The 57,671-nt window shown below is 49.9% G+C and carries 53 protein-coding genes and 1 pseudogene (1 of these 54 running past the window's edge); 3 read left to right on the top strand and 51 right to left on the bottom strand.

Features of this window, described 5'->3' with window-relative positions; translation table 11 throughout:
- Positions 1–861 carry the 5' portion of a YicC/YloC family endoribonuclease gene (locus tag DWX91_RS12810; protein ID WP_118468641.1) on the bottom strand. The gene continues 18 nt to the left of window position 1, outside the view, so 861 of the gene's 879 nt are visible here — the first part of the coding sequence; the start codon lies at positions 859–861; its stop codon lies off the left edge, out of view.
- A 144-nt stretch (positions 862–1,005) separates the two neighbouring features.
- Here DWX91_RS12810 and DWX91_RS12805 point away from each other — a divergent pair, with 144 nt between their 5' ends.
- A complete protein-coding gene (locus DWX91_RS12805; RefSeq protein WP_118293189.1) occupies positions 1,006–2,748 on the top strand; it encodes an NFACT family protein in 1,743 nt (580 codons plus the stop codon).
- Positions 2,749–2,857: 109 nt separating this feature from the next.
- Here DWX91_RS12805 and serS read toward each other — a convergent pair whose 3' ends face one another.
- The 38 genes and pseudogenes from serS to DWX91_RS12620 all read right to left on the bottom strand — a co-directional run bounded on the left by serS (position 2,858) and on the right by DWX91_RS12620 (position 46,285).
- Complete coding sequence (gene serS / locus DWX91_RS12800) at positions 2,858–4,135, bottom strand: serine--tRNA ligase (protein ID WP_022360274.1); 1,278 nt, start codon at positions 4,133–4,135, stop codon at positions 2,858–2,860.
- A 192-nt stretch (positions 4,136–4,327) separates the two neighbouring features.
- Complete coding sequence (locus tag DWX91_RS12795) at positions 4,328–5,164, bottom strand: pyridoxamine kinase (protein ID WP_118472671.1); 837 nt, start codon at positions 5,162–5,164, stop codon at positions 4,328–4,330.
- Positions 5,165–5,415: 251 nt separating this feature from the next.
- Positions 5,416–6,018 carry an ECF transporter S component gene (locus DWX91_RS12790; RefSeq protein WP_022360276.1) on the bottom strand — a complete coding sequence of 201 codons (603 nt, stop codon included), beginning with the start codon at positions 6,016–6,018 and terminating at the stop codon, positions 5,416–5,418.
- A gap of 116 nt (positions 6,019–6,134) precedes the next feature.
- The gene (locus DWX91_RS12785) at positions 6,135–6,794 is read right to left on the bottom strand and encodes a thiamine diphosphokinase (RefSeq protein WP_353844167.1); all 660 of its coding nucleotides are present in this window, start codon (positions 6,792–6,794) and stop codon (positions 6,135–6,137) included.
- The gene (gene rpe, locus DWX91_RS12780) at positions 6,791–7,456 is read right to left on the bottom strand and encodes a ribulose-phosphate 3-epimerase (RefSeq protein WP_022360278.1); all 666 of its coding nucleotides are present in this window, start codon (positions 7,454–7,456) and stop codon (positions 6,791–6,793) included. Before rpe ends, DWX91_RS12785 begins: the two co-directional genes overlap by 4 nt.
- Before the next feature lie 23 nt (positions 7,457–7,479).
- Positions 7,480–8,373, bottom strand: a complete 894-nt coding sequence (rsgA, locus tag DWX91_RS12775; protein ID WP_106999960.1) for a ribosome small subunit-dependent GTPase A — start codon at positions 8,371–8,373, stop codon at positions 7,480–7,482.
- A 25-nt stretch (positions 8,374–8,398) separates the two neighbouring features.
- Positions 8,399–10,644, bottom strand: a pseudogene (pknB, locus tag DWX91_RS12770) (Stk1 family PASTA domain-containing Ser/Thr kinase).
- Entirely contained in the window at positions 10,641–11,387 is a 747-nt protein-coding gene (locus DWX91_RS12765; protein ID WP_118472673.1) for a Stp1/IreP family PP2C-type Ser/Thr phosphatase, read from the bottom strand. Before DWX91_RS12765 ends, pknB begins: the two are co-directional and overlap by 4 nt.
- Entirely contained in the window at positions 11,384–12,448 is a 1,065-nt protein-coding gene (gene rlmN / locus DWX91_RS12760; RefSeq protein ID WP_022358690.1) for a 23S rRNA (adenine(2503)-C(2))-methyltransferase RlmN, read from the bottom strand. The genes DWX91_RS12765 and rlmN overlap by 4 nt, the downstream gene beginning before the upstream one ends.
- A gap of 71 nt (positions 12,449–12,519) precedes the next feature.
- Positions 12,520–13,851: a 16S rRNA (cytosine(967)-C(5))-methyltransferase RsmB gene (rsmB, locus tag DWX91_RS12755; protein WP_118472674.1), complete on the bottom strand. Its 1,332-nt coding sequence runs from the start codon at positions 13,849–13,851 to the stop codon at positions 12,520–12,522.
- The gene (locus DWX91_RS12750) at positions 13,844–14,554 is read right to left on the bottom strand and encodes a zinc metallopeptidase (protein ID WP_118472675.1); all 711 of its coding nucleotides are present in this window, start codon (positions 14,552–14,554) and stop codon (positions 13,844–13,846) included. Before DWX91_RS12750 ends, rsmB begins: the two co-directional genes overlap by 8 nt.
- A gap of 66 nt (positions 14,555–14,620) precedes the next feature.
- Positions 14,621–15,565, bottom strand: coding sequence for a methionyl-tRNA formyltransferase (gene fmt, locus DWX91_RS12745; RefSeq protein ID WP_118472676.1), 945 nt, complete (start codon positions 15,563–15,565; stop codon positions 14,621–14,623).
- Positions 15,566–15,612: 47 nt separating this feature from the next.
- Positions 15,613–16,086: a peptide deformylase gene (gene def, locus DWX91_RS12740; protein ID WP_118293195.1), complete on the bottom strand. Its 474-nt coding sequence runs from the start codon at positions 16,084–16,086 to the stop codon at positions 15,613–15,615.
- Positions 16,087–16,104: 18 nt separating this feature from the next.
- Complete coding sequence (priA, locus tag DWX91_RS12735; RefSeq protein WP_118472677.1) at positions 16,105–18,321, bottom strand: primosomal protein N'; 2,217 nt, start codon at positions 18,319–18,321, stop codon at positions 16,105–16,107.
- A gap of 161 nt (positions 18,322–18,482) precedes the next feature.
- Entirely contained in the window at positions 18,483–19,892 is a 1,410-nt protein-coding gene (murF, locus tag DWX91_RS12730) for a UDP-N-acetylmuramoyl-tripeptide--D-alanyl-D-alanine ligase (protein WP_117795534.1), read from the bottom strand.
- A gap of 18 nt (positions 19,893–19,910) precedes the next feature.
- On the bottom strand, positions 19,911–21,374 hold the full coding sequence (locus DWX91_RS12725) for a UDP-N-acetylmuramoyl-L-alanyl-D-glutamate--2,6-diaminopimelate ligase (protein WP_118472678.1): 1,464 nt from the start codon (positions 21,372–21,374) through the stop codon (positions 19,911–19,913).
- Positions 21,375–21,416: 42 nt separating this feature from the next.
- Positions 21,417–23,696, bottom strand: coding sequence for a DNA translocase FtsK (locus DWX91_RS12720; protein ID WP_243099055.1), 2,280 nt, complete (start codon positions 23,694–23,696; stop codon positions 21,417–21,419).
- Positions 23,639–23,938: a hypothetical protein gene (locus tag DWX91_RS17545; RefSeq protein WP_243099054.1), complete on the bottom strand. Its 300-nt coding sequence runs from the start codon at positions 23,936–23,938 to the stop codon at positions 23,639–23,641. The genes DWX91_RS12720 and DWX91_RS17545 overlap by 58 nt, the downstream gene beginning before the upstream one ends.
- Complete coding sequence (locus tag DWX91_RS12715; RefSeq protein WP_243099053.1) at positions 23,935–24,711, bottom strand: DNA translocase FtsK 4TM domain-containing protein; 777 nt, start codon at positions 24,709–24,711, stop codon at positions 23,935–23,937. Before DWX91_RS12715 ends, DWX91_RS17545 begins: the two co-directional genes overlap by 4 nt.
- A 139-nt stretch (positions 24,712–24,850) precedes the next feature.
- Entirely contained in the window at positions 24,851–25,657 is an 807-nt protein-coding gene (locus DWX91_RS12710; RefSeq protein ID WP_118472706.1) for a ClpP family protease, read from the bottom strand.
- Between the two features lie 324 nt (positions 25,658–25,981).
- A complete protein-coding gene (locus tag DWX91_RS12705; RefSeq protein WP_118472679.1) occupies positions 25,982–27,661 on the bottom strand; it encodes an SH3 domain-containing protein in 1,680 nt (559 codons plus the stop codon).
- A gap of 15 nt (positions 27,662–27,676) precedes the next feature.
- Positions 27,677–29,356, bottom strand: a complete 1,680-nt coding sequence (locus tag DWX91_RS12700) for a C40 family peptidase (RefSeq protein WP_118472680.1) — start codon at positions 29,354–29,356, stop codon at positions 27,677–27,679.
- 380 nt (positions 29,357–29,736) lie between these two features.
- Positions 29,737–30,534 (bottom strand): ABC transporter ATP-binding protein, encoded by a 798-nt coding sequence (locus DWX91_RS12695; RefSeq protein ID WP_117795542.1) that lies wholly within the window; start codon positions 30,532–30,534, stop codon positions 29,737–29,739.
- Positions 30,534–31,451 carry an ABC transporter permease gene (locus DWX91_RS12690; protein WP_022358702.1) on the bottom strand — a complete coding sequence of 306 codons (918 nt, stop codon included), beginning with the start codon at positions 31,449–31,451 and terminating at the stop codon, positions 30,534–30,536. The genes DWX91_RS12695 and DWX91_RS12690 overlap by 1 nt, the downstream gene beginning before the upstream one ends.
- 130 nt (positions 31,452–31,581) lie before the next feature.
- On the bottom strand, positions 31,582–32,604 hold the full coding sequence (locus DWX91_RS12685) for an ABC transporter substrate-binding protein (RefSeq protein ID WP_118472681.1): 1,023 nt from the start codon (positions 32,602–32,604) through the stop codon (positions 31,582–31,584).
- Positions 32,605–32,786: 182 nt separating this feature from the next.
- The gene (locus DWX91_RS12680) at positions 32,787–34,187 is read right to left on the bottom strand and encodes a sensor histidine kinase (protein ID WP_118472682.1); all 1,401 of its coding nucleotides are present in this window, start codon (positions 34,185–34,187) and stop codon (positions 32,787–32,789) included.
- A 7-nt stretch (positions 34,188–34,194) separates the two neighbouring features.
- A complete protein-coding gene (locus DWX91_RS12675) occupies positions 34,195–34,923 on the bottom strand; it encodes a response regulator transcription factor (protein ID WP_118472683.1) in 729 nt (242 codons plus the stop codon).
- Entirely contained in the window at positions 34,923–36,596 is a 1,674-nt protein-coding gene (locus DWX91_RS12670) for a Na/Pi cotransporter family protein (protein ID WP_118472684.1), read from the bottom strand. Before DWX91_RS12670 ends, DWX91_RS12675 begins: the two co-directional genes overlap by 1 nt.
- Positions 36,597–36,762: 166 nt before the next feature.
- On the bottom strand, positions 36,763–37,863 hold the full coding sequence (locus DWX91_RS12665) for a tRNA dihydrouridine synthase (RefSeq protein ID WP_118472707.1): 1,101 nt from the start codon (positions 37,861–37,863) through the stop codon (positions 36,763–36,765).
- Positions 37,864–37,868: 5 nt separating this feature from the next.
- Positions 37,869–38,435 carry a precorrin-6Y C5,15-methyltransferase (decarboxylating) subunit CbiT gene (gene cbiT, locus DWX91_RS12660; protein WP_118472685.1) on the bottom strand — a complete coding sequence of 189 codons (567 nt, stop codon included), beginning with the start codon at positions 38,433–38,435 and terminating at the stop codon, positions 37,869–37,871.
- A 39-nt stretch (positions 38,436–38,474) separates the two neighbouring features.
- Positions 38,475–39,437, bottom strand: coding sequence for a hypothetical protein (locus DWX91_RS12655; RefSeq protein WP_243099052.1), 963 nt, complete (start codon positions 39,435–39,437; stop codon positions 38,475–38,477).
- Positions 39,438–39,439: 2 nt separating this feature from the next.
- Positions 39,440–40,594 (bottom strand): precorrin-6y C5,15-methyltransferase (decarboxylating) subunit CbiE, encoded by a 1,155-nt coding sequence (gene cbiE / locus DWX91_RS17540; protein ID WP_243099051.1) that lies wholly within the window; start codon positions 40,592–40,594, stop codon positions 39,440–39,442.
- Positions 40,591–41,544, bottom strand: coding sequence for a precorrin-6A reductase (cobK, locus tag DWX91_RS12645; RefSeq protein ID WP_118539109.1), 954 nt, complete (start codon positions 41,542–41,544; stop codon positions 40,591–40,593). Before cobK ends, cbiE begins: the two co-directional genes overlap by 4 nt.
- The gene (cobJ, locus tag DWX91_RS12640) at positions 41,537–42,220 is read right to left on the bottom strand and encodes a precorrin-3B C(17)-methyltransferase (protein ID WP_118472708.1); all 684 of its coding nucleotides are present in this window, start codon (positions 42,218–42,220) and stop codon (positions 41,537–41,539) included. Before cobJ ends, cobK begins: the two co-directional genes overlap by 8 nt.
- Before the next feature lie 29 nt (positions 42,221–42,249).
- Complete coding sequence (locus tag DWX91_RS12635; protein WP_106999979.1) at positions 42,250–43,593, bottom strand: cobalt-precorrin 5A hydrolase; 1,344 nt, start codon at positions 43,591–43,593, stop codon at positions 42,250–42,252.
- A 19-nt stretch (positions 43,594–43,612) separates the two neighbouring features.
- Positions 43,613–44,386 carry a precorrin-4 C(11)-methyltransferase gene (gene cobM / locus DWX91_RS12630; protein ID WP_022358712.1) on the bottom strand — a complete coding sequence of 258 codons (774 nt, stop codon included), beginning with the start codon at positions 44,384–44,386 and terminating at the stop codon, positions 43,613–43,615.
- Between the two features lie 145 nt (positions 44,387–44,531).
- Positions 44,532–45,728 (bottom strand): cobalt-precorrin-5B (C(1))-methyltransferase CbiD, encoded by a 1,197-nt coding sequence (gene cbiD, locus DWX91_RS12625; protein WP_118472687.1) that lies wholly within the window; start codon positions 45,726–45,728, stop codon positions 44,532–44,534.
- A gap of 323 nt (positions 45,729–46,051) precedes the next feature.
- On the bottom strand, positions 46,052–46,285 hold the full coding sequence (locus DWX91_RS12620) for a hypothetical protein (RefSeq protein ID WP_022358715.1): 234 nt from the start codon (positions 46,283–46,285) through the stop codon (positions 46,052–46,054).
- 128 nt (positions 46,286–46,413) lie between these two features.
- On the opposite strand from DWX91_RS12620, the gene DWX91_RS12615 reads away from it, so the two are divergent.
- Positions 46,414–47,829 (top strand): alanine/glycine:cation symporter family protein, encoded by a 1,416-nt coding sequence (locus DWX91_RS12615; protein WP_118472688.1) that lies wholly within the window; start codon positions 46,414–46,416, stop codon positions 47,827–47,829.
- Between the two features lie 65 nt (positions 47,830–47,894).
- Here DWX91_RS12615 and DWX91_RS12610 read toward each other — a convergent pair whose 3' ends face one another.
- Both DWX91_RS12610 and DWX91_RS12605 read right to left on the bottom strand, forming a co-directional pair.
- A complete protein-coding gene (locus DWX91_RS12610; protein WP_106999982.1) occupies positions 47,895–49,073 on the bottom strand; it encodes a phosphoribosylaminoimidazolecarboxamide formyltransferase in 1,179 nt (392 codons plus the stop codon).
- A gap of 300 nt (positions 49,074–49,373) precedes the next feature.
- Entirely contained in the window at positions 49,374–50,087 is a 714-nt protein-coding gene (locus DWX91_RS12605; RefSeq protein WP_118539107.1) for an IMP cyclohydrolase, read from the bottom strand.
- A 578-nt stretch (positions 50,088–50,665) separates the two neighbouring features.
- On the opposite strand from DWX91_RS12605, the gene upp reads away from it, so the two are divergent.
- The gene (gene upp, locus DWX91_RS12600; protein ID WP_118472689.1) at positions 50,666–51,295 is read left to right on the top strand and encodes a uracil phosphoribosyltransferase; all 630 of its coding nucleotides are present in this window, start codon (positions 50,666–50,668) and stop codon (positions 51,293–51,295) included.
- Positions 51,296–51,642: 347 nt separating this feature from the next.
- Here upp and DWX91_RS12595 read toward each other — a convergent pair whose 3' ends face one another.
- From DWX91_RS12595 to DWX91_RS12550, 10 genes are all read right to left on the bottom strand, one after another.
- Positions 51,643–52,161: a hypothetical protein gene (locus DWX91_RS12595; RefSeq protein ID WP_118472690.1), complete on the bottom strand. Its 519-nt coding sequence runs from the start codon at positions 52,159–52,161 to the stop codon at positions 51,643–51,645.
- A gap of 12 nt (positions 52,162–52,173) precedes the next feature.
- On the bottom strand, positions 52,174–53,325 hold the full coding sequence (locus DWX91_RS12590; RefSeq protein WP_118472691.1) for an AAA family ATPase: 1,152 nt from the start codon (positions 53,323–53,325) through the stop codon (positions 52,174–52,176).
- A gap of 97 nt (positions 53,326–53,422) precedes the next feature.
- Positions 53,423–53,644, bottom strand: coding sequence for a hypothetical protein (locus DWX91_RS12585; protein ID WP_118472692.1), 222 nt, complete (start codon positions 53,642–53,644; stop codon positions 53,423–53,425).
- A gap of 188 nt (positions 53,645–53,832) precedes the next feature.
- The gene (locus DWX91_RS12580; RefSeq protein WP_147353135.1) at positions 53,833–54,105 is read right to left on the bottom strand and encodes a hypothetical protein; all 273 of its coding nucleotides are present in this window, start codon (positions 54,103–54,105) and stop codon (positions 53,833–53,835) included.
- Between the two features lie 128 nt (positions 54,106–54,233).
- Positions 54,234–54,986 carry a hypothetical protein gene (locus tag DWX91_RS17535; RefSeq protein WP_243099050.1) on the bottom strand — a complete coding sequence of 251 codons (753 nt, stop codon included), beginning with the start codon at positions 54,984–54,986 and terminating at the stop codon, positions 54,234–54,236.
- Position 54,987: 1 nt separating this feature from the next.
- Positions 54,988–55,371, bottom strand: a complete 384-nt coding sequence (locus DWX91_RS12570; RefSeq protein ID WP_118472696.1) for a VOC family protein — start codon at positions 55,369–55,371, stop codon at positions 54,988–54,990.
- A gap of 183 nt (positions 55,372–55,554) precedes the next feature.
- Positions 55,555–55,830: a hypothetical protein gene (locus tag DWX91_RS12565; protein ID WP_412693907.1), complete on the bottom strand. Its 276-nt coding sequence runs from the start codon at positions 55,828–55,830 to the stop codon at positions 55,555–55,557.
- A gap of 76 nt (positions 55,831–55,906) precedes the next feature.
- Entirely contained in the window at positions 55,907–56,404 is a 498-nt protein-coding gene (locus tag DWX91_RS12560; protein WP_118472698.1) for a hypothetical protein, read from the bottom strand.
- On the bottom strand, positions 56,405–57,103 hold the full coding sequence (locus tag DWX91_RS12555; protein ID WP_118472699.1) for a hypothetical protein: 699 nt from the start codon (positions 57,101–57,103) through the stop codon (positions 56,405–56,407). It abuts the gene before it with no gap.
- A gap of 138 nt (positions 57,104–57,241) precedes the next feature.
- Positions 57,242–57,532, bottom strand: coding sequence for a VanZ family protein (locus tag DWX91_RS12550; RefSeq protein ID WP_243017821.1), 291 nt, complete (start codon positions 57,530–57,532; stop codon positions 57,242–57,244).
- Positions 57,533–57,671 lie beyond the last annotated feature (139 nt).

Raw genomic sequence — 57,671 nt, 5'->3', positions numbered from 1 at the left:
CTGCTCTCTGACTTTCTCGATCTCTGTCTTGAGTGCAATCGCACAATCGGAAACCTCCAGATCGTTTGCCTTGGAAAGGATCGTATTCGCCTCGCGGTTCATCTCCTGTGCAATGAAATCCAGCTTACGTCCGACGCTTCCGCCCGCCGTCAGCTCCTTGCGGGTCGCCTCGATATGGCTTCTCAGGCGGACCGTCTCCTCATCGGTGCAGATCTTATCTGCAAAAATCACAACCTCTGCCGCAATCCGGCCTTCATCGACGCTGCTTCCTTCCAGAAGCTCTTTCACCTTATCTTCCAGTTTCGCCCGGTATTCTTCCACGATCTTCGGGGAACGTTCTTCAATCTGATCGACCAGCGTTACCATATAGTCCAGCTTGCCAAGCAGATCCTGCTTCAGATTCTCACCCTCGCGTGTGCGTGTCTCGACAAATTTCTCTGCCGCCTCGCCGATCGCCTTTTCGAGAATCTGCCACATATGCTCCTCGTCCTCCGGCGCCTGCTCCATCGTAAAGACCTCCGGACACCGTGCAAGACGCATCACCGTCGCGTCATTCGGAATTCCAAGCTCGTCCGCCATCTGACGGAAATAATCCATATACTCGCCAGCCAGGGAACGATTGTACTTTAAGGACATCTTCTCATCCGTATAATCTTCATAGGAAATAAAGACATCTACCTTTCCCCGCTGAATGTATTTCTTGAGCTGCGCGCGAATCGCCGCCTCAAAGTAATTAAATTTCTTCGGCATCTTAATGCTGAGATCCAGATAACGGTGGTTTACCGCCTTCATCTCCACAGAAATCTTATATTCATCCGTTGCCATCTCGCATCGGCCAAATCCAGTCATACTTTTAAGCATAGTGACGCCTCTCTCTTTCATCCATAGATAATGGTATTATAATGCAAATCGCCGCAAGCGTCAACCGAATTTAAAAGTGATTGTTTTTCGTGTCTTCTTTCATTATAATAGTAGATACTACACAAATAAAGGAGCACCAAAACCATGGCATTTGACGGAATTGTAATCGCAAACCTGGTTAAGGAGTTTAGTGACGCGCTTACCGGCGGCAAGATCGCAAAGATCACGCAGACCGAGCGCGATGAACTTCTTTTTACCATAAAGAACTTCCGGGAGACGAAACGGCTTCTTCTCTCGGTCAACGCAAGTCTCCCGCTGGCATATCTGACGGATACCAACAAGCAGGGACCGATGACTGCCCCGAATTTCTGCATGCTGCTTCGCAAGCACATCGGAAGCGGACGCATCGTGTCGGTCAGCCAGCCGGGTCTGGAACGCTGTATTCATTTTGAGATCGAACATCTGGACGAGATGGGTGACCTCTGCCGCAAGCTGCTTATCGTCGAACTGATGGGAAAATACAGCAATATCATTTTCTGCAGCCCTGACGGCACGATCCTCGACAGTATCAAACATATCTCCGTGCAGGTCAGCTCCGTGCGCGAGGTTCTGCCGGGACGGCAATATTTCCTCCCGCAGACGGTCGCAAAGCAGGATCCGCTGACTGCATCTGCCGATGATTTCGCCGCCATTCTGGCACAGTCACCGGCACCGGCAGGAAAAGCCATTTACACGAATTTCACCGGTATCAGCCCGGTCATGGCAGAAGAATTCTGCTATGAGGCATCGATCGATGCCGACCGCCCCGCATCGGAACTGAATGAGCTGGAGCGCACGCACCTCGGGCACACGCTGGAACTGGCAATGGAATCCATCAAAAATGGACAGTTCTCGCCCTGCATCGTATACCGTGAAGATGAGCCAATGGAATTTGCCGCTCTCCCATTGACCTCGTTCCCGCCGGAATATCAGGTCGAACACTTTGATTCGATCAGTAAAGTGCTGGAGACCTACTATGCGTCCAAGAACGTCATCACACGAATCCGCCAGAAATCCTCGGATCTGCGCCGGATCGTCCAGACTGCCCTGGAGCGCAATTATAAAAAATACGATTTGCAGCAGAAACAGTTAAAGGACACCGAAAAACGGGATAAATACAAGCTCTACGGCGAGCTGTTAAACACCTACGGTTATGAGCTGACCGGCGGCGAAAAAGAACTTGTCTGCACGAACTACTACACAGGAAAAGAGGTCAAGATCCCGCTTGACCCGCAGCTGACCGCCCGCGAAAATTCGCAGAAATATTTTGACAAATATGGAAAACTCAAACGTACTTTCGAGGCTCAGAGCCAGCTCATTGAGGAGACGAAGCAGGAGATCGAGCACCTCGAATCCATCAGCACCTCCCTCGATATTGCCTTAAAGGAGGAAGATCTGACTCAGATCAAGCAGGAGCTGACGGAATATGGCTTCATCAAAAAGCACGGTCCGGCTGGAAAGAAAGTGAAAATCACAAGCCGCCCATTCCACTACCTTTCCTCCGACGGATTCCATATCTACGTCGGCAAAAACAACTACCAGAATGAGGAGCTGACCTTCAAGATCGCGACTGGAAATGACTGGTGGTTCCACGCAAAAGGAATTCCGGGTTCCCATGTCATTGTGAAATCCGAAGGAAAAGAGCTTCCGGACCGCACCTTCGAGGAAGCCGCCGGGCTGGCTGCCTACTATTCCAAGGGACGGGAAAATGAAAAAGTTGAGATCGATTATGTACAGAAAAAGCAGGTCAAAAAAGTAGCGGGCGCTGCTCCGGGATTTGTGATTTATCATACGAATTATTCGATGATGGCGACGCCGTCGAATCAGCTGGAAGAACTGCCATCATAATGCCGCCTGAAAAAAGACAATGTCTATATTTCTGCAATTCACAATGAGTCCAGTAAAAAACGCCACAGGCACACAACCCATGGCGTTTTTTTACTGGACTCAAATGAACTTAGCGAATCTCGCTCTTACCACCCATATACGGACGCAGAACCTCCGGAATGCGGACAGAACCGTCTGCCTGCAGGTTGTTCTCTAAGAATGCGATCAGCATACGCGGCGGAGCTACTACAGTGTTGTTCAAGGTGTGTGCAAAGTATTTGCCATCTTTGCCGTTGACACGGATCTTCAGACGTCTTGCCTGTGCATCACCTAAGTTGGAGCAGCTTCCAACCTCGAAATATTTCTTCTGACGCGGGGACCATGCCTCTACATCAACGGATTTTACTTTCAGATCAGCCAGGTCTCCGGAGCAGCACTCCAGAGTACGAACCGGAATATCCATGGAACGGAACAGGTCCACGGTGTTCTTCCACAGTTTGTCATACCACATCTTGCTGTCTTCCGGTTTGCAGACTACGATCATTTCCTGTTTCTCAAACTGGTGGATGCGGTATACGCCTCTCTCCTCGATGCCGTGAGCGCCCTTCTCTTTACGGAAACACGGAGAATAGCTGGTCAGTGTCTTCGGAAGCTCTTCCTCCGGAACTACGGTATCAATGAATTTACCGATCATAGAGTGCTCGCTGGTACCGATCAGGTAAAGATCCTCTCCCTCGATCTTGTACATCATCGCATCCATCTCATCGAAACTCATAACGCCGGTTACAACATTGCTGCGGATCATGAACGGCGGGATACAGTAGGTAAATCCACGGTCAATCATGAAATCTCTTGCATATGCGATAACAGCAGAATGAAGTCTTGCGATATCGCCCATCAGGTAATAGAAACCATTTCCAGCTACCTTTCTGGCACTGTCCAGATCGATGCCGTTAAATTTCTCCATAATCTCGGTGTGGTACGGGATCTCGAAATCCGGTACAACCGGCTCGCCGAAGCGCTCGATCTCTACGTTCTCGCTGTCGTCTTTACCGATCGGAACACTCGGATCAATGATGTTCGGGATGGTCATCATAATCTTTAAGATGCGCTCGCCAAGATCCTTCTCCTGCTCTTCCAGCTCAGACAGGCGGGCAGACTGCTCTGCTACCTGTTTCTTCAGCTCTTCTGCTTCCTCTTTCTTTCCCTGACCCATCAGAGCGCCGATCTGTTTTGCAATCTTGTTCTTGTTCGCACGCAGATCGTCTGCTTCCTTCTTCGCTGCACGGTTCTTGGCATCCAGCTCAATTACCTCATCTACCAGCGGAATTTTCTTGTCCTGGAACTTATTTTTAATATTCTGCTTTACAATGTCAGGATTTTCTCTGACGAATTTAAGATCTAACATATCTTCCTCCTACTGTTATGCAATTAACTGCACGAAAACTAATTATAATTATACTACAACTTTGTACGAATGAAAAGCCCTGTTTCAAGAGTTCCTCTGTTCTTCAAATCATTTTGTTATTGTTCACGCATACGTGCCCAGTAACATCATTTTTGCATTTTGAAACAAAACAGGATAGACTGCCCATTATATTTAACTCAACTTCGTCAAATAGGACAGACACGCCTCCAGGCACAGTCCGTCCTGCTCCGGGGCACCAAGTTCTTCTGTCTTTTCCACACATTTTTTTGTAAAAGCTGCCGCCCGTCTGACGGCTTCCTCCATCGGCACACCTCGCACCATGCTGGCACCGATGACTGCTGCAAAGACATCCCCGGTTCCGTGGTAATTGCCCGCCACAAATTTAGTTGCATGAAAGACCGGCTCCTTGCCGCGCTCATGGATCACGTTGAGGATCTGTTTGCCCTTGACCACGCCTGTCAAAATGACTGACCGCGCGCCCAAAAGGTGAAGCTTCCAGGTCAAATCTGAGAGCTTGCGCTTACTCCATCCATTTTCCTGATACAGCGTGTCCGTCAGGGCACAGGCTTCCGTCAGATTTGGCGTGACAACGTCCGCATACTGCATCAGCTCCCGCATCGCCTCGATCAGATCCTCGTCACAGACGCTGTAGAGATGTCCGTGGTCGCCCATCGTCGGATCTACCAAAACCTGCGTATTTTCCCGTTTGAAATCCCGGATAAAATCTGCCACGATCGACGCCTGTCTGGCAGAACCTAAGAATCCAGTCATGATTCCGTCCATCTCAAATCCCATCTTCCGCCACGGCTCCAGGTATGCCTCCATCCGATCGGTATAATCATCCATATAGCATTCCGGATATCCCGCGTGATTGGACAGCACCGCCGTCACCACCGGACAGCACTGTACCTTGAGGGCGCTGATAACCGGCATTGCCGCCGTCAGCGAACAGCGCCCATAGCCTGACAGGTCATTTAAAACCGCTATTTTCTTCTGAATTCCTTCCATGTATAATTTTTCCTCATTTTCTTAGATTTTAAGCAACTTTATAATCTAACATATTCTCGCGGCAGATACGACTGCCTGCGGCATGATTCTGGTTTCTACAAGCGTGTATCTATGCATTTGTGTTTTATAAACCGCACACTCCAATGACGCAACAAGGAGACTGCGCCCGGACAGATGTTTTTCCCATTCTGCCCAACCACAGTCTCCTGTATGTATTTCATTTTAATTCTTCTCGACTGAGATAAATTGCCTTATGCTCTCGCTTCTACAGACAATGCATCCAGAAAACCTGCCTTGCGGAGTGCCGGACGAACTGCCATATATATAACAACAGACGCAATCGTAGATGTCACCGCATTGATCGAAGTCGCTGCGATATTCCATGCAAGTGTGAGCTCTGCCGCCGGTTTACCAATGATCCAGAGTTTATAATAATATCCGATCAGCGGATCTGCAATGACGTTGAATAAAAGACCTGCCACCGCTGCTGCAATCGTAAAACCAAGGATGTGGTTCTTATCGGTGCTCCGGTCAATCTTGCCCAGACGATGTGCTACGAATCCGGCGATCAGTCCGATGCAGAGTTTGCAGATAAATGTCTTCGGTGCATATACAATATAAACCGGATCGAGAAGGTCACCTATCGTCATGCCGATAGCACCTCCCAAACCGCCGTAAAAGCCGCCGACTAAGAGTGCCCCGATGACACAGACTGCATTTCCCAGATGAATGGAAGTTGCATCGCCGCCCGGAAGTGTGATCTTCACCTGTCCGTATGTAAATACGACATAGGAGAGAGCTGCCAGCAGACCGACCATCGCGATCTTGTAAGCCTGATTTGATTTGTTTGCCATGATGTTTCATCCTCCCTTGTTATTGGACTCATCATAGCACAATCTTGTCCCCTGAAAAACATACAGTTTTTATCATTTTAAGCAGGTCAGTTATAACTTGCCACTTTTTATCCGGATTAATCATGTGCCTCCACGCACAAAAGGACGCCTTTCTCCAGCTCCAGAATGCCCTCTTCCCGTTTGAGTTCATTGCTGATGCAGAGACTCGTCCCCAGCCCGATCGTCCGCCGCTGGAGCGGGTATTTAAATCCCCGCAGCGTCAGTCCCTCGACAGTCTCGGTCATCGGCAGGAACGAAATGTATTTTCCATACACCTCTTCCCGGTGAAATACCTTATGCCCGCCCAGAAGATACAGGCGGTTGCGGGCATCATAAATATTCACTTCCATTCCCTGGCAGAAAAACTGATACATCAGCTGGATATTGCCGATGGCGTGATCCATACGGCCGCCCAGCGCCCCCAGGATATCAACTGCCTCACAGCCCTGGCGCGCCGCCGTCAAAAGCGCCAGCTCCGTATCCGTCTCATCCTTCTCCGGTTTATGGATCTCAAATTCGATGTCCGGCTGGTTCTGATATTCTTCCAGAACCTTTTTGTCCACCGTGTCCAGATCTCCGACCACCGCATTCGGAGAAATATGCAGCGGGCGCAGAACCTCCAGCCCCGCATCTGCCGCAATTACATAGTCATACGAGCGCTGTGAGAGAAAATCTTTCGCAAACGCAATATCAATCGTTCCGCCTGTCACAATCAAACAACGCTTCATCTTCATCATCCCTGTTCAAATTCCTGAAAAATATTTAAAAATGTTTTTACATTCCCAGCCGGGTTTCCCTTAAATACAGCGCTTCCCGCCACGATCACATCGGCTCCTGCCTCCAAAACCGTCCGCACATTGTCCGGCGTGATTCCGCCGTCCACCTCAATGCGGGTGGAAAGTCCCCTCTCGCTGCACATTGCGCGCAGCTTCTTGATTTTTTCTACCGTATATGGAATAAATTTCTGACCGCCAAATCCCGGGTTGACCGTCATCAGAAGAACCATGTCCACCTCCGGCAAAATAACATCCAGTGTCTCGACCGGGGTCGCCGGATTTAACGCTACACCTGTTTGCAGCCCCGCCTCACGGATCTGCGCGATCGTGCGGTCCAGATGAAGACAGGCTTCCTGATGCACACAGATCAGATCCGCCCCCGCTTTTTTGATATCCTCTACATAACGTCCCGGTTCTTCCACCATCATGTGTACGTCAAACACACGATCCGTCACCGGGCGCAGGCTCTTAATCACCGGCATTCCAAAGGAGATACTCGGCACAAACGCGCCATCCATCACATCCAGATGGATGTACTGTGCGCCTGCCTTGTCCACCTCAGCGACCTGCTCTCCCAGCTTCGTAAAATCTGCCCCCAGAATCGAAGGTGATAATATAATCATGGTTCTTTCCTCCCAATTTCTTGTCAACGGCTGCTTCTGCCGTATTTCTTTTTCTCTTTTAATTCCTGATACATCAAACGGTAATTGTCATACCGGCTCTGCCCGATCTTATGCTCCTGCACCGCCGTCTTGACGCCGCATTCGCGCTCGCCAATGTGGACACAGCCTAAGAAACGGCATTCATCCTCATATGCCTCAAATTCCGGGAAAAAGTCCTTGAGCGCCTCCGGCTCCAGATCCTCGATATAGAGAGAACTGAATCCCGGCGTATCCATCATATAGGTGCTCTCTTCCACGAAAAACAGTTCTGAATGGCGCGTCGTATGTTTGCCCCGGCGGATCTTCTCACTGATACCGCCCGTCTCCATCTGTGCCTCCGGCTGGATAAAGTTCGTGATCGACGATTTTCCGACACCCGAAGGTCCTGCTAAGACCGTTGTTTTCCCAATGATCAACCGATGAAACTCCTCCAGCCCTGATTTTTCGTAGGTGCTGATAAAATGCACCGGATAGCCCGCCGGTTCATAGATCGCACGCAGCTTCTCCTGCTCGGCTGCATCGACCAGATCGATCTTGTTGAAACAGATGCTGACCGGAACTTCCTGCCGTTCCATCATGACGAGGAAGCGGTCGAGAAGGTTTAAATTTGGCATCGGATCGGTGATGGCAAAAACCACCACCGCCTGATCAACATTTGAAACCGCCGGGCGGATCAGACGGTTTTTACGAGGAAGGATCTCATCGAGATTGCCTGTCGCCTTCTCCTCATCGAGAACACTGATCTCCACGTCATCGCCTACCAGCGGCTTGATGCCGCGATTTCGGAAAATTCCCTTTGCACGGCATTCATATACCTTTCCAATACCGTCGTGTACATAATAGAAACCGCCGATCCCTTTAATTATCTTTCCCTGCATATCTGTACCTTACAACTACCTCTTATTAATTATCTGAAACTTCCACAAATTCAAGCTGATACGTTTTTAGAACCCGATCGTTCGTCAGATCGAGGATCTGCAGCTCGCCTGTCTGCACACCGTCCGCTCCCTCGATATTATAATGAATCGGAAGCGTGATATCGCCGCCGATCTCCCTCGGTTCCATGACCGTCTTAGTCACAGTATTGCCGGCAATCGTCTGCTTCATCACAATACTGACGCGGATATGCGTATCTCCGGAACTTGGTCCAAACAGTTCACTCATCTGGAATTCATCGTTGATCGCCGCCACATAGCGGGTTCCTTTTCCCAGACTGACTGTATAGCCAATGGCACTTCCCTCCGGTGTATCTGTTTTCTCCAGGACATCCTGACTGATGATCTTGCCCTTTGCCACTTCCGAACTCTTCGCTTCCTTGCGCTCGCCAAGCTCTAATCCGACCGCTTCCAGAACAACTTTTGCATTTTCCTCTGAAAGCCCTGTAATCCTCGGCATCGGTACCGTCGGTACGTTCGGACCTGTGCTGACATACAGCGTCACCGTACCGCCCGGATCCACGCTGGACGGGCTGTATCGGATCACTATACCGGAGGCAACCGTATCGCTGCTCTCTTTCTGCACTACTACGGTCAGTTTATTTTCTTCTGCCAGAAGCGTCTCTGCATCCTCGCCGGACATCTCTTCCAGTCCAAGTTTCGTCAAATCTATTGCCTCATTGCCTTCTCCGATCGTGACGATAACTTCCGTCTGTTTCGAGACAACCGTGCCGCTGGCAATACTCTGACCGATGACCTTCCCTTTTTCAGAGGTTTCCGACTTTGCATATTCATAACGGATTTTCAACGACTGCTTTTCCAATGCTGTCTTCGCCTCATCCTCCGTCATGCCGTCCAGCGGCGGAACCCTGCACTCCGTTGATTCCAGACTCTCGCTCTCAGACGCCTCCGAAGAAGCTTCAACGGTCGTCTTCGGAGACTTCTGACTACCAGAGCCCAGATTAAAGATGCCTGTTAACTTCGCAACAATGACAATCACAACCACCACAATCAATACGGCTGCACCGATTCCAATCATCGTAAGCAGGCGCTCCATCTGCGGATTGACATCCTCGCTGTCTTCTTCTATACGGCGTCCCTTCCGCCTACGGTCTGGGCGCCTGGAGGTTTCTTCCTCATAGACATCCGTCTCTTCTTCCTGCCAGCCTTCTATCTCTTTCTCCGGCTGTTCCGGCTCTTTCCAGACTACCTCACCACGTTCATTTTCTGTCGGAACCGGTCCGGTCTTTTCACTCACTGCCGGATGTTCCATCGTCTGTTCCAGATTTCGATTTCTCTGTGCCTCCATCTGGCGGTTCAGTTCCTCTGCCCCGCGCACGACTGTCGGGGAATTTTCATCAAATTCCGGTTCTTTTTTCAGAAAATCATCGTTTGGATCCACCAACGCATGGCGCAGATCCGCGATCAGCTCATACGCATTCTGGTAACGGCGTTCCGGCTTTTTCTGGGTACATTTTAAAATAATGCGGTCCAGGCTTGCCGACACCTCCGGGTTGATGCGGCTCGGCGGCTGCACCGGTTCTTCCAGATGTGCCAGTGCCACTGAAACCGGGGTATCCCCGTCAAACGGAAGTTTTCCTGTTAGCATCTCATACATCGTGATTCCCAGTGAATACAGATCGCTTCGTCCGTCGCTATAATTTCCTTTTGCCTGCTCCGGCGAGATATAATGCACGGAACCGACCGCATTGACCCCGATCGTCTGGGACGATACAGCTCTGGCGATACCGAAATCCGCCACCTTCACCTTGCCGTCACGCGATATAATCATATTCTGCGGTTTGATGTCCCGGTGCACAATATGCTGGTCATGTGCCGCTGCCAGCCCCTGCGCTACCTGGATGGCAATTCCAATCGTTTCTTTGACGCCCAGATGACCTTTCTTGAGAATGTAGCTTTTCAGCGTGATTCCCTCGATGAGTTCCATGACGATATAATGAAGACTGCCCTCATCCACAACGTCATAAACACTCACAATATTTGGATGGGAAAGCCCTGCCGCCGCCTGCGCCTCCATCTTGAATTTGCTGACGAAATTCGCATCCTGCTGTACTCATCCTTTAAAACCTTGATCGCCACCAGACGGTTCAGAGTGTGGCATTTTGCCTGATACACCTCTGACATGCCGCCCGTACCAATCAGTGAGAGGATCTCATAGCGATCCTGCAGATAAGTTCCCGGTTTCAGCATCATGATTCTCTCACCTCCTTGATCTGCGGGTCAATCAATATGACCGCGATATTATCTTTCCCGCCGTTCTGGTTTGCGAGCGCCGTGAGCGCCCTTGCCTTGGTGTCCAGGGTTCCCGGCAGAAGCACCATCCGGTAAATTGCTGAATTATCCACCATATTGGTTAACCCGTCCGAACACAGCAGTATGTAATCGCCCGGGTTCAGTGAAACCTCAAAGAAATCCGGCTCCACATGCCCACCGATCCCGACTGCGCGGGTAATGATATTTTTCTTCGTCTCATATTCCCGGCTGCCGCGGCTCATCTGTCCCAGCGAGACCATCGCCTCCACGTAGGAATGATCCCGGGTAATCTGATGAATGCCGGAGCGCTCAATCCGGTAGAGACGGCTGTCCCCCACGTTTGCCACATAGAGTGTATTTCCCTGAATGGAAGCCGCTACCAGCGTTGTTCCCATGCCGGCAAGCTCCTCGCGCTCACAGGAAAGGGAATAAAGTTCCTGATTGACTGCCTCGATCCCCTTTCGAAGCGCCGCGACCGGCTCATTCTCACCACTCTCTTTGATATATTCCGGCATATGCTCGATCAGATAGCGCGAAGCAAAATCTCCCGCCTGATGACCGCCCATTCCGTCCGCCACGACAAACAGGTTGGAAAGTTCTCCCACCGGCTCCGTGCTGGCAAACTGAGCATCCTGATTGACCTTACGCGTTTTTCCGATATCCGTCAGTGCGTATGCTTTCATTTGACTGCCGCACCTTCTTTCTCCTGCTCTTTATCCATATAGCTCTTCCGGAGCTGTCCGCAGGCACCGTCTATGTCGCGCCCCATCTCGCGCCGGATTGTCACATTGATTCCCTTAGATTCCAGACATCCCTTAAATGCTTCGATCGCTTTCCGTCCCGACTGTACATAAGAGCGCTCCTTGATCGGATTGACCGGAATCAGATTCACATGCCCGTGCTGATCCTGAATCAGCGCCGCCAGCTCGCGCGCCTCGTCCAGATTGTCGTTGACTCCCTGCACCAGGCTGTACTCAAACGTCATGCGGCGTCCCGTTTTTTCAAAATAGTAATGACAGGCCGCCAATACATCCTTTAACGCATATGTACGCGCGATCGGCATCAGGCTCTTCCGCACCTCGTCATTCGGCGCATGCAGAGAAAGTGCCAGCGTGATGGTCAGTCCCTGATCTGCCAGCTCCCGGATCTTCGGAACCAGCCCACAGGTGGAAACCGTCACATTTCGCTGACTGATATGCAGTCCGCCTTCCTCCGTCAAAAGATGGATAAAGCGGATCAGGTTATCGTAATTGTCCAGCGGTTCACCCGATCCCATCACAACCACGTTGGAAACGCGTTCGCCTGTATCGCGCTGAATCTGATAAATCTGGTCCAGCATCTCCGACGGGCGCAGGTTCCGTTCCAGGCCGTCCAGGGTCGAAGCACAGAAACGGCAGCCCATCCGACACCCCACCTGCGAGGAAATACAAACGGAATTTCCATGCTTATAACGCATCAGGACACTCTCGATGACATTGCCGTCCGCGAGGCGGAACAGGTACTTGCGGGTTCCATCGATCTGCGAAATCTGCACCCGTACCTTTTCCAGCGATACATACTCGCACGCGTCCTGCAGCTTCTGCCGGAGTACCTTGGAAAGGTTTGTCATATCGTCAAAGGAAGATGCCAGTTTTTCATGCATCCACTGATAGATCTGGGCGGTCCGGAATGGTTTTTCGCCCAGACTCACCAAAAAGGCACGCAGTTCCTCCTGCGTCATTGATTTTATATCCTGCTTTTCCATATCGGACTGCCTCCCTCTCTCCTATATGCACTCTCGGAGTCTTTCCTGTATTCATACACTGTTCCGTCCAGTTATCCTTTTCTTTTCATCACAGAGATGAAAAATCCATCACACGGATGAACGCCCGGATAGAGCTGGATGTATCCCTCTTTCAGGCTGTCTTCCTGAAAATCAATCCCCAGACGACCACTGATATCAACCGGCTCAAATGGATATTCGTTTAAAAACCATGCCCGGTTTTCATCATTTTCCAGACGGTTGACCGTGCAGGTGCTGTAAACCAGCACTCCACCCGGCTTCACGTACTGCCAGACCACCGACAGCATCTGCCGCTGCAATGCAGCCAGGTCCCGGATTCCGTCCATTGAAGCGTTGTATTTGATATCCGGCTTGCGTCCGATAATGCCAAGTCCTGAACACGGCAGATCGGCAATGACCACATCCGCTTTCTGCTCCATCGAAGCATCGAATTCACACGCATTCCAGGCGCAGGCAGAGACGTTTGTACAGCCGCTACGGGCAATATTCTCCTTGATCAAAGATACCTTGTAATCACTCACATCCCGGATCTCAACCTGTCCAGTTCCGTGCAGCAGATCCGCCGCATGAAGCCCTTTTCCACCCGGTGCCCCACAGACATCGAGTACAAAATCACCCTCTTTAATACCCGCCGCATCACCAGCCAGCGACGAACTCAGATCCTGAATCCGGATTAGTCCTTCGCGGAACGCATCCAGACTCTCTGGATAGTCCACTCCCGTCAGACGGTAAACACCGCTTCCCGCCGCTGTCTCCTCTGCCGTCACGCCCTGGGCGGACAGGGAGGCAAAAATCTCTTCTTTCCCTGCACGGCTCTCGGCAAACCGCACCATAAACGGACGTTTCTCCAGACCAGCCTGTGCCATCCTGTGCGTCGTCTCTGCCCCATAGTTTTCCTTCCAGAGAGATAAAATCCAGTCCGGCATTGAATACCGCACTGAATCATCCGGGAAGGTCAGTTTGCCTTTTCCACGCGTCACAGAACGCAGCACACCATTTACAAAGCCGGAAAGTCCGGAAAATCCGCGTTTTTTCGCAAGGCGCACCGCCTCATTGCACGCCGCCGAATCCGGTACACGGTCCATATAATAAATCTGGTACACGCTCATCCGCAGAAGTGTGCGGATAAACGGTTTCATCTTATGAACTTTTGTTTTAGAATATGCGTTGATAATATAATCAATCTGGATTTTATACTCCACCGTCCCGTCCACAATCCGTTTTAAAAACGAGCGGTCTGCTTTCTCCAGATACTGATATTTAGAAAGAGCCTGAAAAAGGGCCAGATGTGTATACTGTCCCTTTTCCAGAATCTCAGTCAAAATTTCTGCCGCTATTTCACGCAGCGCAGTTCCATCAGTCATCGCGTCGTCCTCCAAATAATATAATCAGACGCAGAAGCTGTAAAATCGAACCAGCCGCCGCTGCCACATACGTCAGTGCCGCCGCACCAAGCACCTGTTTGGTATATCCAACTTCTTCCCCGCGAAGAATCCCTGTTGAATCAAGCAGACGTACCGCACGCGCGGATGCATTGAACTCAACCGGAAGCGTCACAAGCTGGAACAGCACCGACAAGGAAAATAAAAGAATTCCAAGTGAAACGATCGGAGATCCCATGCCGCCGACCAGAACACCAATCAGGATCATAGGCCAGGAAAGCTGTGCGCCGATGTTGACCACCGGCACCATTGAACCGCGCAGGCGCAGCGGAACATACTCAGATGCATCCTGCATCGCATGTCCGCACTCATGCGCCGCAACACCGATCGCCGCGACCGAAGTAGAACCATATACACTCTCAGATAAATTCACGGTCTTGGTCCGCGGATCATAGTGGTCGGTCAGGCTGCCTGCCACCTGGCGGATCTGGACATCATAAATGCCCTGTGAATTTAAAAGCTGTCTCGCCGCCTCGGCTCCCGTCATGCCGGTCATGCTCCGGACTCTTGAAAACCGCGCGTAGGTGCTGTTTACCTTCGCAGATGCACCCAATGACAGGAATACACCAATTAATACCAGAATCATCGTCGGATCAAACATACTGTAATATCCATATCCGTACATATCACTCCAACTCCTTTCAAACGCCCGGCTGCCTGTAGCAGTTCAGTCCCTGCTGAAGCATTCATTTTATCCGAGCTTTACTCCCGCTTCCACCGGATACCCGCGTAAAAATGCCGCCGTATCCATCCGCTTCTTGCCTTCCAGCTGAAGTTCCCGGATCGTGAGAAGCCCTTTGCCGGTCTGGACAGAGAATGCATCTTTACCGACACGTACCACCTGTCCGAATGTCTCCGGTGACGGTCTTCCCGCCGCATCTTCCTCGACATCCGCCGACCAGATTTTCAGGGTTTTTCCTTCAAATTTTGTATAAGCGCTCGGCCATGGATTTAAGCCGCGGATCAGGCGCTCAATCACTGCCGCATCCATCGACCAGTCGATCTGCCCCATCGACTTATCGAGCATTGTCACATGGGTTGCCTCTGCCTCATCTTGTTTAACCGGATGCAGGATTCCCGCCTCCGCTTTCTCAAGCGTGGAGAGAATCAGCTTTCCTCCCGCAAGGCTCAAGCGGTCAAACAGGCTGCCGCCTGTCTCTTTCGGATCCAGGCGTACTTCCACGGTATCCAGGATATCTCCGGTGTCCAGACCGACATCCATCTGCATCGTCGTCACACCGCTGACCTCATCGCCATTGATGACCGCCCACTGGATCGGGGCTGCCCCACGGTATTTTGGCAGAAGCGACGCATGGATGTTGATACAGCCGTATTTCGGCAGGTTCAGAATCCGCTCCGGCAGAATCTGGCCAAATGCAATCACGACGATCACATCCGGCTGAATCTTCGTCAATTCCTCAAAAAATGCCTCATCCTTGCGGACGCGCACCGGCTGATACACCGGGATTCCATATTCCAGCGCTTTTTCCTTGACAGGCGGCATTGCCATCGCCTTGCCGCGTCCCTTCGGCTTATCTGGCTGTGTCACCACCGCCGCTACTTCATGCCGACTCTGATAGAGCGCTTCCAGTGTCGGAACCGCAAAATCCGGTGTTCCCATAAATACGATCTTCATATCTGCCTGTCACCCCACTCTTGTTTCTCTCATTCTGCCAATGTGCTTTATTCTTCCTCTGCCGTTACATCCTCTAACGGACCTTCTACCAACTCCACATACAGATGTCCGTGCAGATGATCGCACTCATGGCAGATCGCACGTGCCAGGAAATCATCTGCTTCCAGGACAAACTCTTCCATTTTTTCGTTCAGCGCGCGTACCTTTACGTGGCTCGGACGGGTTACCATACCAGCCTTGCCCGGAACGCTTAAGCAGCCTTCCTGACCAGTCTGGCTGCCGGACATTTCCTCGATGACCGGATTGATCAGGACATACTGGTTGCCGTCCTCCACGTCGATTACTACGATCTGTTTGCGGATACCGACCTGCGGTGCTGCCAGACCTACGCCGCCGGCTGAATACATCGTGTCAAACATATCCTCTATCAGTTCAAGTGTGTGATCGGTTACCTCCGTCACTGCCTTACACTCTTTTTTCAGTACCTCATCGCCAATAGTTCTAATTGACCGGATTGCCATTTTATACACTCTTCCTCTCTATGATATATCGTATTGAATCTGGACCGCCTGCCATTTTGTATCTGCGGCAGCCAGGGTTTCAATCTGACCCCTGATTTGATCCAGTATAGCACATTTTTCACACTTTATATATAAAATTTTTCTGTAGATGTCATTAACTTTGTATACCGGTGCCGGAACCGGACCGATACACTCGGCACTTTCGCGCAGCCGCCGCGCCGCCATTTCCGCACATTCATCCAGCACCGCCTCATCGCCGCAGGCAAAATAAACCGCAGCCATCTGGCAGACTGGTGGATAATGAAGCAGCCTCCGGTAATTGATCTCATGGCTGTAAAACAGCTCATAATTCTGCGCCGCTGCCGCCTGCACGGCATAGTGTTCCGGCCGGTACGTCTGGATGACCACATCGCCGGGCTTCCCGGCGCGTCCCGCTCTGCCAGCCGCCTGCGTCAGAAGCTGGAACGTCCGCTCCGCGCTGCGGTAATCCGGCGTATTTAAGGAAAGATCCGCCGCCAGGATTCCGACCAGCGTCACTCCCGGAAAATCATGCCCTTTTACAATCATCTGCGTGCCGATCAGGATATCTGCCTCACGATTTGCAAATGCCTCCAGAATCGCTTCATGTCCGCCTTTTTTTGCCGTTGTATCCGCATCCATCCGCAGGATCCTCGCATCCGGAAACCGAATTTTCGTAAATTCTTCCATCTTCTGCGTTCCGGCCCCAAACCCGGCAATATACGGTGATCCGCAGGACGGACACTGCTTCATCAGTGGAATCGTATAGCCGCAGTAATGACAGACCAGACGGTTCTTCCCGTGTAGTGTCAGGGAAACATCACAATGCGGACAGGTCACCGCCTTTCCGCAGGAACGACAGGAAACAAAATTGGAATAGCCGCGCCGGTTCATAAAAAGCATCGCCTGCTCGCCACGTGCGAGTCTCTCTGTCAACATTGCATCCAACGTCCGGCTGAACACCGATTTATTGCCTGCCTGCATCTCCGCACGCATATCAGCGATCTGTACCTTCGGCAGGATACTTCCCGCCACTGCCCGGTGATGCAGGGGCAGAAGCACATATTCGCCATTCTGCGCCCGCAGATACGATTCCAGAGAAGGAGTCGCTGAGCCCAAGACCAGCGAAGCCCCGGAAAGCCGGGCGCGCTCCGCCGCTACTTCCCTTGCATGATAGCGCGGCATCGTCTCGCTCTTATAGGCGCCCTCATGTTCCTCGTCGATCAGAATCAGTCCCAGATTGGAAAATGGGGCAAACAGCGCCGACCGCGGTCCGATCATCACGGAAACCTCGCCCCGCGCCGCCCGTTCCCACTGATCATAGCGTTCTCCCGCAGAGAGACGGGAATTCAGAATCGCGATCTGATCGCCAAATCGCCGGTAAAACCGCATCACCGTCTGATATGTCAGCGAAATTTCCGGGATCAGCAGAATCACCTGCTTTCCATCCCGCAGGACACGCGCCATCAGCTCCATGTAGACTTCGGTCTTTCCACTTCCCGTAACGCCGTGAATCAGATACGTTTCACGTTTCCCCGTCTCATAATCCTCACAGAAACGGTCAACCGCCGCCTGCTGCTCTTCATTGAGATGCACGGTCTGTCCGGCTGGACGCGGCAGTTTTGCATGGTTTAACCCGCGTTCCTCACGGGAAACTTTCACTGAAAGCTGTCCCTGTTCCTCCATCGGGCGGATCGTCGCCAGGGTCAGGTCAAGCTCCCGTCGGGCAAATTCCATCGGAATATCCAGATTGTCCCGGAATGCCTCAAGGAGCCGCACCCGCGCCTTATAATGCCGCTTCTGTGCCGCCAGGATTGCCGCTTCCAGCTCTTCCTGGTTTAAAAGACAATGCAGCGTCTTTTTCTCGCGCGGTTTTATCTTTTCCTTGACGGGAAGTACGGTTTTGAGCGTCTGGTTCATCGTCGCGCCATAACGTTCCCGCATCCACCACGCCAGACGGATAAGCTGAGATTGCACCGACATACTGCCCGGTGCGATCCCAGCTATCTCCTTGATGCGGGATGGGTCATACTCCGCCGTATTTCCCATTCCCACCACATATCCAGTCCGAAGTGAATTACCCTTTCCAAACGGTACCGTCACGCACGTTCCCGCCGTAATCTCCTCCGCCAGCTGCGCCGGAATCCGGTACTGAAACGGGCGATCCACCTTCTCATGGGATATATCTATAATAATATCCGCGTATTGATACGCCATGATTCCTTCTCTTTCTATTTCTAATTCAAGTCGAACGTCCGTGAGATTTAGCGCGTGATTCTGGTCAGCGAAGCTGACATATTCTTTACAGAATCACTGCGCATCCTCGCGGAGCGTTTATCTCAGTCGGAGAATGGACTCCTACTGAGACAAACTTGCTATTACTTACCACCTGAAGAGGTGGGAGTCTTCTCGACTGAGATAAACCTCGCTGCCGTCTCCCCCAGCTTCATACTGTTGGAACCCTTAAACAGGACTGCATCTCCCTCACCGATCTGTGCATCCAGCCAGTCAAGCATATCTTCTTTTTCGTCCTCTTCAAACGAAACGACATGCAGATCCGGTTTGACTTTCTTTGCTCCCTCGGCGATCGCCTGCGCCAGTTCGCCATATACAACCAGGATATCGACCGGTTTTTCCGCCAGAAACGCACCAACTTCACGGTGGAACTGAATCGTATTCTCTCCCAGTTCCTTCATATCCGCCAGAACCGCAATTCTGCGTCCTGCCGGCAGGGAAGAAAGCACACCTATCGCCGCTTTCATCGAATCCGGGCTTGCATTGTAGGTATCGTCCACGATCGTATAACCATTTTTATGATAAATCTGCTGACGGTTCTTGAACCCGCCAAATTCAAGCAGCTTTTCCGCTGCATCGGCAAGCGGCACACCGTAGGCATCCGCAACCGCCAGGGCAGCCAGCGCATTCATGACATTGTGCTCGCCCATAACAGTCAGCTTCACCGGGACGCGCACCTCGCCGTGTACCATCGTAAAGGACGGAAATCCATCCGGATATGAAAGATCCTCGGCGCGGTAGTCGTTATCTGCTCCAAGTCCATAACGGACGGTATGGCAGCCTGCTTTTGCATGCACGGTGGAAAGCATATCATTATCTCCATTTACAAACAGGATTCCGCCTGCCTTCATACCGTCCTGGATATGCAGCTTTTCTTTTAAGATATTCTCGCGGGAGCCCAGATTCTCAATATGCGTCACACCTATATTCGTCATGACTGCCGAATCCACCGCCGCAATCTCCGCGATCACCGCCATCTCGCCCGGCTCACTCATTCCCAGTTCCAGCACGCCGATCTCATCATTCTCAGAAATCTCCGAGATCGTGAGTGGCACACCGATCTGGCTGTTGTGGTTTGCCGGTGTCTTGAATGTCTTATATTTCGCTGAAAGCGCCGCCGCCACCATTTCGCGCGTCGTCGTCTTTCCCACGCTGCCGGTGATACCAACTAACGGGATAGAAAGACGTGCCCGCAGGCAGCGCCCGATCGTCTGCAATGCCAGTTTCGTATCTTTCACCTGGATCAGCGCGCCGTGAAAGCCCTCCGGTGCCGCCTCATGCTCCGAAGTCAGTGCGGCTGCCGCCCCATTGTCCATCGCCTGAACCAGGAAACGATGCGCGTCTGATTTCTCCCCGATCAGCGGAACAAACAGATCCGCCCCGCGCATACTCCGGGAATCAATGCTGATGTGTTTTAACTCCGTATCTGCATCTCCGCAGAGCAGTGTTCCCGACACTGCTTCCACGATATGTCTGACTGTAATATGGTCCATATTTTGCCTCCAAATTGATTACATATGCAGCTTCTTCACCGTCTCCTGCACTACTTCCCGGTCAAGGAAATGATAGCGCACGCCCTCGATCTCCTGATAATCCTCATGCCCCTTTCCGATGATCGCGATGATATCGCCATCCTCCGCATGGGACAAGCTGTACTCAATCGCTTCGCGGCGATCCGGGATTTCAACGTATTTGCCATCGGTTTTTGCAAGTCCGACCTTGATATCTGCCAGAATATCTTCCACTTTCTCAAAGCGGGAATTATCCGCCGTGATGATCGACAGATCTGCCAGCTTTCCGCCAATCTCTCCCATCGAGTACCGGCGATCGCGCGCCCGGTTGCCGCCGCATCCGAAGACGCAGACGAGACGCTTCGGCTTGTAGTCGCGCAGCGTCAGAAGAAGACTTTCCATGCTGACCGCATTGTGGGCGTAGTCAACGATCACGGTGCACTTTGCTGATTTATATACAATCTCCATCCGTCCATCGACCTGGATATGTTCCAGCGCATGGCAGACTTTCTCCTTCGGCAGGTCAAAGAAGCTGCACACGCCCGCTGCCGCCAGCGCATTGTCCACGTTAAATTTGCCCGGAATGCCGACACGCAGATCGCTCTCATATCGTCCATGCGTCTGAAATTCGACGCCCACGAAATCATGTTCGCGTACATAGTGAATGTCATCCGCTGTAAAATCAGCCGCCTGTTCCAATGAAAAGGTCAGGATCTCTGCTGTCGCCCCTTCTACGATCGCATCAAAGTGCGGATCATCGCGGTTGACGAGCGCTGTCCGGCAGTTTTTCAAAAGCTGCTTTTTGTAGTAAAGATATTCTTCAAAACTTGCATGTTCATTCGGGCCAATATGATCATTGGAAATATTCAGGAAAATTCCATAATCAAAGAAAAGTCCATCTACCCGGTGCATCAGGTAGCTTTGGGAAGAAACCTCCATCACGATGTAACGGCAGCCCGCTTCCACCATTTTTGCAAAATATTCTTGTAAAATGTAGGATTCCGGCGTCGTATTTTTGGTCGGATAATGATTCTCACCGATCACAGCGCCGTTCGTTCCGATGAGACCCGTCTTCTGTCCGGCTGCCTCCAGAATCGCCTTGATCATATAAGTAGTAGTCGTCTTTCCCTTCGTGCCGGTCACACCGATCGCCGTCATCTTCCGCGCCGGATAATCAAAACGTGCCGCCGAAAGAAGCGATAGCGCGTTCCGTCCATTCTCCACCTGAATGACCGTCACGTTCTCAGGCGCCTCAACCGGATGCTCGACCACCAGAACCGGCGCGCCCTTTTCAACCACATCCGGGATAAAGGTATGCGAATCAACGTTTGCCCCGCGCATACACACAAACACCGTCCCCGGCGCCGCCTTTCTTGAATCGTAGACCACCTCGTCAACCTCCGTCTCCAGGCTGCCCTGCAATAATGTATACGGCAATTCTTTCAGCCAGCTTTTAAGCTTCATAGGATACCTCCTGATTTTGATATTTTATAATGATTCCGCTTTTTAATATCCTTCTTCCATCATGTTTTCAAACTGCTCCATGCTCATCAGCACCTTACGCGGCTTCGTGCCTTCTTCCTCACCGACCACGCCTGCATCTGCAAGCTGATCCATGATACGCGCGGCACGGTTGAAGCCAATCTTAAACATACGCTGCAGCATGCCGATGGATGCTTTGTCTTTCTCAATAATAAATTTACCTGCCTGTGCAAAATAGGCATCGCGCTCACCGCCGCCAAAGCCCGCATCCATCGCCGTCGAACGGATCTTGGACTCAACCTCGGCGCTGTACTCTGCGGTCAGCCCCTCCTGTTTCAAAAATCCGACCACATCCGAAACCTCATTGTCGGACACAAACGCGCCCTGTACACGCTGCGGTTTCTGATAGCCCGACGGATAGAACAGCATATCGCCCTTTCCGAGCAGTTTCTCCGCGCCGTTCATATCAATAATGGTACGGGAATCCACTCCGGAAGAGACGGAAAAAGCAATTCTCGACGGAATATTTGCCTTGATCACACCGGTGATGACATTGACCGATGGTCGCTGCGTCGCAATCACCAGATGAATGCCCGCTGCACGCGCCAGCTGTGCCAGACGACAGATCGAATCTTCTACTTCGCCCGGCGCTACCATCATCAGATCGGCAAGCTCATCCACGATAATGATGATCTGTGGCAGTTTCTCCGGTTTCTTCGGATCGTCGATATCCGCAACCGACTCAACCTTGGCATTGAAACCCTTAAGATCGCGCACGCCGTATTTTGCAAACTTCTGGTAACGGTCGGTCATCTCTGCCACCGCCCAGTTGAGGGCGCCGGACGCCTTTTTCGGGTCGGTCACAACCGGAATCAGAAGATGCGGAATACCGTTGTATACACTTAACTCAACCACCTTGGGGTCGATCATGATGAGCTTGACCTCGCTCGGCTTCGCTTTATAAATCACACTCATGATCAGCGTATTGATGCAGACTGATTTACCCGATCCGGTCGCACCCGCGATCAGAAGATGCGGCATCTTCGCAATGTCGCTGACAACCGTCTGACCTGCGATATCTTTTCCGACCGCGAATGCCAGCCGGGACGGATATTTCTTAAATGCCTCTGACTCCAGCAGATCGCGCAGCAGAACCACATGGTTCTCCTTGTTCGGAACCTCGATACCGACCGCCGCCTTGCCAGGAATCGGTGCCTCGATACGGATGTCCGCCGCTGCCAGATTTAACTTGATATCATCCGCCAGAGCTACAATCTTGCTGACCTTGACCCCCTGCTCCGGGTGAAGCTCATAGCGGGTAACCGTCGGTCCACAGCTGATGTTTGTAACCGTCACGCCCACGCCGAAGTTCTGGAGCGTCTGCTGCAGCTTGATCGCTGTCTCCCGGTACTCCTGATCCGAGAAATCGGTCTGTCCCGTGCCGCGTTTTAAAAGAGTCAATGGCGGGAATATGTATTCTTTCTGGATCTTCTTTTCTTCCTCTTCCTTGCGCTCGATCTGCTCTGGAACCGTCAGTTCCTCAACTGGAAGTGCTTTTCGTTCTTCCCGTTTCTGCTCCAGTTTTTTCTGTATCGCCTCTGTATCTGTCTCGATCACCTTTCCGGATGCGGTCACGACCGTTTTGGAATCCTCCGGGACAAAGAAACTGCCCTTTGTCTCGCCCCGCTCTGATTCCAGCGTCTTATAATAGCCATCGATTGGTTCGGAATCCGTTTCCCCAGATATAGGTTCGTTCCATTCATCCTCATTCCCCATCGAAACGGTTTCCCACTCGTTTTCCGATGGCTCAAAGACATCCTGATGCCCTAAATCTGTATGAACCTCCTCTGCGGTCAAACCGGGGGCCGCCTCCGCAGCCGGTCTCTCCCGTGTCTCTACCGGATAATAGCCTGGACCTTTCTGACTCTCGCCGCCGGCAAATTCTTCCATCGTCCGGGTATCACGGCGTACATACAGGCGTTTCAGAAGCTGGTCGCTCGCACTGTCCTCTGTCTCTGCGGGCTCCTTTGCAAATTCTGTCTCTCTTACCGCCCGCGCCGTCTCGCGCTCCGCTTCTTCCTGAAGCTGGGATTCTGAACCAGCGTATGCATATGGATCCTGCTCCGATTCCACTGGTTCTTCTTCGCACTCCACCGGATCTTCTTCATACTCCACCGGTTCCGGTTCTACCGCTCCGCCACCGTGGAATATCTGCCCGCGAAATACATCTGCCGGATTCTCCTTCTCTACTCCCTGTCCGGAATCCTGTGCAGATTTTTTCCCTCTGCCGGAACATCGGTCCAATCATCATAAGCCGCTGTCTCATCCTGCAAGTTTTCCTGTCTTCCATGCATCTCACGGAATTCCTCCAGTGCGTCCTCCGGTCCCAGCACGGTTCCCTCCGGGACTCCTTCCGAGAAATTCCGCATCACTGGCAGCTCGGTCAGCTTGGCGCCCTCGAGATCAACGCCACGGACCCGCTGCTCCTCCCGCAGACGGCGTTTTTCTTCCTTTTTCTCCTCATGTATCTCACGGCGGCGGCTCATATCTTCTTTCGCATACTCATATGCCCTTCCGCTGCCCTGTTTAACGAAGTTACCAGGGAACGCTCCGTAATGCACACAGCACCGAGTGCCAAAAGCAGCAGCAGAATCAGAACTGCTCCGATCGTTCCCACTGTTCCGCACAACAGCAGCATCAGAATGCCACCGATAAAGCCGCCTCCACCTGCCTGCGCGTAATAATCGCCCAGATTCCAGTCCAGATGCTGACCGCCTCCCATGAGAAGCTGGGAAAGTCCGCAAAGTGCCAGAAGCACCTCGCCAACCGCCACCAACTTGGCTACGGCTTTCTGGTTGCCTCGGTTTGAAAGATAAAAACAAGTTCCCATAAATAAAAGGAATGGCACCAGATACCCCATCACGCCGAATACGCCAAGCAGAGTCGATCGCAGAAAACTTCCGACAAAGCCGCAAAGCCCGAAATTGCTCAAAAACAAAAGTACCGATATTGCAAATGATACAATAATCGCCACTTCCGTTCCCATAAATGCCCCTGTACCACTTTTCTCCACCGGCTCCGGCGCCTGGCTGGCGCGGCTTCGGCTTCCTGTTCCTTTCGCGGTGCCTTTTCCGGACGAAGCTTTCTTCTTCCCCCCACTCTTTTTCTCGTTCAGCGTCCCCTCCGCTTTCTTCGCCGCAGGGGACTTTCTGGATCGCCCGGCTTTTTTCTCTGTCCCAGCTGTTTCCCCGGCACGCTCTGTACTCTGTCTTTTCCTGCTTGTATCTGCCACCTGTCTCATGCCTCCAATATTTCCCATGTATCTGCGGTTCCTCCTGTTTCACAAAATACAGCCTCCCGCAGACTGCTTTTCTCATTTTACATTCTTATTATCTCATTCAGTATACCCAAATTCAGGGAAAAAAGCAACGCTTTCCTAAAATTTTCGCACGTATGTTCTACTTTCTTTTCAGATTTTCACTAAAATCCGTCTTCGTCATCCGGTCGTGTGCATCTATTTCTTGTTTCTTCCCATCGATCGCCCGGTTCAGCCATGCAAGCGCTTCCCGGATCCCGCCGCATTCATCGATCAGTCCCTCCTGGACCGCCTCCCCGCCAACCAGGACCGTTCCCAGATCTTTTGTCATCATCTCCGTATTGAGCATCAGGCTCCGGAGGCGCTCATAGGAGATCTGACTGTGTCCGGACACAAAGCTTAAAATACGATCCTGAATCATTTCAAAATAATCATACGTCTGCACGGCACCGATCACCATCCCCGTCATCCGTACCGGATGTACCATCATCGTCCCGGTCGGGACAATAAAAGAGTGATCGACCGCCACTGCGAGCGGCACACCGATCGAATGGCTGTCCCCGATGACCAGTGAAACGGTCGGTTTGCTGAGCGAAGCAATCATCTCCGCGAGCGCCAGTCCACAGCTTACATCGCCGCCCACCGTGTTAATCAGGACTAAAACTCCCTCCGTCTCACCGCTCTCCTCGATCTCCGCCAGCTTAGGCAGAATATGCTCATATTTCGTCGTTTTCGTATTGCCGGACAAATTTTCATGTCCCTCTATCTCTCCGATGATCGAGATTAATTCAATGTGATTGCCATTCTTTCCCGTAATATCCGTCTGTCCATTTTCACGCTTCTGAACCGGATCCTCCTGCGCCTGTTCCCGGCTTTCTCCCGCCTTATCTGTCTGCTTGTCCCACGCTTCATTTTCCCATTCCCTGTTTTCACGATTTGCCCGAATCATATTTTCCTCTTTTCTGCGCTCTTTCCATCTTACACGCGGATTCAATGTTTTTCTCAACTGCCTAATTCATTCTTAGTATTCTGTCTTCCTATTATCTTTATTCACTGAAACCGCTTTTTATACAAACAAGGATGTGCCTTGGCACATTCGGGCGTCTCGCGCGGTCACTTGCGACATGTTTCTGCTTCGCGCGAGTGCGCATCCCCGCGATGCGTTTTTTATTTCATAGGACACAATTTCCTATGAAACAGAAAAAGAGAGCTGGGAAAAGCTGCCTTTTCTCCCTGCTCTCTTTCAAATATTTTTTATTGACTTTCCATGGAATTAATCGCCCAGTACATTGACAATCTTCGCCGGGGTACGGTAATTCCAGGTGGAAATCTTGATACCATCCCTTGCATTCGATGCATGGCACACGCGCCCGCCGCCGATATAGAGTGCTACATGGTTGATCGTTCCACCGCTGTTTGTGTAGAAGATCAGATCACCCGGACGCATCTGGGAAGAACTGATACTTCTTCCTGCTCCCGCCTGGGAACCCGAATGATGCGGCAGGCCGACGCCGAAGTGTGCCATAACCGACATCGTAAATCCAGAACAATCCGTACCATTTGTCAAGCTGGTACCGCCCCATACATACGGATTCCCAAGGAACTGAGTCGCGTAGTTTGCGATCTGCGCACGCTTGGAGGAGCCGCTTGAAGATGCTTTCTGGCTGCCAGAACCACCGTTACCGCTGCTCTTGCTTCCAGAGCCTCCCTTGCTGCTCGCCGCCTTGGTCTCAGGCTCCGGGGTCTCCTCAACCGGTGTAAACTCGATCGCCTCATTTAACGCATACCGGACATCGACAAATTCAGTCGCTACATAGGCACTCGTCTCATCCAGTGCAATCTGCACCCAGCCATCCTGCTGGCTCATAACCGAATACCGCTCGCTGTTGGAAATCTGCGTCCAGATCGGCGCGTCCGTGTTCGGCTCCGTACGGGCATTCAGACGGTCAGTTGATACGATCGCCATCAGCTGTGCAACCTGCAGTGCCTCCTGCTTCGCCGCATCTCCAGTCAGAATAAATTCGGATTTAACATAGCCAGTAACCGGACCGGACTTGATCTTATACCAGCCGCCATCCTCGGTCGTTTCCAGAATCTCACCACCGGACTTGCTCGTCATCTTACCGATGATCTTCGCATCCTCCTTCGGCTCCACGCGGATATTTAAGTAGTTATTGACATTGGAAATACCCAGATTGTCATACATATTGAGAACCATCGTCCGCAGATCCAGCTTACGCGCTTCATTTAACGCATAGCGCACATCCACATAATCCGCTGAAATATAGCCCCCGCTGATCTGAATCCAGCCGTCCTGCTCGCTGACAATGGAATAACGCTCATTTTTCAGCGCCTGTTCCAGCACCTGCGCGTCCTCACTCGGCTCACTCCGGATATTCAGCTTGTCAGTCGTGATGACCGCCATCTTCTTGACCAGCTCAAATGCCTCTGTTTTTGCCGCCTCGCCGGTCTGTACAAATTCTGAACTGATGTAGCCCTCCAGACCGCCGGAAGATATCTGATACCAGCCTTCCTGGGAATCGTCCAGAATCTCGCACGCACTGCCGCCCATCAGTTTGCCAATGACATCGGAGGTTGTACTGGCGCTCTCACGCATATTAAGATAACCAGATACATCCACAATACCCAGATTCTGGTAGGACTCGACTACATTTTTCTTTTCTTCGTCCTCTTTTGCCTGTTCCTCATCCTCCGGCAGCGTCTCTCCGATCACGGTTTCCTGCACCTCTGCCTCGGATGCCGATGCCACCCGGGCGTTTCCAGAACCTCCGAACGTGCCGCCCTGTGCCAGCTTCACGATGATAACCAGCGCCAGCACCACAATGACAGCACAGCCTCCGATCATGAACCAGTGCATTGGATCTTTGCCATTTCGTCTCTGTCGTACTTTCTGCAGGCGTTCTTTATAATCTTCTGTCTTTTGCTCTTCCATCTTATCCTCTCCCTATCAGTCTCCCAGCATATTGACAATCCGGTACGGATTCCGGTAATTCCAGGTTGAAATCTTGATGCCGCTTCTCCGGCTCGCCGCATGGACGATCTGACCATTGCCAATGTACATCGCCACATGGTTGACCGTTCCCTTGCGATTCGTATAGAAAATCAGATCGCCCGGACGCATCTTCGAAGAATCAATCTTCGTACCCGTCCGCGCCTGTTCCCTGGACACCCGCGGCAGGGACACGCCCGCCACATGGCTGTATACATACTTTGTAAAACCAGAACAGTCTACGCCCGAATGCGGGTCATTGCCGCCCCAGACATAACGGTTTCCGACAAACTGAAGCGCATAGTTGACAATCTGGGTCCGCAAGGATTCCTTTTCTTTTAATGGGGTAAATGGGATCGCCTCCGGCAATGCATAACGCACATCTACGAAATCAGTCGCCACATACGCACTCGTCGTATCGAGCGCAATCTCGACCCAGCCATCCTGCTGGCTTATAACGTCGTAACGCTCATTGTTAGAGATCTGCGTCCAGATCGGCGCATCCGTGCTCGGCTCCGTGCGGGCATTCAGGCGGTCGGTTGAAACGATCGCCATCAGTTCTGCAACCTCCATCGCCTCCTGCTTCGCCGCATCTCCTGTCAGGATATACTCCGCCTTCACATATCCAGTGACGGGACCCGACTGGATCTTATACCAGCCGCCGTCCTCGCTCGTCTCCAGAATCTCTCCGGCAGACTTGCTCGTCATCTTACCGATGATATTGCCATCCTCACTTGGCTGATCGCGCACATTCAAGTAATTATCCACACTGGAAATACCCAGATTTTTGTATAAATTCAGCACCATCGCACGCATATCCAGCTTCCGCGCCTCATTGAGTGCGTATTTGATCTCCGCATAATCCGTGGAAATGTAACCGCTCGAAATCTGAATCCAGCCATTCTCCGGCTCACCCTCGACCACATAGCGCTCATTTTTCAATGCCTGACCGACAACCTCAGACTCCGTGTTCGGCTCTTTTCGGATGTTCAGGGAATCTGCCGTGATGAGCGCCCGCTTTTCAACCAGTTTCAACGCTTTTTTCTTCGCCTCATCCCCGGTCAGGACAAACTCTGAGCTGATATAACCGGAAATACCGCCAGATTCGACCTGATACCAGCCTTCGGCTGAATCATCCACGATCTCACACGCACTGTCGCCCATCAGCTTGCCGATGATGTTGCCGTCCGTGCTCGCCGTCTCACGCATATTCAGATAACCGGACACCTGCACGATACCCAGATTTTTATAGGAAGCTACCACTGCTTCTTTCTCTTTGATCTCCTCCGCTCTGGACTCTTCGGATGCCTCGTCCTTCGAAAGCTCTGATGCTGTCGCCGCCCCATTCTTTGCAGTTCCGGCTCCCGCCTGACGGCTGAGCAGGGACTTGCCTGCAAATGCTGCAACTGCAAGAGCAATCACCACCCCTGCTGCTATCACTCCGAAGCGCAGATTCTGACTCTTATCTTCGCCCTGGCGCCTGCGCGAATGTCCCGCGGATTCCCGGACCGGATTTGGTGTCTGATCCTGAGCTGGCTCTGATTCCTGACTCTGAACTGCTTCCGGCTCTTGAATCCGCTCCGCCGCTGGCACCTGTTCTGACTCCTGCGTTTCTTTTTTGTTTTCTTCTTCTAACATATGGATCGCTCCTGATTTTTCTTGAAATTATGACTTAATATCTTAAACGTAATTTTTATTTTATCATATTCGTAGGGAATTGCCAAGGAAGGATGTGGAGGAAAAAATGAATTTTCTATAAATGAATTATTACAGAAGTGTTAAGTTGTAGATAAACGGTTAAGTCGTGAAAGGGGGAATTAGTTGGAAATATGGGAGAGGAGAATGCACGGCTACCTAGTGAGAAAGAATGCCCTCCGACCGCTCGCGCCGCCGGAGGGCATTCTTTCTCACTTATAGTCGTGGTTTTTAATTTGTTGACCCACTTTTCATTCCGTATACTTTTTGTCTGTTATCGGTTAATGATTTTGATAAAAGCCTTCAAATCTTATAACCCCTGCTTATTTGGCAAGCATCATACGGTCATTCGCAAATTCTTCTCCGCTTACCTTTTCAAATCTCTCTAACAGGTCTTCTACCTGCAGATTCTTCTTCTCTTCCCCTGCTACATCGTAGATAATCCGACCTTCGTGCATCATAATCAGACGGTTGCCGATCTGAATCGCATCTTTCATGTTATGGGTAACCATAAGCGCGGTCAGATTTTGTTCATCTACAATCTTTTCGGTGAGATCGAGGACTTTGCGGGCTGTTTTGGGATCGAGGGCGGCGGTGTGTTCGTCTAAAAGAAGGAGCTTTGGCTTCTGGAGGGTTGCCATCAGAAGGGTGAGCGCCTGGCGCTGTCCGCCGGAGAGTAAGCCCACTTTGCTGGTCATACGGGTCTGAAGCCCCAGGTCGAGCTGTGCCAATGCCTCACGGTAGAAGTCCTTTTCATTCTTTTTGATGCCCCAGCCGAGTCCTCTGGATTTGCCGCGGCGCAGTGCCATGGCAAGGTTTTCCTGTATCTCCATATTGGCGGCGGTGCCGCGCATCGGATCCTGGAAGACTCTGCCGATATATTTAGCGCGTTTGTATTCTGGTTCTCTGGATATGTTTACGCCATCGATCTCGATTTTACCGGAATCGATCGGATATACGCCTGCGATCATATTTAACATGGTAGATTTTCCAGCACCGTTTCCGCCGATGATCGTCACGAAATCGCCCGGTGCCAGGTGTAAGTTGATACCGTTTAAGGCTTTTTTCTCATTAACAGTTCCTTTATTAAAAGTTTTCTTTACATTTGTTATCGTCAGCATTACTCCTCACCCCCTTCTGAATAATCTTTTCTCAGCCGGTATTTAGCGAGTGCTACCGGAATACAGAGTGCCAGTGCTACAATGACAGCAGAGAGCAGCTTCATGTCGTTTGCATCCATACCCATGCGGAGTACAACCGCACGGATCACAAAGTAAATGACCGAACCGACAACCACGGAAGTCAGTTTCCAATAGAAAGAGGTCAATCGTCCCATCAGGACTTCGCCGATGACGATCGCCGCCAGACCGATGACGATAGCACCGGTACCACTTCCAACATCACCATATTTCTGGCTCTGGCAGACAAGTGCGCCGGAGAGACCGACCAGACCGTTGCTGACCATCAGGGATAAAAGCTTCGTCATACGGGTGTCCACGCCCAGCGCGCGCACCATATCCTCGTTGTTACCGGTTGCACGCATCGCACTTCCGATCTCGGTTCCGAAGAACCAGTAAAGAAACAGAATAGCCGCCACAGCCAGCACAATTCCAACGATCATCGATGCCTGTGCCTGGGTCATCCCGAAGGAAGCAGCCAGACCGCTGATAAGTGTCTTGACTTTCAGAAGCGGCAGATTGCTCTTTCCTCCCATGATCCGGAGGTTGATCGACCAGAGGGAAATCTGAGTCAGAATTCCTGCCAGAATCGCTGGTATCTCAAATACAGTATGAAGAATACCCGTTACCGCACCAGCCACGACACCGGCTGCCGCCGCAACTAAAAGTGCCAGCACCGGATTTACTCCTTTGTTGACTACCAGGACTGCACAAACGCAGGCGCCCAACGCGAAGCTTCCGTCTACCGTCATATCCGCGATATCCATCAGGCGGAATGTAATATAAACTCCCAATACCATGATTCCCCAGAGAACGCCCTGTGCGACCGCGCCCTGCAGGGATACTAATAAACCGCTCAAACTTTTACCTCCCCGTGTTTTGTATTTTCTTCATCTGATTAACTGTAAAGACTGCCAGATCGGCATATTTATTTTATGCTTCTGATCTGACAGTCCATCTCATTTGAAGTTTAGGTCTTTCTGGTACTCTTTATTTCTCAAGTCCAGATACATCGATTCCCAGCGTCTGCGCTGTCTCTTCATTGACACTCAGCTCGCACTTGGAAGCGTCCAGATAACCGATCGGCATCTTAGAAATATCGGCGCCCTCAGTCAGGATTTTAACGGCCTGCTCACCGGTCATGTAGCCTAACTGGTAGTAATCAATACCGTAAGTAGCAAGACCGCCTGCATCTACCATGCCTTTCTCGCCGCAGATAACCGGAAGTTTATTCTCATTTGTTACCATCGTTACGGTTGCCATACCAGCTGCGATCATGTTGTCGGTTGGTGTGTATACACAGTCTACATTGCCAACCATAGATTCTACAACGGTAGGAATCTCATTGGAATTGGAAACGGTGTAATCTTCATACTCAATACCAGCTGTATCAAGTGCTTCTTTCGCCATGTCAATCTGAAGAACGGAGTTTGCCTCCGCGCTGCAATACAGAAGTCCGACCTTTTTTACATCTGGAATAATCTGCTGCATCAGATCAATCTGCTCTTTAACCGGAGTCAGATCAGAAGTACCCGATACGTTGCCGCCCGGAACCTCGTTGCTCTCTACCAGACCGGAAGCCGCCGGATCGGTAACAGCGCTGACAAGAATCGGAATCGAATCCGTCACACCTGCAACTGCCTGTGCTGCCGGGGTTGCGATTGCAAAAATCAAATCATCTTTATCGTTGACCAGTTTCTCTGCGATCGTCTGGCATGCAGACTGCTCGCCAGCTGCATTCTGCTGGTCGATCTCATATTTGATGCCTGCATCGTCCAGCGCTGCCACGAAGCCCTCATTGGTCTTATCCAGTGCCACATGCTGGGTCAGCTGTAATACGCCAATCTTATAGGTCTCGCCGTCTGCTGTCTGCTCTGCCTCTTTGCTTTCTTCGCCTTCTGCGGACTCCGCTGCTGTCGTGTCCGTACTTGCTGTCTGTCCTCCGCAGGCTGCCAGGGATGCCGCCATCGCGCCAGCCAGCATCAGGGCTGCTAATTTCTTTGTCTTTCTCATAATATCATCCTCCTGAACCTTTTCAACGTATGTAACAGATTTTCCTCTTATGCTTCAAACCATGATTTATTTTTCGCTTTAAAGAGCTGAACTGTTACGCTTTAAAGCAATCATACTACAAACTCCAAAAAGAGTCAACCTAAAATTCCGCTATTTTATAGGGAATTTAGGTTGACTCTTTTTTATTTTGCTTCCGCGATCTGCAGTTTCACCGTAAACGTTGAACCTTTTCCGACTTCCGACTCTACCTTCACGCTTCCATGATAAAAATTCACGATATGCTTGACGATCGAAAGACCAAGCCCGGTGCCGCCCTGTTTGCGGCTGCGCCCTTTATCCACCCGGTAAAACCGCTCAAAAATACGGCTCTGGCTCTCCGCCGGGATGCCGACGCCGGTGTCGCGGACCGTCAGTATCATATCCGCGCCCCAGTGCTTGACCTGCACCCAGATTTCGCCGCCCTCGTTGTTATACTTGACCGCGTTTGTCAACAGATTGTTAAACAGCTCCTGCATCTGGCGCAGATCGGCACGAATCGTGAAATTCTCGCACTCTTTATGGACTGTGATGCCGCGCGACGCCGCCTGCGCGGCAATCGAAGACAGGCTGTCCTCCAGCAGTTCCACCGTGCGGATCGTCACAATATCTGCTTTCGCACCGCGCGATTCCAGACGGGAGATCATCAAAATATCATCCACCAGGTTCGTCATCCGCATTGCCTCTTTTTTTATGCGTCCCAGAAAATCACGTGCCGTGCCCGGATCCTGTGCCATGCCGCTTTCCAAAAGCTCGACGTAACCGCGGATCGAAGTGATCGGTGTTTTCAGCTCATGCGATGCATTGCTGAAAAACTCCTGCCGGATCTGTTTTTCTTTCTCAATGCGCTCCAGATATTTCTTCATATTTCGGGACATCCGCGTCGTCGTGTCCGCTATGACATTGATCTCCTCATACGGGCATTTTTCAAACTGAAAACGCGTGTAGTCGTCATCCATCCGCACCATTTCACTGGAAATTTCCTGCAAAGGACGCGTGATGGACTGGGAAAACCGTTCCGCCTCCATTGCCGATGCAAAAAAAGCTATTCCAAAGCTCAAAAAAGCGGCCGGAATCAACATCAGGATATATTCACCCAAACCGGTTGAACAGGCAGAAAGGCGCAGTATGTATTTGCCGTCCGATGAACGGATCGCCGCGTACGCCATCTGCATTCCTAACGTTCCGGAGCGCCGCACCGAATATCCATAGCCCGTCGCCAGCGCATCCTTCACTTCCTTGCGCTCCAGATGATTTTCCATCTGATTCACCTGCGCTACTTCCGTATCAGCCACCACCGTGCCATCCATCCGGATCAGCGTATAACGGCTATTATTGTCGTTCGTAAGGTCGCTCAAATCCATCAGCTGTTCTTCCACATTTCCCGTATAATCCAACATACGGTCAACGGATTCCAATGCAAAATGCATGTCCTCCCTTGACCGTTTGAGCAATACACTGCTGGTAACCACCAGAGCGATAAATGTATTCAGAACCAGCGCCAAGAATAACAGATGAATAAATTTCGTCAAAATCGCTTTTCGCATCGTTTCATCACTTTCCCGCTTCTTTTTCCTTTAAAAACCGATAGCCCACGCCGCGCACTGTCTTGATCTGGGCTCCGGCGTCATGCAGCTTCTGCCGGAGTGTCTTGATGTGCATATCCAGCGTTCTCGTCTCCCCATCATAGTCATAGCCCCAGATATGGTCGAGAAGCTCGTCGCGCGTCACCACCCGGTTGATATGTTCCATGAGATATGTTAAAAGTTCAAATTCTTTGAGCGTCAGCTCCGTCCGGTCGCCGCAGGCAATCACCTCTCGCGTCTCCCGGTTGATGCTGACTTCACCGATCGTCAGGCTGGAAACCTCCTCTTTTGCAGGTTCCACCCGCTTTAAAAGGTTTCTGACGCGCGCCGAAAGCTCCAGAATACCGAACGGTTTCGTCATGTAGTCGTCAGCACCGTTGTCAAGTCCCTGTACAATATCCATCTCACGATCCTTTGCCGTCAGCATCAGGACCGGGGCTGCGGAAAAGTCCGGCATCTCCCGGATCTTGCGGATCGCCGCCATGCCGTCCATCCCTGGCAGCATCCAGTCGAATACAAACATCGCCGGATACTCCCGCTGCGCCTCCCTGCCTCTCCGAAGCAGGGCCGAAAGGCTGTCAAGCGCTTCCTCTGCCGTCTCAAATCCGCTGGCGCAGTAACCGAAGTTTTCCAGTGCCACGCAGATCAGATTCCGGATATTTTCATCATCCTCAATCACATATATCCGATATTTCATTACTGCATCTCTTCCTTTACGTAGCCAGCTACATTCTTGGCATGATCCGCGATTCTCTCATAATTTGCCAGTGCATCCAGGAAGATAACACCGCCCTCAATCTTGCATTCTCCATTGGAAAGACGGTTCATATGGTTCTCGCGCATCTCCTCTTCCATACTGTCAACCTCTTCCTCCCAGCGGGCAGTCTGACGCACCTTCTGCATGTCATGCGCCTGACGCGCCTCCACGGACGCCTCGACCGATTTAAGCGTTGCATCTGCAATCGTCCGCAGCTCTTCCAGCGCCAGATCCGAGAAATCAATATTCACATTCTCAATCCGCTTCTTAGCAAGCTCTGCCAGGTTTTCACAGTGGTCACCGACGCGTTCAAGATCACCGATTGTATAATACATATTCTTAACAAGAAGATGCTGTTCATCATTTAAGGAGAGGTTGTTGATCTTTAAGAGATACTCGGTCAGCATTTTCTCCATGCGGTCGATCGTCTCTTCATTTTCAAATACCTGTTCACAGAAATTATTATCTGCATCCACCAGGGCTGCGGTTGCTATTTTTAAGTTAGCAACCGCTACTTTACCCATGTTGACAACCTCGTTGCACGCCGTCTCAATCGCAAAGGACGGAGTTTCGAGGATACGGTCGTCTAAGTGACGGATCATCTCGGTCTCGACACTGTTTGCCGACCACTCTTTCTCCGTCTCCTTTGGCTTCGGAACAATCACATCCGATGCCTTTACCAGGAAACCAGCAAACGGGAACATAATGCAGGTGTTGACAACGTTAAATATCGTATGGAAAATCGAAATTCCCACACTGTCCGCACGCGTCATCGCAAGCTCCGGATTCATCATAAACACGATGTATAAAGCGACGCCAAATACAACTGCACCCGTCACATTGAACAGAAGGTGAATGACCGCCGCACGCTTTGCCGTACGGGTCGTACCGATACAAGATAACAGCGCGGTCGCACAGGTACCGATGTTCTGTCCCAATGTAATAAAGACTGCTGACTGCCAGTTTACCATGCCGTTGATCGCCAGCATCTGTAAAATACCGACGGACGCGGAACTACTCTGGATGATTGCGGTAACTGCCAGACCGACTAAAATACCTAAAAGTGGATTCTGTCCCAGTACCCGGAAGGACTCGGAGAAGATCGGCGCATCCCGGTACGGCTCAATCGAACCGGACATGAAAGAAAGACCGATAAACAGGAGTGCAAAACCGATCAGGACTTCGGCACCCTCTTTTTTCTTGTGGCTCTTCGCAAACATCGTGATGAATGCGCCGATACCGAAGAGAACCGGTGCAAAGAACTCTGGCTTTAACACCTCGCCCCACTCACTCATCGACACAATCCAGCTCGTCACAGTCGTACCAATATTGGCACCCATGATGATGCCGGTCGCCTGCAAAAGATTGATAATTCCGGCATTTACGAAACCAACGACCATAACCGTCGTCGCGGAACTACTCTGGATGATCGCGGTAACGCCCGCGCCCACCAGCACGCCCAGCAAGCGGTTCGAAGTCAGGATCTCAAGCACACGTTGTAAACGGTTGCCCGCAAACTTCTGCAGACCATCCGCCATCGACTCCATTCCATACAGGAACATTCCCAGTCCTCCAATGAACTGAAAGAGTGTTCCCAAAGTACTAATAGACATACATATTCTCCCATCATCTTTTGATCTTTACACATAGTATGTCTTCACTATATCAAATAAATGTAAAAATAACCAGCAGGAAATGTAAAATCTGTGTAAAATTTGATATTCGCAACACTGTACTGCCTGAATGAGAGGATGGTTACAGGACAGCCCGGTATCACTCCTATGGTGCCGGGTTGCGAAAGCCGCCTTCCACAAACCGCCCGCTCGCAAACATCGCCTGAACAGCAGCCCGGTAGTCAGATAGCTTCTGTGCCTTCTTAATCTTCTTCAATTCTTTTTCACATTCTGGAAAATGGCACTGGAAATAATACCAGAGTTCCTTCATTTTAAACAAAGTATTCCGATCGCCAGACATGATTTCTGCATAACCGGTCAGGAGGCGATCGTGGAATTGCTGGAAGGATTGGAGATGAGTCGAGGATGGCAGATTCCGCACCTCTCCAAAAATCCACGGGCTCGCAACCGCACCGCGCCCAAACATCAGTGCGGCTAATTTCATTTTTTTCTGCGTTTCACCGCTATCAAATGCTTCATCTTGTCCTACAATTTCTTCCATAAGCGCAGACGCATCCGCCGCCGAAAAAAGATTTCCATTATAGCTGACCGGGCAGCGGCTCTGCTCCAGCGCATACGCAAATGACTCCATCCGTATTTTCCCCTTATAATAGTCCTCGCGCACTCTCGGGTGTACAATCAGTTCCTCCAGCGGATAGTGATTATAGATAGCAAGCAGGCGTGGAAATTCAGACGCTTCTTTCATGCCGATCCGGGTTTTGATCGACAAACGCACCGGCTTTCCATCCGACGCGTGGATTTTTTCCAATCCGTTGCAGACTTCCTCCAGAAACAAGCTCAAATCTTCCGGCTCGGCTAAAAATCCCGCGCCCTTTTTCTTCGTAACCACCGTTCCCGACGGACAGCCCAGGTTCAGATTAACCGTCCTATATCCATACTCCGCCAGTTCCTCGCAAACCCACAGAAAATCTTCCGTCGAATGCGTCAGAATCTGCGGGATCAGGCATAATCCCTGATTATGCTCTGGAAGAATATCGTTCCTCTCCCTGGATGTCAGCTTATGGCTGGAACCTGGCGCAATGAACGGACTGTAATACCGGTCAACGCCCCCATAAATGACTGCATGCGCCTGCCGGAATACGTATCCCGTGATTCCCTCCATTGGTGCAAAATCTAATTTTACACTCCTTGCATCGTTCGCGCTTATACGATTCGCGCCCACTTTTAATGCCTCTGGCTGAATCATTTTCTTCACACTTCATTTCCTCCCAGTGATATGATATAGATCGGATTCTGCCCTTTCATCAAATGACTGGAACCAATCTTCTCCGCTTTTGCAATCTGCATGGACAGAATCTCCGCCTCTATCCCGCGCTCTTTCAGGTAACTCATAAGCACTGTCAGAGACTCCAGCGCAATCAGGTTGATCACAATCCGGATATCTGGGTTCAAGCGGAACAATTCATCCAGAATCTCGCGCATCTGTCCGGTTGTTCCCCCGATAAATGCCCGATCCGGTCGGTGAACACTTACCTGTGCAAATGTCTCCGGCGCCTTTCCCGGCACGATCGTGACCGCCTCTGTTCTGGCTTTCTCACAATTTGCCCGGATCAGTTCAACCGCCTCTTCCTTATATTCAAACGCACACACATGAATCCCCGGACAGCTTACCGCCGCTTCCACACTGACAGAACCCGTTCCCGCGCCAATGTCCCAGAACTCACAGCCCTCATACAATTCCAGCTTGGACAATGACACGGTCCGCACCTCACTCTTCGTCATCGGGACCTTGCCCCGGATAAACCATTCATCTCGCATTTGCTACTCCCCATTTTCTTGATTCTCATATAAATTCACTCAATTGATATATTTTTGCTGACTCCCTTTGGCACATACATCCAGCCATTTTCGCAAAAAATCTGGACAGGATGCATAATAGAGATGCGGAAATCCGCCAATCTGTCCTCCCTTTTCATGGATGCAGCGCCAGCTTCGGTTTCCGGTCGGTTTGACTGCCTCCCAGTCGGTGCCCGGATCTTCGCTCTCCCAGTAATGGAACTCATGCCCGTGAATTTCCTGACCGGATGAGGTCAGCAGACGCACATAGCCAAACCGGCGCAGGCGGTTCGTCCGGTAAGCGTCAAATGGATAAACGCCAGCCATTTCCCAGTGTTTTCCATCGCTTCCTTCAAGAGTACGGTGTAAATATAAAAATCCACCGCATTCCGCCAGAAACGGCATTCCCGCCGCAATCGACCGCCGGATACTCTCACGCATCGCCGCGTTCTTTGCCAGCTCCCGTGCATAATTCTCCGGATAACCGCCGCCAAATAAAAGCCCATCCACTCTGTCCGGGATTTTTTTATCCCTCAGTGGACTGAAATAAACCAGCTCCGCCCCCATCTGTTCCAGAAGGCGGAAATTTTCCTGATAGTAGAAGCAGAATGCCTCGTCACGGGCAACACCGATGCGGACGCGCGAGGTGACTTTTTGCTCTTGACATGCTGGGAATTTCGCTATACTTTCCGCCTCCATTGATTCGTTTTCTGCTTTTTCTTTCTCTTTGTTTTCTATCCTCAATGGCAGCATCCCCGCTACTTCCAGCACCCGATCCACCGCGATCGACTTTTCCATCTGATCTGCCAATCGCCCGATCCGCTCGCGCAGCCGATCGATCTCGCCCGGCAGAAAAAGTCCCAGATGGCGGCTTTCCATGCGGTATTCCTCGGATTCCGGCAGATAACCAAGCACCGGAAGCCCCGACGCCTCTTCCACGGCTGCTGCCAGCCGCTCATAATACATCGAAGAAACCCGGTTCAAAATCACTCCGGCAATATGGCTTTTTTTCCGGAAATGTAAAATCCAGATGCCATTGCTGCCGCCGACAACGATGCGCCCTTACAGTCCAGCACCAGAATCGCCGGCGTGTCTGTGATCTCTGCAATCTCCCAGCTGCTGGCAGACGTTTCTGTTCCGCCCAAGCCGTCATAATAGCCCATGACACCCTCTAAAACTGCGATTCCCGCCTGTTCTTCCCGCACTGCATCCACCAAAACCTTCCGCACGCCTTCCGCCGGCAGAAAAAAGCTATCGAGATTTCGCCCAGGAATGCCGAGCACATAGCGGTGAAACATTGGATCGATATAGTCCGGTCCACATTTGCACGCGATCGGATTCAGACCGCGGCGGCGAAGGACTTCAAGCAGTCCGCAAGTCAGAAGGGTTTTTCCACTGCCGCTTTTTGGGGCGGCAAGCATGATACGTGGAAATACTCCGACAGAATCTGCAGGAAGCAAACGTTTATCTTCTTGTTCAAACCTTTTCAGCTGCTTTACATTCTTTATTTCATCCGTGACTTCCAGCAGTATCAAGCTCAAATCCGCAAATTCCAATTTTTTCATTTCTTCCGCGGTTCCGCTCCGGATCTGCTCTTCCGGGTACGATAAGTTTTCACCAACCGTCACCTGTACATTTCCATATCCCGCCTGTGTCAGACGTTCACAAAACTGTCCAGCTCCATTTTTGCCGCCCATGAGGATAAACGCACGCTTAGCCGGTTCTTCTGGATCACACAGACGTTTCATCACCCGATCGACAGACAATTCTCTTCCATGTGCGGAATAAATCGCCGCATCTTCCCAGTGCGTCCCCAGGCGTGCCGCCAGATAACTGACACAGGATGTACCCGGATAGACGGTAAATGGATAACCAGCTTCCCGCAGCCGCTCTGCCATCCTGGATGCCCCGCTGAAAAAGCCGGTATCACCCGAATACAGGATGACCGCCTGCTTCCATTCCGGGTGCTTCGATACAATCTGTATCACATCGTCAGGAAGATATGCTTTATAGCACTTCCTTTCTTTTTCCACCGCAGCCGCTGATTCCTGTCTGTTTTCAGCTTTTCCTTCCTTGCTAATCAGCAAATCATTCTGCAGCGCTCTCTCCGCGGATTCCAGCATACGCCCCGCGCCAATCAAGGCGTCACTCTCTCGAATTGCCCGAGGACTTCCCCTGTCATCTGGGACGGCTGTCCCATGCCAATTCCCGCCAGAATCAAATGTGTTTTTAACTCTCCAACCTTCCCCTCATCCGCCTTCTTCAGCACCTCCATCGCCTCTTCCAGCGAAATACCATCCTCCTCCGGTCTGCGGATCACAACCACTCTGGTTCCATTTTCACGCGCCGCTTCCACCTTTTCCTGAAATCCGCCCGCACGCCCGGAATCTTTCGTCAATAGCCACTCCGCTTTTGTCTGTCGGAGAAATAGCGTATTCATTTCGGTGGAAAAAGGTCCCTGCATCGCAATCAGATGGCTGCCAGTTATCCCCAATTTTTCACATTTCTTCAAAACATTCGAAGTTGGAAGCACTCTCGCATACACCCGTTTTTGATAATCTGGTATCTGGCACAGGACTTCCAGTTCTTTACTGCCGGTTGTGGCAAAAATCACGCCGGAAACAGAAGAAAGAAATGACACTGCCTCCTGAATGGAATCAACCTCGACCCAATCACGTGCTTTGTTTTGTTCGCCCTCTGCGCGCAGGCACCGTTCCAGGCGGACACCGGTCCGTCCGCACGCTTCCTGGATTTCTTCTGAAACAAGTCTGGCATGCGGATGGGTTGCATCGATCACAAGATGAATCCCCTGGTTTCGGATAAATTCTTCCATCTGGTAACGATCCATCCGTCCACGTAAGACTTTTATCACTGAGGATGCCTGAACCGTTTTCAAGTTTTTCTTTGCAAGGCAAGTATTATGGTTCAAATCTGGATTCCCTGCATTCCCAGACTCCATCAGCTCCTCCTGCAAAAGCTCTTCTCCATACTCCGAAGCCACGCTGACCCACGCCTCAATCTTTTCCCGGCTGCAATATTCCGCCAGCAGGCGCCCTTCTGTCGTTCCTCCAAATATCCATATTTTACACATCGCGGTATCCCCTCGGTGTCACCAGACATCCACTTAACATCTGCGTTTCCTTATTTCCAATAAATACGGTCGTAAACATATCCACCGGTGTCTTTTCCAGTTCTGCCAGTGTCAGAAGGTGCACCGCCTCGCCCTCGCGGCCAATATTCTGTACATATCCGCAGGCAGTCTCACCACTTTTATACTCTAAAAGAATCCGGCAGGCACGCTCCAGATAATCGTGGCGTTTCCGGCTGGATGGATTGTAGAGGCAGATAATAAAATCCGCTTCCGCCGCTGCACGCAGCCTTTTTTCGATCACTTCCATCGGCGTCAGAAGGTCACTCAGGCTGATCACCGCAAAATCATGTCCCAACGGTGCACCGAGAATGGCTCCGCCTCCCAGCGCTGCCGTCACTCCTGGAATTACTTCCACGTTCACATCCGGGTACGCCTCTGCCATCTGCAGCACCAGCCCCGCCATGCCATAGACGCCGCTGTCCCCACTGCAGATCATTGCTGTTTTCCGACCATCCTGCGCCGCTTTTAATGCCATCTCACAGCGTTCCTTTTCCTGGCGCATCGGCGTTGTCAGAAATTCCGCCTGTGGATAAAATTCTTTTACCAGGTCCACGTATACCGTATAACCGATGATCACCTGGCTTTCCCGTAAAATGCGGTCTGCCCGGACCGTCATCTGTTCTCTCGCCCCCGGTCCAATTCCGATCACGTATAATTTTTTTTCTTCCACTGCTGCCTCCTTACTTGCTCCGATGCCGGAACCGCTACTGCTGCCGTCACACCGTTAAACGCCATTTTCTGTACTCTCAGATCAATCGCAGGCAGATTTTTCTCATCCATCTCCCGTTCCCGGTAAATCCGGCGCACCCCCATGACGGCTGCACGCTCACAAACATTTCCTACCCCTACTGTCTTCCGCACAAACGGCGATTCTGCAAACTTCGTACCGGCACTTTCCAGCTCTTCCGGGGTAAAACTCCACAGTTCCACATCCCACTCCTTCGCAAGCGCCAGAAATGCCATCTCATTTTTCTTCCGATCTACCGTTGCAATCGCCCGCACCGCACTTTTATCAATCATCGCCCGAGAAAGTGCCACTCTTGCCATCTCCCGGACAGCATTCAGGGAGGAATCCCGGCGGCATCCCATTCCAAGAACAACCGTTCGCGGATACAGGCGCAGAAGTTCCGGCGTACCTGATTCATTTTCCGACTCATAACTTTGCTCTTTCTTCTGCTCACTTTTCTGCCCAGGCGATCCTATATCGGATTTTCCGACAGACATATCTATCTCAGCCGCCTTCGCCGAATCGCCGGTTTCCACTGCCACTACCGCCGCTGCTTTGACTGCATCCCGCTGTTCCTTCTTCTCCTGCAGCCCAATCACCATATCCCGGCGCACCAGAGACGCTGGGGCATTTTTCGGGCATCCGCCCTGTTTCAGCGTCACATAGATGTTTTCCTTCTGCCATACGCCCGGAGTAATCTCTGCCGGAACGATTCCATCTACTGGATAATCACTGAAAAAGCCAATTTTTTCACCGCGCAGCTCCGCCGCGGAGATTTGTTTCGCCAGTTCCCGATCACTAATCACCAGCTCATTTTCCGCTGCAAATACATCAACTGCAAATGCCTGCCGCAGATCCGTTGCCGTCGTAATTACCGGTTCTGCCCCCAGAATCTGCGCCGCTGCCTCTGCCAGTTCATTGCATCCGCCCACATGTCCAGACAAAATCGGGATCGCATAACGTCCCTGCTCATCGATCACCAGCACCGCCGGATCTTTCAGCTTATCCTGCACCCACGGCGCAATCAAACGGACTGCAATCCCCGCCGCCCCGACAAACAAAATTGCTTCCTTCTCCTGAAATGCTTCCTTGACCACCTGTTTCAGCGGTTTCGAATGTTCGGATCCTGTATAATCTAAAAAGTCAAACGCCTCTTCCATCTGCTGGCTTAATTTCTCCAGCAGGCGCGTCGCCGTCTCTTTTCCCTGTGCAGTAAAGCAAATGCAGATACCGTTCCTGACCCGAAGTTTCAACTGCTCCATTTATAACAATCCCTTTCTATTACTCATATACAAAACCATCCGTCCCCTGACGGAATTCAGTTGTGAATTCTGGCGCATATAAACGTGAACGCTCGTATCCCGCCTGGGCAGTCACATCCCCGACGATAATCAGAGCTGTTTTTTTGATATTTTCCCGCTCTGCCGCCTCTGCAAGCGTGGCAACCGTGCAGACAACCCGCTTTTCATCCGGCCAGGTCGCTTTGTACACGATCGCCGCCGGCGTGTCCGCCTCATATCCGCCCTTTATCAGCTCTTCCGAAAGCTTCTTCAGCATTCCCGTGCTTAAAAATATAACCATAGTCGCATGATGCGCTGCAAACGACGCGATGCTCTCCCTCTCCGGCACCGGCGTCCGCCCCGCCATCCGGGTGATAATCACGCTCTGCGAAACGCCCGGCAAGGTATATTCCAGATTCAATGCAGATGCCGCGCCGCAGAAAGAGCTGACGCCCGGGCATACCTTATAAGAGATATTTAACTTGTCCAGCTCGTCCATCTGTTCCCGGATCGCACCATACACGCAGGGGTCGCCCGTGTGAAGCCGCACCGTCATCTTACCCGTCGATTCCGCTTCTTGGATCTTTTCGACCACTTCTTCCAGCGTCATTTTCGCACTGTCATAGACAACGGCTGATTCTTTTTTATAATCCAAAAGCTCTGGATTGACCAGAGAACCTGCGTAAATAATCTGGTCTGCCTGATTCAAAAGGCGTGCTCCCCGCACTGTGATTAAATCTGGCGCTCCCGAACCTGCTCCGACGAAATATACCATATATGTGATTTCTCCTTTTTATTTAATATTCGAATCTCAACTTTTCGTAATTTATGATTCTTCTATCTATCATTACTTCCATGTTTAGCATATATAAAACACGGAAGACTTTTTTTCATAAAGATATTTCTATATCTTCTTATTTTTAATATTTAATATCTTCTTCCACGCCTCTCTCCATCTCCAGCAGCTCTCGCACATACGCATCCGCCCCAGCTGTCCGCGCCATCAGTCCATAATTGCTCGAAAATAGCATTACCTCCGTCTGAACGCCGCTCTCTTCTTCCAATACCGCTTTGACCTGATTCGCCACCTGCTCCATGACCTGTTTCAGATATCCATGTTCATATAGGAAATCTGCCGCTTCCTCAGTCGTATTCATCGGCAGCAGGGCATCTGCCTCCGGAAATCCAACGGTCCGCGCGCATGCAGACAAAATCTCCATCCGTCTGTCACCATACCGGGAATGTGTATTCATCACACCACCTGCCACTTTGACCAGTTTTCCAACATGCCCTGCCAAAAGCGCCTGGTGAATTCCTTCCTGTGAAAGCATTTTAAAGCTGGTCCCGATAAAATTACTGCACTTGATAAAATTTTCCATCGAAAGCCCGGTTTCTTCTTTTAAAAATCGTTCTCCATAATTGCCTGGCGCCACTGCCAGCAGCGAAACATCCTCCTGGGCGTGCACCCGGATATCCAGCCGGATCGTCTCAACCAATGCCGCCTCACTCATCGGGTTCACAATCCCAGTTGTTCCAAGCACCGAGATACCACCGATGATCCCCAGATGCGGGTTAAACGTTTTCTCCGCCAGCTCCCGCCCGGAAGGGATAGAAATCTCAATCCGCAAAGGTATCTCCGGCATGCCCGCCTCCCGGCGTGCCAGAGCTGCCTCCCGGAAAATAGCCGTCCGCGGTACCGGGTTGATCGCGTAATGCCCCACCGGACACGAAAGACCGTCCCGCGTCACCATGCCGATGCCCTCGCCGCCAGTTACCTCAATTCCCGGATACGCCGGGTCTGTGTAACCGCTTTCAGTTATGCTATCATGACAAGCCAGGACGGCCCGTGCACAAACCAATGTTCCATTCGTCACATCCGGATCGTCACCAGAGTCCTTCTGTACACCGCATACTGCGCTATCTTCCTCCCGCTCTGCCCGGACAATCGGCAGAATCGCCCGGACGCCGGAAGGTGTCACTGTCTCTGCCGCCGCAGGTGCTTCCCCTGTGCAGAGAAACAACACCGCCGCTCGCGTACACGCCGCCGCGCAGGTTCCGGTCGTAAATCCGGTTCGAAGTTCCTTTTTTTCATCTGTCTGTTTCTTTTCCGTCTCCATCTGCCTCCCTGTATGCCATTTTCTGCCTGAGGATTCTTCTGTCCATTATAGGAGATTTACACCCGACTTTCAACTTATTACTATTTATCTTTATTTAAAATTCCAGTAACAATCCCTCATTTTCCCCTTGCACTTTCCTCAACTGTGCGGTACAATACGGAATATAAATAAGTAGATTTAATTACATATTCAAGAAATAGTTATTATAAATGTGCAAGGACAGCTAACATGTAAATATAAAAAACCGGAAAGATCTTCTCTTTCCGGCATTTTAAGTCTCACACACTTTAAAACAATACAGTTTTAAACAACAACGTGAAACATTATTTGGTACGGACAACCAGATGGGCATTGACATACTCCCAGGAGTATGTGCCTGCTTTGCCGCCGTCCTCAATGAAAAATGGAGTTACCATCTTGTAGCCTTCATCCATCATCATGGTTGCAGCTTCCAGACATGATTCCTCTTCGTTTTCAAAATCAACATTAATGCATGGATTCTCTTCCATGGAAGGATTGTCCTCATTCGGATCTAAATGTGCAATTGCGTACTGCATATGAATTCTCCTTTTCCTTATGATACTGAGAGTCTGAAAACTCCCTGCCACTCATTATAACTATCTTTCAATCAATCGTCAAGCACCTGCGGGCGCACCTTTACTATATAAAATTTTGGGGTGAAAACATGAATACAATTATCAATTTAATCGAAAAAACCTACTATTTCCTCTGGGGTGACTGGATTCATCTGCCGCTTCCTGGCGGAACAACCATCAACCTGCCGCTTCTGGTTCTTCTGCTCGTCCCGACCGGTATCTTCTGTACTATCCGGACGCGGTTCCTGCAGATCCGAATGCTTCCGGATATGCTGCGCGCGCTGCTGGAAAAGGCCGAAACCGGACACAAAGGTGGCTCTCTCTCCGCACTCCAGGCACTGATCGTGTCAACTGCGACCCGCGTCGGTATGGGAAATCTTGTCGGTATCGTTGCCGCTCTCTCCGCCGGAGGCGCCGGTGCGTTGTTCTGGATGTGGGTAACCGCGCTGCTCGGTTCGGCAACCGCTTTCATCGAGGCGACCTTAGCCCAGCTTCACAAACAGCCGGATCCGCTCTACGGCGGTTACCGCGGCGGTCCTGCTTACTACATTCACGACTGGATCAACAGCAAACGCCAGAAACAGGGCACGCCGGTTTCGAAGAAAAATCTTCTCTCCGTACTGTTTGCGCTCTCCGGTCTGATCTGCTGGTGCGGTATCAGCCAGGTCATCAGTAATTCCGTGACCTCTTCTTTTAAGAATGCATTCGGCATCCCGCCGATCTACTCATGCTTGTTTTTAGTTCTCCTTGCGGCAGTCATCGTTCTTCGGAAAAATGCCTCCGTCAGGGTTCTGGATCTGCTGGTTCCGATCATGGCAGGCATTTACATTATCCTGACCCTGTTTTTAATTATCGTGAACTTCCGCCAGCTTCCAGGCGTTTTTGCCCGCGTTTTTGAGGAAGCACTCGGTCTGCGCCAGGCAATCGCAGGCGGCTTCGGCGCCGTATTGATGAACGGTGTCAAACGGGGACTTTTCTCCAATGAAGCAGGAAGCGGTTCCGCCCCGTGTGCGGCAGCGACGGCAGAAACCTCCCATCCTGCCAAAGTCGGACTGATGCAGGCGATGGGCGTTTTCATCGACACGCTTCTCTGCACCTGTACAGCCATGATCATGCTGCTGGTCCCGGCTGATAAAATCTCCGGTCTGGAGGGCATGGATCTGCTGCAGGCGGCAATGAGCTGGCATTTCGGGGAATTAGGCGTCATTTTCATAGCCGTAATCCTGTGGCTGTTCAGTTTCACTACCTTCATCGGCATCCTCTTCTACGCCCGCTCCAATGTGAGCTACCTCTTCGGAGACACCTGGGCCGCCCAGACGGCGTACAAGATTCTCGCCCTGATCATGATGTTTGTCGGCGGACTGACCGCCTACACCTTTGTCTGGGATCTCGGTGATGTCGGTGTCGGTCTGATGACCGTCTTCAACCTGATCGCGCTGATTCCGATGTCGAAAGAAGCGCTTGTAAGCCTACGGGATTATGAGGCAAAATATAAGAAATCATAGCCACTTTATTTCGAAATAAAAAGGGCGTGTGAAAAAACGAGAGTTTTTTCACACGCCCTTTTTCATTAATGATGGAACAGACGGATTCCCGTAAATGCCATTACAATGCCATATTTATTGCAAACCTCGATTACATTGTCATCACGAACCGATCCGCCCGGCTGTGCGATGTACTGAACGCCGCTCTTGTGCGCGCGCTCAATGTTGTCGCCAAATGGGAAGAATGCATCAGAACCAATGGTTACACCCTTCATGCCGTCCAGCCATGCGCGTTTTTCCTCACGGGTAAATACCGGCGGTTTTACCTTGAAAATTTTCTGCCATGCGCCCTCTTCCAGCACATCCATATATTCTTCTCCGATATAAACATCGATCGCATTGTCGCGGTCTGCACGCTTGATTCCATCCACAAACTGAAGATTTAACACCTGCGGAGATTGGCGCAGATACCAGTTGTCGGCTTTCTGACCTGCCAGACGGGTACAATGTACACGGGACTGCTGACCTGCGCCGATACCGATCGCCTGTCCATCCTTCACGTAGCAGACAGAGTTGGACTGTGTATATTTCAGGGTAATCAAAGATACGATCATGTCGATCTTCGCGTTATCCGGCAGCTCTTTATTCTCAGTCACGATATTCTCCAGCAGCTCACGGTTGATTGCCAGATTATTTCTACCCTGCTCAAAGGTCACGCCAAATACCTGTTTGCGCTCCACCGGAGCTGGTACATAATCCGGATCGATTTCAATGACATTGTACTTGCCATTTTTCTTTGATTCCAGAATCTCCAGAGCCTCCTTGGTATATCCCGGAGCAATCACGCCATCCGATACTTCTCTCTTGATGATGCGCGCCGTATCTGCATCGCAGACATCCGACAGAGAAATAAAATCGCCGAAGGAAGACATGCGGTCTGCACCTCGTGCTCTGGCATATGCACACGCAAGCGGAGATAAGTCTCCCATATCATCGACCCAGTAAATCTTACGCATCGTCTCGTCTAACGGAAGTCCTACCGCTGCACCTGCCGGAGAAACGTGCTTAAAAGAAGTTGCCGCCGGAAGCCCGGTTGCCTCTTTCAGTTCTCTTACCAGCTGCCAGCCATTGAACGCATCCAGGAAATTGATATATCCCGGTTTGCCGCAAAGTACCTTGATCGGAAGCTCACTGCCATCCGCCATAAAAATGCGGGACGGTTTCTGGTTCGGGTTGCATCCATATTTTAACTCAAGTTCGTTCATCTTCATTCCTCCTGTATACCCATTTAAACGCATGATTCAAATGCTGTTTCAAGTCGAACGTCCGTGAGACTTAGCGCGTGATTCTGGTCAGCGAAGCTGACATATTCTTTACAGAATCACTGCGCATCCTCGCGGAGCGTTTATCTCAGTCGGAGAATGGACTCCCACTGAGACAAACTTGCTATTACTCACCACCTGAAGAGGTGGGAGTCTTCTCGACTGAGATAAACAATTTTGTTTCTGACCTGTTTTCATTTTCAGACGGTTTTTGACTTTTTTTAACTATTTTCCAGTCTGTTCCTACTTATTTTTATTAATGATCTTCGTCTGTGTCTCTCTGGTCGCAATATCAATATAGCGCACAAATAGAGATACCTTATTATCCGGGTTCAGATTCTCCCAGAGTGTCGCTGCAAACTCATCCAGGCTGTCCGGAATCTCGATCTTTTTCGGCTCGCCCTCGAAGCTCGGAAGCGGATTGCCGTCGTGCATATAGGTGTGGATGAAATGTCCCTCGCCTGCAACCGGATTCTCATAGGCATATGTATAACGATGGCAGGAATCCGGATTGCCGTCGTTGGATTTCAGAATCGACAGCGCATAGTTGTAACCGCCATCCTCGATATGCAGGATACCGGAAATACGAGGTGTGTAGTTCGGCGCATCCGGCTCGAACTCGCGGCTTCTGAGGGACTGCTCAAAGGTCATCTGGCGATCCATTCCCTCATAAATCGTATCAGTCTGATCGCCGTTGGTCACGATCGTTTTATTTCCCAGCACACGGACCGGTGCATAGATAATCAGACTCGGATCTTCCAGCTTCGCCGGGTCAAATGCCTGTGTGCGGATGCCCTCACCTTCTTCTACAAACACACGGTTGCGGCTGTTCTCGCTTCTTCCCATAATAAAGTATGCCGTAACCGCCTTCTTTCCGTCCGGCGTCCGTCCAATGATAATTCCGCGTCCCGGATAAGAATTGTTTTTCAGTTCCTCTGCTATCGATACAGTCTTCATAATGGCAAAGCTTCCTCCTTCATTGTTGTGCAATAATTCACTACTTTATATTTTACCACATTCTATTCTCATTTCCAGTTAGATTTATTGATTTGTTTTCAGAAGTATTGCTTATATATAATACTGGTATTATTTTTTATTCTAATAAACATATAAAAGCACCTGCATTCTTTTACAAATGCTCTGCACTACTTCATGACAAACCGCTCTTTTACCGAGTTACTGTTCACGCATACGTGCCCAGTAACGGAATTTGCCGTGGCTTCGCATTTAAATACGGCAAATTCCTGCTGCCACCACGTTTTCTTACGGCACTTTCAGTTCCAAAAGTGCTACCCAGGAACAGTAACTTTACCGATGCTTTTTAACAAAATACATCATAAAACAGACTGTTCAATCTGTATAATTCGGTGTATAATTAAAGAAAATATGCCATCAGGGCGATACATTTCACATATGTATACAGATTTTGGGAAATGACGGCATGAAGATAGCACAAAATTCGCAAGCGGTCTGCGCTATGCACCGTTACGAAAAAACGTTCATCATCAAAATTCAAGAAAAGGCAGGTTATGAATATGAAAAATGTAACAATTCTCGATCACCCGTTGATTCAGCACAAGATCTCGCTCCTCCGCAACAAGAACACCGGAACCAACGAATTCCGTTCCCTGACCGATGAGATTGCGATGCTGATGGGCTATGAAGCGCTTCGCGATCTTCCGCTGGAAGATCAGGAAGTAGAAACTCCGATCGAAACCTGCAGCACTCCGATGCTGGCTGGTAAAAAACTTGCCGTTGTCCCGATCTTACGTGCCGGTCTCGGTATGGTAAATGGTATTCTGGCGCTCGTTCCGTCCGCAAAGGTTGGTCACATCGGACTCTACCGCGACGAGATAACCCATGAGCCGCACGAATACTACTGCAAGCTGCCAACCCCGATCGAACTGCGTACCATCGTTGTCACCGACCCGATGCTGGCAACCGGCGGTTCCGCAGTGGAGGCAATCGACTTTATCAAAGCACGCGGCGGAAAGAACATCAAATTCATGGCAATCATCGCTGCTCCGGAAGGATTAAAGAGACTGCATGAGGCACATCCGGATGTCCAGATCTATGTCGGTCATGTCGATCGCTGCCTGAATGAAAACGCTTACATCTGCCCAGGTCTGGGAGATGCAGGGGATCGGATTTTTGGTACGAAATAAATCAGAGTTGCCAACCTTCTCGGCATATCAGCAGACGACCTTCTCGTAGACAGTCTGACACACTCGGCTTCCACTGCCGATTCCGAGATTCACCGTCTGCTTTTGGACTGCAACACACTTGAGCAGGAGATTCTCACCCGAATGGTAAAGGAATTGAAAGCGATTTTATACGGATTGGGAGTATGATTTTGTAACCCGTTGACCACATAACACAAAAACCCGCATAAGCCACAACTGCACTTCGGAGCATGCCGGGGTGCTGTCTGTGGTTCATGCGGGATGAGGCAAAAAAAGAAGCCCACCAGCGTACTATGTAGGATTTACACGGTACACCAGTGGGCAAATCTTTATTTTAACAGATCTGATAAACTATATTCACCTTTAGGAATATTTGCGGTTCTACGGTACTCTTTTATTGCATTAACTAATGTCAGTGGATTACTAAAATAATCTTTTACAAAATCATACGATTTCACATTATGCATACGAAGATCTGATTTACAGAATTCACTCGGTTTCTTTCCTGAACGCTTAAATCGCTCATAAGCTCCTTCGCTATGAATAATCAGCATCTCTATCTCCGGAGCAGTAATAACATTGATCACATCAACCTTCTTCTCATAGGCTTTGCTAAGCCTAAACTCTTCTCTCCGAGAGTCAAGAATCCTTATAACAGAAATCTGATCTTTAAATCCTTTACGTAAGAAGCGTTCCTCAAATGTCTTAGCACTCCTGCAGCGAATAACATTTTCTTCAAGCATATCTTCTCTTGTAAAAATCAAAAGATTATTATCCACTAGAACATCAATAATTGCAGCTTCTGCTGATCCTTCACATACACACGCTATATATGGTGCTAACTTCATCCTACCGCCCCCTTATTTAATTGAAGCGGCCAGATTTTTCTTCAAACGCATATATGCTTCATACGCTGGAGTTGTTCCTTCCAGAAATCCGCTTTGATATGCATCGCTCTTCTTAATGTCATTGCGCTTTAGAATATAGCTCAAGTTTTCCACTGTAATGCCATTTCGATTTCTTACGATACAAATTCCATCATTTCGATCATATTCATCCAGCAGTTCCGGATAATGCGTTGTAAAAATCAGCGTTCCGCCTCTCTTGTTAAGTCGGCTATCCATGAAGAAACGCATCAGAGTCGTTACAATTTCTTTATTAAAATGATTTTCAATTTCATCTACCAGAAGGTATCCTCCAGATTGAAGAACCTCTTTCACCATCGAAAATGTAATAATGCCCTTAATTGTACCAGAAGACAAATACTGCTCAAGATCTACCGCATTATTCAAGATAATCTCATCTTCATCTCTAAATTTCAGATGAATAAATGTTTTTCCTTCCGCCTGCTCAAAACATAGCTTCTCGATAGTCGGATCAAGAAAAGTAATTACTTCCAGCGGAATATCTTCTGTAAAAGGCAAAACATTCACATTCGTATATGAAAGAAGGCTAAACACCTCAACGGTGTCATTTACCTTTTTATTATGAGCGATAATAAAGCTGACATCATCTGAAAGGTAAGCTTCATTACTATCACGTGTGTCAACAGGCTCTATTCCATCGAAATCCGTCAAATATTTTTTCGACTTAACGCCTGCAATCGGCTTTTCCCATAGTCTTTCAGACAAGATTGAATACACATACTCGCCTGTCTTTGCCTTTTTCGCTGTAATCACGGTTTCAAGACAGCAGATATATTTGCGCTTATCATAAAAGTATGTGCGAATCGCAGCTTTCTCTGACCCTCCAAGAATGGTTTTTGCCTCCACATGATTGATTGGCTCATTCTTTATAATGTTCAGTGCTAAATTTATGACTTTCAGCACAGAGGTTTTGCCAGAAGCATTGATTCCAATAAATGCACATGCAGAATGAAGGTAATAGTTGTCAATCAGATTATACAGATTATTCCTGTCATCTTCACTCACACGCTGCTGAGTGTAAAAGCAAATATCCATGTCTTCCTTAAACAACGGAAGCCCTTGTGCTGTAATACGAAGTATTTTCATGTACCATTCTCCATTCCAAAAACGGATTTCACGTTTTTATTTTCCATCAAGTTCATTATACCCTATTTCCCAGAAATTATCAACGCATTTCTCGTTTTTATTTTCTGTATTTCAAACTCCGATACGCATCCAGCACGAACTCCAAAAACTGGGGACTCATCTGCTCCAACATGCGCTTTCCATCCACATTCCCCAACATGGTCACACCCGCTTTTGACAGGTCATCTTCTCTCTTCCCCAACTCCATGATGCTGTCTGCCACGACCGCATCGATGAACGCCGCGAACTTTGCTCCGTCAACATTGCTTTGTACCGGCATCGGTGCACTTGGCGAATAAAAATGAAATAGAGGAATTGCTCAGAATACGGGCAGAAGATAATAACTGACCAGCGCCCCAATGTGTATCACACACAGCGAGGGCTTTTTTGAACTCCAGAAGTTCATTTTATTTCCGTTACAAACTATATACTTCCATCATAAGCCGTATCCCGACTTTCAGACCTTCCTCAAAAGCAGTCTTCTCCCATGCACAGCACACTGTTCCCTGCCGGTCCATAATCTTCTCCCAGAGGGGAATCTTTATCTCCGACATAGTCATCTACGAGCCTATTCATACCTTCCAAGCCACGCAGCCACTCTTCCAGTTCCTTTTCCTTGACCTTTGCGGTTTTCCCGGCAACTGTGTTTTTCTCTACTGGATTATTCTCCGTGTAATGTTCGTAGATCAGATCAAGCAGATTCTCCACTGGCGGATAATACTCTGGTTCCGTTTTCCTCAAATACTCCTCCAGCATTTCCTTCAATTTTTCTATAATGCTACCGTCCTTCCCAACTGAGATTCACTTCCTCAGTTACGGCACATATTACCGTAGACTTTTGCACATAGCAACCTATTTTTTACGGTTTTTCAGATCCCCATCTTTTCCTTCACTTCATCTGGCACATCGATCAGCCCGAACCGGTAGAACATCCCGTAGATGTAAGTCACTCCCCGGATATCGCCCAGAGCTTTGGGTCTCTCTACTACTTCACCTTTTATATTTCCCAGTGCCAAAACTATAGAACTCCATGCCAGACTTTTACTCTTTTCCCGTCTGTCGATCCACAGCTCCTTCGTGTACTCGCCATTCCTGCCTTTTTTAATTTCGTAAGTAAATGACAGCCCTGAGTAAGTTTTGAATTTCACACCAGCATAGGCCAGAACCACGCTCCAGAAGTTTTCCTCTGTCGGATCAACCCTCCACCACTTCATCGCTCTGTATCTCCGTTGCCGCTCTGCTCCAACACTAATCTTTTCTTTCTCTGTACTTGGGAAGTACACGCCTTTCTGATATGGCAGGTACGAAGTAACGGAGGCTTTGGAGAGTTGAAGAGTAGATGATGTTGTGAGTATGGAGGTTTTGTAGTCTCGTGTTTCACGGTATTCTTCAAAAGTGTTTTTTACTTTCTCCGCCACATCCGACTCATACACTCCGGCCGTGATGAGCAGCTTCCGGACTTTGATAGGGTTTAGGTTCAGAGCATCTGCAATGGATTGGAGGGACATCTCAGAATCATAAAGCTCCACAGCACTTTCCATCTGCTCTTTCAGATTTTTCCCAGCATCGTACTCTGGCTTCAACTTCTTCCGGCCACCGCCTGGTTTTCTTGTTTTCTTCATTTTACTCATGCAGCTCCAACGGCAGTCCGTCTGGGTCATGGAAAAAAGTCATCTTCTTGCCGGTGTAATCATCCACACGAATTGGCTCACATTCAATTCCTACCTCTGCCAACTCATTCACTGTCTGCTCCACGCTCTCCACACAAAATGCAAGGTGACGCAGCCCACAGGTCTCCGGGCGGTTCACACGCTTCGGTGGGTTTTCTTCTGCAAAAATCTCCAGCTCTGTGTGTTCGTTAACACGCAGATCCAGCTTCCAGTCTTTACGCTCTGGGCGATAGTTTTCTCTGATGACAGAGAATCCCAGTTTGTTTACATAGAAATCCTTTGATGCTTCGTAGTCGGATACGATGATTGCAATATGATGTATTTTTGATAAATTCATTTTTCTCACGCTCCATTTCTTTTAATTTTGTTCTTTTTTATTTTCGTTATAAACTATATAGCCACCTTCAAAATATACCGTGTGAACTCCTGGAGTTCAGTTTGTCCACACGGCATTTATTTTTTTCTTGGGTTCTTGTTTATTTCATTTTTTCCAGAATCTCCTCTGCGCTCATCCCGCTGGCTAATAATCTCTTAACCACACTCTCGGCTTCAGCTTCTTAGCTTCTTCAGCGGCTTTAGCATCCGCCTTTGCCTTCTTCGCTTCCAGGGATGCCACTTCTTTCTCAGCCTTCTTCAGATCAATCTTCTTCTCTTTCAGGTCAGCTTTCAAAGTGTCAATGTTTGCAGTGATGGATGCTATCTCAGCAGTCAGGGAAGCGATAGACTCCTGCTTCTCTGTGATCTGGGACACAATATCGGATTTGGGGCGGTTCTTGCTCCCTTTTGTTCTTGGCATAATATATACCTCATTTCTTTTGTAATATTTTTATGTAATACTGTGAGCAATGTACCATAAGCTCTTGTATCTTTTCTTACTTCAATTTTTCCTCTGTCTCCAAAGCCACTTTTTTCAAGTAATCTTGTATCTCCAAAAGCTTAGCTTGGCATGAATTGAAATCTTCTGAATCAATTCCGTTATCTTTCACCGCATCACCACTAATATACGAATTAATATAGGTTTGTAAGTTGAAACCGTCTTTGTTCTGCAACTGCCGCAACTCGCCTGAATATTCTGCTGGTATATTCGAATTGATTTCTGTCAAATTCACGTTAAGCTCTTGCCCAATATCGCATAAAGCATTATGTAAACTAAGTCCTTTTTTCCCTCGTCTTGAGGAATTTGAGGACGACAGTGCTTCCGGCAATTTTATTAGCATCTTTTGAACTTCTACTAATGCCTTGTTTGTTTGTGCGAAAATCGTAAGATTTTTGCTTTTCCGAAAATACTTAACAGAATTATATGCCCCAATGCCTGAAATAATTGCAAGAATCACATTAATAATTGTTAAAGCAACATCCCACACGCTCATTTATTCTCCCAGTCTCGTTTTTTTATAATACTGAAGAATCCGAACATAGTTATCGTATTCAGACGCAAGTTCCTCCGCATTTTCCTCACTCCATGCAAAGCATCCAATTACTCCTAAAAATCCACTTTCCTTTTTCCCCCAGTACTCCTCATCTTGCAAAAATTTAAACAAGGTATCATAATCAAATGTTCTCCTATCATCTACTGTCTGACATATAAAATCAAACCAGCGTTCCTCGTCACTAGGGTGTGATGAACCGGTAGACTTGTTTGCTGCATCGCAAAAAAGCGTCAATTTTTTTAATGCCTTTTCTGAGATATAATCAAGCGGATCAAATTGTCCTGATGATGGTCCAACAACCTTAATTTCCTCATGTGTTTCACCATACACCTTGGCTATATCGTTATAAAATAATTCCAGTAGTTGATTATACTCATCAATTGTTAACTGACTTTTTTGAAGCGGAACAATATTACAAACCTTAATATAACCCTCACGCCATGTATCTTTTCCATAATAAATTGAAACCTCCGCATGAGGGGCTTTCGTTCCAATATAATCAGCAAGAATATAATCTTTAAGCATCTGATTACTTTTAGGTTTGATCCAGTCTGTTGGAAATACATTATATATCTCTTCCGATAATTTATCCAATTCCGGTTTATTGCCGACAAAACTTAATTCTTTATACACATGCATAAATCGTTCCTCCTCCTAAATTCTTCACATCTCAGCCGATCATAAGATCGTTACCTGCTGCCCACCACGGAGAGGTGTGTGATTATCAGAGCAGCGTAGGGAGCTACCGCTCCCAGTATATCACAATTTCATCCAATTTTACAGATGCTTTCTTGCCTTCATCACTGTACAATACATCAATCCGCCAATCATTCCACCTACTGTATTATAGAAGATGTCTGATAGCTGAAACGTACCTAGACGGAGCAATAACTGCAACATCTCCATGCTCACCGAAAAGATAAATGCTATCTTCCCGCTTTGCCACAGGATCTTCTTCCAACCGTTTCCTATCTTTTCTTCGAATGTCCACATCACTACGGCAGAAAACGGCACCATCATGATCACATTCTCAATACACTCCGTTGTCAGCTTCTGTTCGCCGTTCACTGTCTCCCAGATGCCCCAGCCGCCCATGACTGAATATTACGGTTCAAATGTACCCCTGTTCCGAAGGAACGGATACCGGCAGTCTGGCGCTATGATACCGTGAGTCCGGAACAGGGATACCACATTTGCTACATGCGAG

Origin of the sequence: Clostridium sp. AF22-10, from assembly GCF_003478725.1 — a bacterium.
Classification (GTDB): Bacteria; Bacillota; Clostridia; order Lachnospirales; family Lachnospiraceae; genus Otoolea; species Otoolea fessa.
This window is presented reverse-complemented; position numbering and strand designations above follow the sequence as displayed.

What these genes read in the sequence shown, in the direction of transcription:
- DWX91_RS12670 (WP_118472684.1), bottom strand. Translation starts at nt 36,596, where the DNA reads ATGTCTATTAGTACTTTGGGAACACTCTTTCAGTTCATTGGAGGACTG.
- DWX91_RS12680 (WP_118472682.1), bottom strand. Translation starts at nt 34,187, where the DNA reads ATGCGAAAAGCGATTTTGACGAAATTTATTCATCTGTTATTCTTGGCG.
- DWX91_RS12610 (WP_106999982.1), bottom strand. Translation starts at nt 49,073, where the DNA reads ATGAACGAACTTGAGTTAAAATATGGATGCAACCCGAACCAGAAACCG.
- DWX91_RS12635 (WP_106999979.1), bottom strand. Translation starts at nt 43,593, where the DNA reads ATGGAGCAGTTGAAACTTCGGGTCAGGAACGGTATCTGCATTTGCTTT.
- cobM (WP_022358712.1), bottom strand. Translation starts at nt 44,386, where the DNA reads ATGGTATATTTCGTCGGAGCAGGTTCGGGAGCGCCAGATTTAATCACA.
- priA (WP_118472677.1), bottom strand. Translation starts at nt 18,321, where the DNA reads ATGGCGTATCAATACGCGGATATTATTATAGATATATCCCATGAGAAG.
- DWX91_RS12750 (WP_118472675.1), bottom strand. Translation starts at nt 14,554, where the DNA reads ATGTACGGATATGGATATTACAGTATGTTTGATCCGACGATGATTCTG.
- rlmN (WP_022358690.1), bottom strand. Translation starts at nt 12,448, where the DNA reads ATGGAAAAGCAGGATATAAAATCAATGACGCAGGAGGAACTGCGTGCC.
- cobK (WP_118539109.1), bottom strand. Translation starts at nt 41,544, where the DNA reads ATGTGTAAAATATGGATATTTGGAGGAACGACAGAAGGGCGCCTGCTG.
- DWX91_RS12605 (WP_118539107.1), bottom strand. Translation starts at nt 50,087, where the DNA reads ATGAAGACTGTATCGATAGCAGAGGAACTGAAAAACAATTCTTATCCG.
- DWX91_RS12805 (WP_118293189.1), top strand. Translation starts at nt 1,006, where the DNA reads ATGGCATTTGACGGAATTGTAATCGCAAACCTGGTTAAGGAGTTTAGT.
- rsgA (WP_106999960.1), bottom strand. Translation starts at nt 8,373, where the DNA reads ATGCAGGGAAAGATAATTAAAGGGATCGGCGGTTTCTATTATGTACAC.
- rsmB (WP_118472674.1), bottom strand. Translation starts at nt 13,851, where the DNA reads ATGACTGATGGAACTGCGCTGCGTGAAATAGCGGCAGAAATTTTGACT.
- DWX91_RS12555 (WP_118472699.1), bottom strand. Translation starts at nt 57,103, where the DNA reads ATGCATGTGTATAAAGAATTAAGTTTTGTCGGCAATAAACCGGAATTG.
- DWX91_RS12705 (WP_118472679.1), bottom strand. Translation starts at nt 27,661, where the DNA reads ATGGAAGAGCAAAAGACAGAAGATTATAAAGAACGCCTGCAGAAAGTA.
- DWX91_RS12715 (WP_243099053.1), bottom strand. Translation starts at nt 24,711, where the DNA reads ATGGGAAATATTGGAGGCATGAGACAGGTGGCAGATACAAGCAGGAAA.
- def (WP_118293195.1), bottom strand. Translation starts at nt 16,086, where the DNA reads ATGGCAATCCGGTCAATTAGAACTATTGGCGATGAGGTACTGAAAAAA.
- cobJ (WP_118472708.1), bottom strand. Translation starts at nt 42,220, where the DNA reads ATGACGGTCCGGGCAGACCGCATTTTACGGGAAAGCCAGGTGATCATC.
- rpe (WP_022360278.1), bottom strand. Translation starts at nt 7,456, where the DNA reads ATGATTATATTATCACCTTCGATTCTGGGGGCAGATTTTACGAAGCTG.
- DWX91_RS12595 (WP_118472690.1), bottom strand. Translation starts at nt 52,161, where the DNA reads ATGAAGTTAGCACCATATATAGCGTGTGTATGTGAAGGATCAGCAGAA.
- DWX91_RS12685 (WP_118472681.1), bottom strand. Translation starts at nt 32,604, where the DNA reads ATGAGAAAGACAAAGAAATTAGCAGCCCTGATGCTGGCTGGCGCGATG.
- DWX91_RS12795 (WP_118472671.1), bottom strand. Translation starts at nt 5,164, where the DNA reads ATGGAAGGAATTCAGAAGAAAATAGCGGTTTTAAATGACCTGTCAGGC.
- DWX91_RS12785 (WP_353844167.1), bottom strand. Translation starts at nt 6,794, where the DNA reads ATGATGAAGATGAAGCGTTGTTTGATTGTGACAGGCGGAACGATTGAT.
- DWX91_RS12700 (WP_118472680.1), bottom strand. Translation starts at nt 29,356, where the DNA reads ATGTTAGAAGAAGAAAACAAAAAAGAAACGCAGGAGTCAGAACAGGTG.
- DWX91_RS12695 (WP_117795542.1), bottom strand. Translation starts at nt 30,534, where the DNA reads ATGCTGACGATAACAAATGTAAAGAAAACTTTTAATAAAGGAACTGTT.
- DWX91_RS12565 (WP_412693907.1), bottom strand. Translation starts at nt 55,830, where the DNA reads ATGCCAAGAACAAAAGGGAGCAAGAACCGCCCCAAATCCGATATTGTG.
- DWX91_RS12725 (WP_118472678.1), bottom strand. Translation starts at nt 21,374, where the DNA reads ATGAAGCTTAAAAGCTGGCTGAAAGAATTGCCGTATACATTATTGCAG.
- DWX91_RS17545 (WP_243099054.1), bottom strand. Translation starts at nt 23,938, where the DNA reads ATGAGCCGCCGCCGTGAGATACATGAGGAGAAAAAGGAAGAAAAACGC.
- DWX91_RS12790 (WP_022360276.1), bottom strand. Translation starts at nt 6,018, where the DNA reads ATGGCAAACAAATCAAATCAGGCTTACAAGATCGCGATGGTCGGTCTG.
- serS (WP_022360274.1), bottom strand. Translation starts at nt 4,135, where the DNA reads ATGTTAGATCTTAAATTCGTCAGAGAAAATCCTGACATTGTAAAGCAG.
- DWX91_RS12590 (WP_118472691.1), bottom strand. Translation starts at nt 53,325, where the DNA reads ATGAAAATACTTCGTATTACAGCACAAGGGCTTCCGTTGTTTAAGGAA.
- DWX91_RS12570 (WP_118472696.1), bottom strand. Translation starts at nt 55,371, where the DNA reads ATGAATTTATCAAAAATACATCATATTGCAATCATCGTATCCGACTAC.
- DWX91_RS12615 (WP_118472688.1), top strand. Translation starts at nt 46,414, where the DNA reads ATGAATACAATTATCAATTTAATCGAAAAAACCTACTATTTCCTCTGG.
- DWX91_RS12710 (WP_118472706.1), bottom strand. Translation starts at nt 25,657, where the DNA reads ATGATTCGGGCAAATCGTGAAAACAGGGAATGGGAAAATGAAGCGTGG.
- DWX91_RS12585 (WP_118472692.1), bottom strand. Translation starts at nt 53,644, where the DNA reads ATGCCGGTACAAAGCAATGTTGACGGAGCAAAGTTCGCGGCGTTCATC.
- fmt (WP_118472676.1), bottom strand. Translation starts at nt 15,565, where the DNA reads ATGAAGATCGTATTTATGGGAACACCGGATTTTGCGGTTCCGACACTG.
- DWX91_RS12620 (WP_022358715.1), bottom strand. Translation starts at nt 46,285, where the DNA reads ATGCAGTACGCAATTGCACATTTAGATCCGAATGAGGACAATCCTTCC.
- cbiT (WP_118472685.1), bottom strand. Translation starts at nt 38,435, where the DNA reads ATGCGAGATGAATGGTTTATCCGGGGCAAGGTCCCGATGACGAAGAGT.
- upp (WP_118472689.1), top strand. Translation starts at nt 50,666, where the DNA reads ATGAAAAATGTAACAATTCTCGATCACCCGTTGATTCAGCACAAGATC.
- DWX91_RS12675 (WP_118472683.1), bottom strand. Translation starts at nt 34,923, where the DNA reads ATGAAATATCGGATATATGTGATTGAGGATGATGAAAATATCCGGAAT.
- murF (WP_117795534.1), bottom strand. Translation starts at nt 19,892, where the DNA reads ATGGACCATATTACAGTCAGACATATCGTGGAAGCAGTGTCGGGAACA.
- cbiD (WP_118472687.1), bottom strand. Translation starts at nt 45,728, where the DNA reads ATGGAGACGGAAAAGAAACAGACAGATGAAAAAAAGGAACTTCGAACC.
- DWX91_RS17535 (WP_243099050.1), bottom strand. Translation starts at nt 54,986, where the DNA reads ATGAAGAAAACAAGAAAACCAGGCGGTGGCCGGAAGAAGTTGAAGCCA.
- DWX91_RS12765 (WP_118472673.1), bottom strand. Translation starts at nt 11,387, where the DNA reads ATGAAAGCATACGCACTGACGGATATCGGAAAAACGCGTAAGGTCAAT.
- DWX91_RS12560 (WP_118472698.1), bottom strand. Translation starts at nt 56,404, where the DNA reads ATGAGCGTGTGGGATGTTGCTTTAACAATTATTAATGTGATTCTTGCA.
- DWX91_RS12665 (WP_118472707.1), bottom strand. Translation starts at nt 37,863, where the DNA reads ATGATTCAGCCAGAGGCATTAAAAGTGGGCGCGAATCGTATAAGCGCG.